Genomic DNA, 56,567 nt, shown 5'->3' with positions numbered 1-56,567 from the left:
CGCCATCGACGCGGCCATGCAGGATTTTGCTGCCTCCAATCCCGATGTCGAGATCGTCAAGGCTTACAGCACGGTCGGGCCGATTGTCGAAAATTATGCTGGCTCGATGCACATGCTCTACGAGGGCGCGATTCTCGCGGTCGTGGTGGTCTGGCTCTTCCTGCGCGACTGGCGGGCGACTTTTCTCTCGGCGGTGGCGCTACCGCTATCGGTCATTCCGACCTTCCTTGTAATGTATCTGGCGGATTTCAGCCTCAATACGGTCACGCTGCTCGCGCTCTCGCTCGTGGTCGGCATCCTCATCGACGATGCCATCGTCGAGATCGAGAACATCGCGCGCCATCTGCAAATGGGAAAGCCGCCGAAGGAGGCTGCGCTCGAAGCTGCCGATGAAATCGGCCTTGCCGTCATCGCCACGACCTTGACGCTCGTCGCGGTCTTCCTGCCGACCGCCTTCATGAGCGGCATTCCAGGCCTGATCTTCCGCCAGTTCGGCGTGACGGCAGCCGTGGCGGTTCTCGCCTCACTGGTCGTCGCGCGCCTGCTCACGCCGATGATGGCCGCATACATCATGAAGGCGCACCCCGTCGAGGCAGAGGATGGCCGGATCATGCGTGCCTACATGACCGTCGTCAAAACCTGCCTGCATCATCGCAAGCTGACCATTCTCGGCGTTTGCTTGTTCCTCGGGCTCTCCCTCTCGATGATTCCCATGCTCAGCACCGGTTTCCTGCCTCCGTCGGACGACGCGCAGACGCAAGTCACCCTGACACTGCAACCCGGCAGTACGATCCAACAAACGGACGCGACCACACGGCGAGCGGCGGACATCGTTTCCGATCTGCCGGACGTCACACGCGTGTTCTCCGCGGTCGGTAGCGCCTCGTCAGGCGACCTTATCGCTTCCTCGGCGACAATCGACACGGCGACCGCCGCACTCGTCGTCGACCTAAAGAAGATCGGCCAACGCAGCCGCAAGCAGGCCGAGATCGAAAACGACATCCGGCAGGCGCTTGCCGTTGTTCCAGGCGCCAGGATCGAGGTGGGCACGGGCGGCAATGGCACGACGCTGGACATCACGCTCGCGAGCGACGATTCCAATGCACTCGACCGGGCGGCCACAACGCTCGAAGAGCAACTGCGCACCCTCCAGGGCATCGGCGCGGTGTCCTCCAGTGCCTCCCTCCAGGCCCCGGAAATCCAGATCGTCCCGGATCTCGACAGCGCCGCCGCCCTCGGCGTCACGGCAGAAGCGATTTCAGAGGCGGTCCGCGTGGCAACGAACGGAGATTATTCTTCCGCGCTCGCCAAGCTCAACTTGCCACAGCGCCAGCTTCCGATCCGCGTCCGATTCGATCCCAGAAACCGGACGGCACTCGACGACATCGCCAATCTGCATGTTGCCGGCGTCAGGGGCAGCGTCGATCTCGGCTCGGTCGCCGACATCCGCGTCGGCGGGAGCCCGTCGCAGATCAGCCGCATCGACCGCTTGCGAAACGTCACGCTGTCGGTCGAACTCAACGGCCGCATCCTCGGTGAGGTCTTTCGCGAGGCGCAGGCATTACCCGCCCTGCAGAACCTTCCGGACGGTGTCAAGCTTGTCGAACAGGGGGAACTGCAGCGAAGCTCCGAACTGTTCGACAACTTCGCCGTCGCGATGGGAATCGGCGTGTTCTGCATCTATGCGGTGCTGGTGTTACTCTTCCATGACTTCTTCCAGCCGTTGACGATCCTGACGGCGCTTCCGCTGTCGCTGGGGGGTGCCTTGCTGCCTCTGGTGCTGACCGGCACGAGCTTTTCGATGCCGGTGGTGATCGGCCTACTCATGCTGATGGGCGTCGTGACGAAGAATTCGATCCTGCTCGTCGAATACGCGATTATGGGGCGGCGCGGCGGCATGTCTCGGTTCGACGCCCTCGTCGATGCCTGCCATAAGCGAGCCCGCCCAATCGTGATGACGACGATCGCCATGAGCGGCGGCATGTTTCCGGTGGCCGTGAGCCTTAGCGGGGGCGATGCGAGTTTCCGTCAACCGATGGCGATCGTCGTCATCGGCGGCCTCATGACCTCCACGGTACTCAGCCTCATCGTCATCCCCATCATCTTCACCCTCGTCGACGACTTCCTGCTGCTTCTCAAGCGGATCTTCCAAGGAAGACTAGAGGAAGGACCGTTTACCTGCTCAATTCCTCTCAAAAATTCAAATCTTACACGGAAGTAGATCAATGACCCACTCTGCAACACGGCCGGAACGGCCATTCAGACAGAAGGTGAGAATTCTGCTGCTCTGGGCGCTCGCGACGGCCTTCGTGATCCTCAATCTCGTCAGTCACCCCCTTCGCCCAGGCTATAGCCTGCTCGAAAGTATTCTTGAGCAGGCCGGTACCTTGTTAGTCATCGTTGGGGTGATCGGCCGGATCTGGTCGATCCTCTACGTGGGCGGAAGAAAGAACGCCGAGCTCGTGACCCAAGGCCCTTACTCGATCACCCGCAACCCCCTTTACTTCTTTTCTCTGATGGCGATCTTCGGAGTTGGTCTGGTGTTCGGTTCAATTATGGTAGCGGCATTTTTTACCATTCTGGCGTATTTCATTTTCTTGTATACCGCGAACCGAGAGGCGGCATATCTGTCGCGCGTCTTTGGTAAGGAATTCGACGACTACGCCCGTGGCACGCCGCTGTTTTGGCCGGACTTTTCAGGTTTCCAATGGGGCCCGGAACGGAGCTTTTCGCCCAGAGCGCTACGAGTGACCGTGCGCGACGCACTCTTCATTGTGGCGCTCGTGCCGGTTTCCGAGTTCTTCGAGTACCTCCACAGCCAAGGCTATTTGTTGGCCGCGGTCACCTTACCCTAATCAGCCGTCGGACGCCCAAAGCCTCCCCGTGTCACGTGCAGGGGCGGCTTCAAGGCCAGAACTTGGCGCATCATGCCCATTCAGCTCCCGTCGTCCGACTTCCGCTGTCCACCCGACTGCGACGTGACCCTGAACCGGACCGATCGACCCGTTGCGGTCGATCAACTATCTTTTGGCAATCGTCCGTTCTGCACCTTGTGGCGGACCTAAATGCGTTCAACTGCCGAAACCGCTGCCTCCACTGCCAGCGCGCTTATTGGCATTCCCGTCCCTCCTGATGCCATTCATGAAGACATCAGATTTTTTTCAGATTCCGATCGGGATTTCGGTCCTACCCTCCGGCGATAACTGATGACGCGAGGTGCGCAGAGCGCCTCAGTTTTCCAGATCGTTTGGGGTGTAACGCCGGACAGCAATGACCGGCGACAGCCTCTCTTGGGGGTTATATGCCGAATAGCCGCATCAAAAGCCGCCGTTCATTGGTCCTCTCTACCCTTGCGCTTTGCCTTGCCTCGGCCGGTTTCGTTGGTTGGTCCAACGCAAACAGCAGCGACGGCAACGTCGTCACGACGGGCAATTCGGATGGGCGCGAGGTCCGGATCGTCAGGACGCTGACGGTAGAGCCCAGGGCGATGCCCGTCCGCAACAGCGCCGTCGGGGAAATCCGTCCGCAGCGCGAGAGCGATTTTGCTTTCCGGCTCTCCGGCAAGCTCGTGTCGCGAACTGTCGAAGTCGGGGCGAAAGTCAGGAAGGGCGATGTGCTCGCACGGCTCGATGATCAGGAATATCGCAATCGCCTGAGAAGCGCCAAAGCCGATCAGCAGGCGGCCGAGGCCGCCGTCGTCGAGGCGCGGGCGAGCGAGGTTCGCATCAGAAGATTGCTGGAGCACGGATATACGACGCGCGCCAATCACGATGCTGCCTTAAAGAACTTGCGTTCGACCGTCGCCAAGCTCGAGGCGATGACTGCCGCCTTCGACATGGCCAAGGATCAGCTCGCCTATACCGAACTCCGGGCCGATTTCGACGGCATCATCACCGCCGTGGGCGCTGAGGAAGGCCAGGTCGTCAATGTCGGGCAGATGGTCGCGCGTATTGCCAATCCGGCCAACAAGGACGCCGTTTTCTCGATCGCCGAGGCGATGTTCGCGGCCCACCCGGCCGAGAGGGCAGGCGCTCGGATCACAATCTCGCTCCTCAGTGATCCTTCCGTTGCCGTCCTCGGTTTCGTGCGCGAGGTCGCGCCGATGGCGGATGCGGCGACGCGCACCTATCAGGTCAAAGTGGCGCTGCAAAATGCGCCCGAGGCAATGCGCTTCGGCGCCAGCGTGGCCGGCCGGGTGGAGCGGCCCGGCGATCCGGTTGTCACCATTCCCGGAAGTGCCCTGTTCGATCTGCGTGGCGAGCCCGCGGTTTGGGTTGTGGGCGCAGACGACACGGTCGCGCTGAAGCCGATAGTCGTTGCCCATTACGAGCCCGACCGTGTCGTTGTGAGCGACGGTCTGACCAAGGGAGACATTGTCGTTACGGCCGGCGTTAGCCGGCTGCGTGACCGGCAGAAAGTCCGCATCGAAGGAGACGGCAAATGAACGCTCTAGATACTGAAGTCCTGATCGTCGGCGCCGGGCCGACGGGCCTGACCCTTGCCCTCTGGCTCGCTCGCCTGGGCGTCGACATCCGCGTCATCGACAAGTCGGCCGGGCCCGGCGAAACGTCGCGCGCCCTTGCCGTGCAGGCTCGGACGCTCGAATTCCACCGGCAGATCGGCGTCGTCGATGACGTGCTCGAGGCCGGCATCCGCCTCGAGCAATTGACCGCCCGCACGCCGCGGAAAGTAAGCGCCATCATCCCCTTGAGCAGGTTCGGCGAAGGCGTCAGCCGCTATTCCTATGCCTTCGCGCTGCCGCAGGACATCCATGAGCGCGTGCTTATGGCTCACCTCGAGGAGGCCGGTGTCCACATCGAACGGCAGACCGAATTTGTGGCGTTCGAGGAAAAGAATGACGGCGTGACCGTCACGACTATTCGCGAGGGCGTCGAGAGGACCTTCAAGACCCGCTACATCTGCGGCTGCGACGGCGCGCGCAGCACCGTTCGCCATGCCCTCGGAATCGGCTTTCCCGGCGGCACCTACGACCAGTCCTTCTATGTCGCCGATGTCGACGGCGAAGGAGAAGTGACGCGGAACGGCATGGACGTCTGCCTTGGCAGCTACGGCTTCGCCCTGGTCATGCCGGTGCGGCAGACTGGCAGCATCAGGTTGATCGGCGTGGTTCCGGAGGCGCATCAAAGAGACCCTGTCATCACCTTTGAAGCCATTCGTCCGGAAATCGAGTGCCACACCGGCATTGCAATCAAGGCGCTCAACTGGTTCTCGACCTATCGCGTGCACCATCGCGTCGCGGAGCGGTTCCGCGTCGGCCGTGCCTTTCTGCTCGGAGATGCTGGACATATCCATAGCCCTGCCGGCGGCCAAGGGATGAACACCGGCATTGGCGACGCCGTCAACCTCGCCTGGAAACTCGCAGCCGTGCTGCAAGGTCGCGCCGCCGCTTCACTGCTCGACACCTACGAGACCGAGCGCCTCGCCTTCGCCCGCGTGCTGATCAAGAGCACAGACCAGGCCTTCAAGCTCGTATCGGGTCGCTCCTGGCTCCTCGGGCTGTGGCGGCGCTACGCACTGGCAAAGGTGATCTCGGCGATCACCCGCACGAAGATCGGCTCCCGCGCCTTCTTCGCGCTCATCTCTCAGACCGGCATCACCTATCGAAACAGCGCCCTCAGCTCCGGCCGCTCCGGTGCTGTCCAGGGCGGCGACCGGCTGCCATGGGTGCCATTTGGACAAGGCGATAACCATGCATGTCTCACCACCCTCGACTGGCAGGTCCATGTCTATGGTGAGGTCGAGCCGGCGTTCGGCGCAGCGATTTCGCTCGCCGGCATCCCGCTTCACCGTTTCGACTGGAGCACCGCGGCATGCCGGGTCGGAATAGTCAGGAACACGGCCTATCTCGTGCGGCCGGACGGCCATATCGCGATCGTCGCGAAGCAGGACGCAACTGCCTTCGAGCGCTTCATCGAGACCTATGCAATCAAACCGAGGCACGTCGAACCGTCGACGATCGAGCGCTTGTGCTCGCTCGCTGCGATCTAGCGCCGGTGGTTTATCGTGGGAGGAATATCATGACGAGCTGCAACCTTTCCGACTGGGCACTGCGCCACAAAAGCATCGTCGTCTACATGATGGTGGTGGCCGCGCTTGCCGGTCTCTGGGCCTATTCGACCCTGGGGCGGGAAGAAGACCCGGCCTTTACCATCAAGACGATGGTGGTGAAGACGCTGTGGCCGGGTGCCACCGCCGTCGACACCGTCAACCAAATCACCGACCGCATTGAGAAGAAGCTGGAGGAACTCCCGAACCTCGACTACGTGAGGAGCTACACCAAGCCTGGCGAATCCGTCGTCTTCGTCAACCTCAAGGACACGGTACCGGCGGCCGAGGTGCAGCCTCTCTGGTACCAAGTCCGCAAGAAGATGGACGACATAAAGTCCACGTTGCCCTCCGGCGCGATGGGTCCCAACTACAATGACGAGTTCGGCGACACTTATTCACTAATTTATGCACTGACCGCGGACGGCTTGTCGCATCGTGAGCAGAAAGACCTGGCGCTCAGCCTCAGGGCCGATTTCCTGCAGGTTCCGGACGTCGCCAAGGTCGATCTGATCGGCCAGCAGGACGAGAAGATCTATCTGGAGTTCTCGACGGAGAAGGTGGCGGCGCTCGGACTCGATGTAGGCACTATCTCGCAGGCTCTGCAGGCGCAGAATGCACTTCAGCCTAGCGGAACCGTCGACGCCGGACCCGAACGCATCGCTATCCGCGTCTCCGGCGAGTTCACCTCCGAAGAATGCCTGAAGGCGATCAATCTCTATACCGACGGCAAGTACTTCCGTCTCGGAGACGTCGCCGAAGTCAAGCGCACCTATTCCGACCCGCCGCAGCCGCTATTCCGCTTCAACGGACAGCCGGCGATCGGCATCGCCATCTCGATGACATCAGGTGGCGACGCGCTCGCGCTCGGCGAACACCTGAAGGAAAAGGTCGAGGAATTGAGGCGCGACCTGCCGATCGGTGTCGAACTTTCGCTGATCGCCGACCAGTCGCGCATCGTCGAGGAATCTGTCGGCGAGTTCACCAAGAGCCTCGCCGAGGCGGTGGCGATCGTGCTTGCGGTTTCCTTCCTCGCCCTTGGCTGGCGACCGGGCATCGTCGTGGCGGTGGCCATTCCCCTGGTGTTGGCGATCACCTTCGTGCTGATGGGTTACTTTGGCATTTCGCTGCAGCGCATTTCGCTCGGCGCCCTGATCATCGCATTGGGTCTTCTCGTCGACGACGCGATGATCGCTGTCGAGATGATGATCTCCAAGATGGAGGAGGGGTACGATCGGGTCTCCGCTGCCACTTACGCCTATTCATCCACGGCATTTCCGATGCTGACAGGCACTCTGGTGACGATTGCCGGCTTCGTTCCGGTGGGTTTCGCCAAGAGCGGCGCCGGCGAGTACTGCTTCTCGCTCTTCGCCGTGGTGGGTATCGCGCTGATCGTCTCATGGGTTGTCGCCGTGCTCTTTACGCCGCTTACCGGCGTCGCCATCCTGCCGGAGCGCATCGCGACACATGGCGCGCACGAAAGCTCACGCATGCTCCGCTGGTTCCGTCGCGTGCTGGAGCAGTCCATGCGGGCGAAGTGGACCGTGCTCGGTGCCACTGCCGGCCTCTTCGGACTTGCAGTGGTGGCGATGAACTTCGTGCCGCAGGAATTCTTCCCAAAGTCCGACCGGCCCGAAGTCATGGTCGACCTTACCCTGCCCCGCACCGCCTCCATCGATGCGACGCGCCAGGTTGTCGGCCGTGTGGAAGAGATCCTGAAAAAGGATCCAGACATCGAGCATTGGACGTTCTATGTCGGTCAGGGCGCGGTGCGGTTCTATCTGCCTCTCGACGCCCAACTTGCGAACGACTTCTTCACCCAGGCCGTAGTCGTGACTAAGGGCCCGGAGTCCGCCAGGGCGTGATCGCTCGGCTGGAGGCGGCGCTTTCGAAAGATTTCGACGACGTCATGTCTCGCGTGACGCCGCTCGAAATGGGCCCGCCCGTCGGCTGGCCGCTGAAGTTCCGCGTATCCGGGCCCGACATGGACGCGACGCGCAGCTACGCGCACGAGTTTGCCCAGGTGATCGGCGCCAACCCGCATGTTCGCAACATCAACTACGACTGGAACGAGCCGGCCAAGGTGATCAAGGTCAGGGTCGACCAGGATCGCGCGCGGGCTCTCGGCATCAGCTCGCAGCAGCTCTCGGAAGCGATCAACACGGTGCTGAGCGGATCAACGATCACGCAAATGCGCGACAGCGCCCACCTGATCGATATTGTCGCGCGAGCCGTGCCGGAGGAACGGGCGAAGCTCGACACGCTCCGCAACCTGACCGTCACCGCCTCCGGTGGGCGGCGCATCCCGCTCGCCCATGTGGCCACCCTCGCCTATGCGACGGAGCCGCCACTGATCTGGCGCCGCGGCCGCGTGCCCACGGTCACGGTCCAGGCCGACGTCACGCCCGGCAGTGACCCGACTGCCATCGTCAAGGCACTCGACTCCGATATCAAGGCCTTCGAAGGGCGGTTGCCGCACGGCTACCACATTGCGCTCGGCGGCGTCATGGAGGACAGCGCCAGGGCGCAGACCAGCATCTACGTGGTCCTCCCGATGATGCTGCTGCTGATGACTACGGTGCTGATAGTTCAGCTCAAGAGCTTCCAGCGCCTCATCCTCGTGTTCATGACGGCACCACTCGCCCTCATCGGCGTTGCCGCGGCGCTGCTTCTCTCCGGGGCTCCGATGGGGTTCGTCGCGATCCTTGGCGTAATGAGCTTGATCGGCATGGTGATCCGCAACTCCGTGATCCTGATCGCCCAGATCGACCAGCACATCGCCGACGGTGAGGAGCCTTGGTCGGCGGTGATCAGCGCCACGGAACACCGCCTGCGGCCCATCCTGCTGACTGCCGCCGCGGCGATTCTCGGCATGATCCCAATTGCGCCGACGGTGTTCTGGGGTCCGATGGCCTACGCGGTCATGGGCGGCTTGGTGGTGGCGACGCTGCTCACGCTGGTCTTCCTGCCGACTCTTTATGTCGCTTGGTTCCGGATCAAGGCGCCAGAGCCAAGCTCGCCAAAATTGCATGAACTGGCCATCAAGCCGCCGGCCCAGCCCATGCCGATCTCGGCCTATTGAGTGAAACGCACTTCGAAGGAACATCAACATGCTTGCCTACAGAAATTTTCTGCTGCGCTTTGACGCAGCCTTCCTGCTCATTGCTTCGACCGGCGGCATGACGGTCGACATTGCGGGCTCCTTTCTTGCAAGAGGGCCGGAAGCGCTGCTCCTGAACGGGGTGCCCGGTGCCGCAATAGGTTTCATCGAAGCCCATGGTCTTGCCTTCATACTCGGGGTGATGCTGTGGCGAGCGGGGAGCAGTTGGCACGTCGTCGGGGCAGCGGTGCACCTGCTGCTCGGCATGGCAGTTTTTCATTCTGACCGGAACGCTTGCAGCAGGCTACATGACTGCCGGCCTGCACGGCTTCTTCGTCCTCGCCCATCTCGTCGCGTTCAATGCCGTTCGCTGGGAGGTGGCCGCTCGCTGATCCGCGCTCAACCCTGCGAATTCATTTTCCGGAAGCAACCCGACCAACCCGGATAAGGAACCTTCAATGACTGGAGCAAAATTTCACGCCTCCCGCGCGTTTGGGATCGCGATCGCCCTTACGGTCGCGTTGACCGATCTGACGGGGCTCTCGCCCGCCTTTTCCTTCGTCGGCAGCGCCCAGGCCCGCATTGGGCGCCCCTTGACGCCGGTAAGCGTTGCCGGCGTCACCCGCCGCACCACGCGCCGCGTGATCCGCCGCACGGCCGTCACCGTTGCGGCACTCCCCACCGGCTGCGCCCTCACATATGTCAACGGCACCCCTGTCTGGCGGTGCGGCAGCGCCTTTTATCAACCCTACCGGAGAGGTTATGTGGTGGTCGTGATCGATTGATTTGGCTCACGCGGCGGTGGCGCTCGACGGACCTACCGGGACTATGCTGGCTTCAGGTGCTGCCGAGAGCCAGCAGAACCCCGTCTGTCAGATGCTCGGCATCGCCGCGATGCTCGAAGGGTATGCCGCTCCTGGTGTAGTCGAGCGGGGAGAAAGAAGGGTCGCGTTCCCTGGCGCTGGCAAGCTGACGCCTTGCGTCCTCGATCCGGCCGAGCTGGGCATAGCAGGCGGCCAGCCGCGTCGATATCCACGGCGCCGGCCGCGTCGCCATTTCGAGCGCCTCCGCTGCCGCCCGATACTCGCCGATCAGATAGAGCGCGAGCGAGCGGTCGTACTGGCACCAGTGCGGCTGCAGCGGATCGATTCGGATCGCCCGGTCGAGCCAACCAAGCGCGTCGACGTGACGTCCTCGCATTGTCAGCACATAGCCCATCTGCTCGATCGAGTCGGCGTCGTACGGATTGAGCGTCAAGCCGATCCTGAGGTGGCGCTCCGCCGCCTCGTGTTCCCGCATGTAGAGTCTCACCAGGGATTGCACGCGTCGGCAGGGGGACTGATCCGGCGCGAGCGCCACGGCGCGCTCGACGAGATCATGCGCCTCTGCCAGCACTACCGGGCTGGCGCGCCCGAACTCGGCGATGACGATCCGCGACAGCGCCAGGTAGGCAAGGCCGAGGCCGTAATTCGGGTCCTTTTCCAAGGCTGCGAGGAAAAGGGTTTCCGCCCCCTGGAAATCGCTCTGAGCCGGATCGCGCAGCAAGGCAAAGCCACGAAGCACCAGTTCATAGGCGGCAAGGCTCGTGACGGGCTTCCGAATGGCCTGCTGCAGCCCGGCATTGTCGACGCGCGCCACCAAGCGGCCGACGATCGCTTCGACGATATCGCTTTCGGCAATAAAGAGGCCGGTCCCTTCGGTCACGTAGCGTTCGCCCCAAAGCTGGGTTCCGTTGGACGCATCGGCGAGACTGACAGCGGCGGCGATGCGGTCGCCATGTCGATTGACCGAGCCCTCGACCACATAATCAGCGCCAATGCGCGCGCGGATCTGCTGCCATTCCGGAGCGACGTAGGAAGCAAAGGAAAAACTCGAATTGCGCGCCAGCACCGTGAAGGTACCGAAGCGTGCGAGACCGTATATGATGTCCTCCGCAAAACCATCGACGAGCGCGTCGTCCGTCGGATTTCCGCTGTCATTTCGAAAGCGTAGTACGGCGACGATCGGCTGGCGTGACAGGTCCGGCATCTCCTCCGTGCCGACCGCGAGCATGTAGCCGCGTTTCGACACTGTCCGGATCATGCTTTCCCCGAGCGTCTTGCGGATTTCCCTGATCGACTGGGTCAGCGAATCCTCCGTAACATATATCCCCGGCCAGGCTGCGTCCATTAGCTCGGATTTCGGAACCAAGCGTCCTGAATTTTCCGCAAGATGGGCAAGGATCGTATAGGCTTTGGGCCGCAGGAAGACAGGGTCGGCGCCCCGCCGCAGCGTGCCTTGGGCCAGGTCCAGCGTAAAGCTGCCGAACCGGAAAACTGAGACGGTTGATTCCGGCATGCGGATCCCTCAATTGGAAGACGATACTCCGAAAAGGCAACGGATGTCAGACACAAAGCGCGTTGGTTGACCAGCCACCGCCGACGTCTTCGGTCACCGCGGGAAAATCAATGAAGTCGATGGCCCTTCGGGAGTGAGTTTCTTTACCGAGATTTGGGCCTGCGCACTGCCGCATCTGTCGACGCGGCAATATAGCAGGGTCGTCGAAAGTTGGGTGTTGAGCATCGGACTTGATCCGAAGCGCTACGGCACGCACTCGATGAGACGGACGAAGGCGGCGCACATGGCCATCTCTGAGCAGGTCGAGCTGTAGTACTTAATGGCGGCGCTTCGAAGAGAAGCGCCGCCATCTTGCTACGCGGAAGTCCAAATTCGAGCGAAGGACGAAGCCGCTCGCGCGGCACTGGCGCCTGTGGTGAGGGTGCAGCAATGAACTGAACGCCGTGCGTTTGCGGGTTTTGCGGTCCTGGCTGACGATTGGGGTGTTCTCAATCTTCAGACAGGAGGTTGCATGACGGAGGATAGGACCTCCCCGCTACGCGAGCGGATGATCGAAGACATACGCATCCGTGGACTGGGCGACAAAGCCCAGCAAGCCCATATTCGGGCGATCAAGAATGTCGCCGGGTTTCTCAAGCGATCACCAGATCCGGCGACACCCGATGACCTGAGCGCCTACCAACTGCACGGTGGTGCGCAGGAGCATCAGAAGAGCTCGAGAGGTGACCTCTGTCGCCACGATTTTCGGCCAAGCCTGTCACGCGTTCTGGGCCGAGACTTTTAGGGACACGCACGTGAGGAGCCGCCGAGTAGAAGTCGGCTGGGAAGGCTCACGATAGTCCTGGCGATATTCCGAAGCTTCCATCGGCCGTTGGCCGGTTCCACGACGCCTTCATTTAACGGTTCAGCTTGCTCGCGATGCTGGTCGCGAGACGGGATATGGATGTTGCCTTGGTCTCGGGAAAGGATCGTCAAAGTGGTAAGCATCTGCTCCGTCCTCTGTGCGGTGTGAGAGCAGGCTCGATCAACAAGGCTCTTTCTGTCCTAAATCTCCCTTCGAAAAATTCCGAAATCTTCTAAATCGTCAGCCTTCCTCGAGGCCCGCCTTCCGCAGCCCTTCGAGCAAGGCAGCCATCCTCGTCGGGTCCTTGGCAGGCTGTCCGGCCTCGATGCGGGCGATTGTAACTGCCGGAGTAATGCGCTTGAGCGCACGCAGATAGCTATGCGCTTCCTCTATGCGGCCGAGATGGGCATTGGCAGCGATCAGCACCCATAGGGTCGGGTCAAAGTTGGGATTGCTTGCGAGTGCGCGAGCAGCCCAGGATTTAGCTTCGGCGTATTCGCCGCGGATCAGGTGCACGTCCGCGATCCCGCAAAGCGAAAAATGGGCGCCCCGATCGCCGGGACTCAAACGGTTGGCCCGATGGAAGTGGGCGAGCGCCTCATCAAGGCTCCCACAATGGAGATGCGCAAGGCCGGCCCTGACCAGGACCATCAGATTGTTTGGGTTGGCTTCTGCCGCAGATTGCAGAACCGCCACAGCCCAGTCGTAGTCCTTTGCTGTCTGGAGCAACGCGACACCGCAATGCGCCATCACCATCGCGTCTCCCGCTGCATGTTCGAGGCCGCGGCGGGCGAGCGCCGCACAATCTCCCACGTCGTCCCTGCCGAGCGGTGCCCAGCCCATCGTGTGACGATGTTCGAGGGCCCAGGCCGCATGCGCGAGCAAAAGGGCATTGTCAGGCTCCGCCTCCAGGCCTTTCATGAGGAGCGCGTACGCCTCGGCGTTGTCGGTTTCGCACTCTGTCGAGATCTTTGCCAGAGCTCGCAGATAGATGTCGTAGGTCGCGATGCTTCCCGACCGAGCCAGACGCGACCGCTCGATCTCTGCCGTCTGGATATGCGGTTCGATCAACGTCGCGACGCTTTCGGTGATCCGGTCCTGGAAATCAAAAAGGTCGCCGACCAGGCCGTCGAAACTCTGCGCCCAGAGGTGTATCCCACTGCCGCCGTCGACGAGTTGCGTCGCAATCCTCAATCGATCTCCCGACCGTCTTACGCTGCCTTCGAGCAAATAGCCCACCCCGAGTTCTTTCGCGACCAAGCGCACGTCCGGGAGACTTCCATTGTATCGGAACGAGCAATGTCGGGCGACCACTGCGAAGCTCTTGAAGCGGCTCAACGCCGTAATGAGGTCGTTCACCACGCCGTCTGCGAAGTAACCCTGGTCAGGACTACCCTCGAGATTGGTGAAGGGTAGAACCGCGAGTGTTGGCCTTACCGGCATCACTGCCATGCCTCCTTCGCCCGCGGATGCGATCGCAAAGCGATAGCCAGTGCGCGGTATGGTCGCGATCCATTCCCGGCCATCAGGAGCCGTGCCGAGCACCTTGCGCAAGGCCGCGATCTGAACGGTAAGATTGCTTTCTTCGACGACCGTATTCGGCCAGCATCGCTCTATCAGGTCGGCCTTCGACAGGACCTTTCCTCGGGCCTCCAGCAGCGCCTGAAGGAGCGCAAGGCCGCGGTGACCAACAACGACGGCCTTGCCGTTCCGCTGCAGCAGAGAGCGGCCGGGATCAAGCACGAAGTCACCGAAGGCATACAGCGGCTCCACCATGCCGGGAACCATAGCCTATACACAATGCCATAGGAATGTCGTTGAAGCGACCAAGACCTTATGCGGCCGAACGAGCTCGTTCGGCATCACAGACTGTAGGACATCCAAAGGCAACACGTAAAATCGACCCTTACGCCAGGGGACGAGGACGAGCCCTAGGCATCTTCCAGGTGTCGCGTTCAGCGGCCCAGATGCGCCAACAGCGGACGAACCACGAACTGACTAGGGCGCGCCGAAACGATACAATCAGGAAATATGGGTGACATGGTTTGCCTGCCGATATGATGGCGCGCAAGCGAACCGACGGATGAAGGGCCTCCATGTCTCCGCAGATCAAGACCAACGCGCGTGACGACGCCTTTGCGGTGCGGCGCACTGTCTTCATAGAAGAGCAGGGCTATGAGAATGAGTTCGACGGCATCGACGACCACCCTTCCTGCGTGCACGTGACGCTTTATATCCATGGCGAGCTGGCCGGGTGCTCACGCCTGTTTCCCGAGCTAGTTCAGCGCGCACTCGCGCCCGAGAGCCCTCAGTCGCCCCCATGCACGTTCGATGAGGGCGTGACGGCAGGGGAGACGTACCTGCTGGGCCGCGTAGCCGTGATGCCGGCGTTTCGCCGCCGGGGTTTGGCGAGTGTGATCATTGCCGCGAGCGACGAGGCCGCGCGCGAGGCCGGCGCTAAACTGGTGAAGTTGCATGCCCAGGAATACGCGCACGATCTATACGCCAAGCAGGGCTATACGCAGATTAGCGATGTCGATTACGAGGACGAGGGCCAGCCGCACCTTTGGATGGCCAAGCGGCTGTGAATGCGGACGGTTGCGTCAGCAGCAGATGAGAGACTACGTGTTCCCCAGAGGCGAGCGAGCTTTGGAGCCCATAGCTGAAATTAGGAGCTTAGGTGACCTCTCAGTCAACCGTGAGTTTATGATGGCGGTTCAGGGACATGGAGGCAGTCGGCACGTTCCGGTCATCGAACCTGTCGCAAAAGTCCGTCGCGAGATTCCAACGTTTGCAAGGGTATTCTTGCGACAGAATTTTACTGAAAAATCAGCTCCGCGATTTTGTCGCGAAATTTAGGATCTGTGCGGCGAACCATCCTTGTGGAAGGGCAACACCGGCCTAAAGTGGCTTTCGGAAGAACACGACGCGCTCTGTCTCCTCAAATCCTAAAGCGGCATGGAGCGCATGGCTGGCTGAATTCTCAAGCAGCGCGTCAGAGCCAAACTCGACACACCCAAACGGCTTTCCCCAATCGGCAACGGCATTGCAAAGCAATCGTGCGATACCCTTTCGCCTGTCAACGGGCCGAACATAAATTCCTTCGAGGAATAGAACGGGCGAGCTGCTGCATCCATTCACATAATCATGTCGCAAAGTGGCCTCGGCAAACCCGACAGCTTCATTCTCAGCATTTCGAGCGATGAACGCGACGGCTTCTCCACTTTCTGAAAGAAACGCCCGGCTCAACTCAGCTCGATGATCTTCGAGCGAGTGATGCGGCCACAGCGCAACGCGAAGCTCCGCCCACGACTCGATATCTTTTATGGTCCCAATCTCGATAATCGTTTCCATACTGTGGTTCTCTTTGGTCGCGAAGTTCCCGATTGCAGCGACCCTTGTTTGCCTGACTTTTGCAACGTCGCAGAATAGACGGTTTTGCGACGGCCGCAATGAACGCTGTTGGCGACCAGCACAGGCTCGACAAAGACGGCCCTCTTCTTCTTCAGGTTCACCGCCGGCGAATCCGTCCGGATTGCCTCGAGCAATTCGCGCAGCTTGGCCGACTCCGCGCATGTCCAGCCGGTTGCGCAGCCGCCGACATAGACAAGCCCACCCCTCCTCCTTGCCGCCATCAGCGGCCGCCCGATCGCGCCAGGTACGGTAGACGGCTCGAACCCAACGATCACGAGCTGTCGCTGCGCACGCCCGTGATCTTCTGCCAGTCGGGCCGACGACCGGAGTGATAGGGCTTGTCACGGCGGTTGGGACGACCCCTCGAGGCCGCGCTCGCGTGCGAGCCCAGGACTGCTGCAGCATGCCGAAGTCAGAGCGGCCGTGCTCGTCGAGCACGACCGCCTCGCCGTCGAGGATTGCGGTCTTCAGCCCAAGAAGCCGCGCCTCGGCTGCGATAGCCGGGAAGCGATCGGTCCAGTCATAGCCGCCCCGCGTCATGATCCGTACCTGGCCGGACTGAACGGCTAGCCTGTACCCGTCCCACTTCACCTCAAAGGTCCAGTCCGGCCCCGGAAGGTGGTCTGTCGACAAGCGTCGCCAGGTATGGATCGACGCGTCCCGGCACGGAGCCGGGCGTAGGTGGGTCAGGCGGTTTCCTCGAGAACGCTCTTGCCATTCGTGCATTCACACGCAAACGCCCCCAATCGGATCGCCCCCTCGAAATTTCCTGGAGAAAAGATGAGCCCGATCGTTTACGGGGGACCAGCGAGCTCATCAGTCGAGACGGGAAGTGATTTTTGCTGTGGGTTCATCTTAACAGGCGCGGCAGGCTTGTCGATTAAGCCTTAGATACATACTAGGCTTCGGGACTAAGCCCTTCGTCGCTGTCGAGTAGCGCTTTCAGAAGCTGCCTTCTGTTCTTCATATCGAACTCTCGCATCAGGTACAGGACCCTCAAGCCCTCCATCACCGCCGTGTGGCTTTTCGGGTCGACCTGGTGCACTTCGCACCAGTCGGAGACGACCTGCTCAACAAGCTCGACCTCGGTCTCCATCGTCGGTGCAACTGAGCAGGCAAACGCCGAAGCAGCCGGAGCTGGTGGCAGAAACAGGGAGATTTGCGCAAGCATTCAAATTGAAGTCTTGCGATTGCTGACCGAAAAAGGCGCTGCCGGAAGTCCGTAAGGGACAACGCCGCTCGAACCATGCCCCCGCCGATCGGCAGTTTACCAATTACCTATTTGTGAGCACGTCTCGCAGGGCTTCCTCCCTCCTTATGCCCGACTGGAACAGGTCGATCAGCCTATGCGCGAGTATTTCCGCTTCTTCGCTGTCGGCCCGGAGCTTTCGAAGCTCCAATTCGCAGTCGAAAACTCTCTGCAGCAGACAGAGGTCGTCCGGTCCGAGAGGAGATTCATAAGTGACTTGGCTGGCAGGATACATGACGCGACTCCCTCAACTGAGGCGAAAGCGCAACGTCCCTTCTTCAAGCTTTTAAGCGGCGCTCTTGATCGCTTGCCGCTGATGTCTGGAAGTATACGCCACGATTGTGGCGGTGCTGCCACAAAAGGAAGGACTCCGAACCAGATGGGCATTGGCGCGTTAACAAAGCACCAACATACGGAGAACTGTGAGTGAATCAGGTACTTTTTCGCATCGCTGATTTTCTTTCTCGCCCTCCGGCTTCCATTTCGTGATCGCGGCGATGATTTGCGAGCACCGAGCTGGTGCCGTTCGGCCTCACCAACGTCATCACCTATGCGCTGTCGGTCGTGGCAATCGTGACCACGAGCGTCGTCTTGATTCAAGGCTATCGCGACACTTCGCCATCTACGCCAAGCTCGACGAAATCGTCATATCCATGCGTGAGACCCGAAACCACTCGGCGCCGTGTTCGCTCGTGCCAATACGTCTGGGTCGGCTGGCGGGGCGGGCGAGGTTCCAAGGGCGGCTTCTATCCCACCGGGATGAACGGAAAGATCAAGATCCCGACCGGGGCCGCGAGACCGTCTGCGGGCGATCGCGCCGCTAATACAGCACGCTTCCCCATCACTCCTTCAGACCAAAGACTGATGGGCGACCGGACCTCTGGCGGGGTGCCTGCAGGGTCCGAAGTCCTATGCCGGAACAGGTTGTGATCGTTCGAGTTTGAAGGGCAGGTTGCAGCCTCAAGTCTCTCAACGTGAGGAAAGGAACTCCGAATGCGGTATTTCATAAGGGCAGCCCTCGCAGCGGGCCTTCTTGCAGGCACCACTCTGGGCGCCTACGCACAGTCGAGTAGTACGGTCGGAACGGGCGGCACCAGCGCGGGCGGTGGCACCTCGAGCAGCACCGTCGGAACGGGCGGCAGCTCTGCGGGCGGCAATTGCGACCCGAACACCACCAATTGCCAATCCGGCTCCGCATCAACGCTCGGGACGGGTGGTTCTTCGGCGGGTGGCGGCACATCAAGCAGTTCTGTCGGTACGGCCGGATCCGCGGCAGGTTCAGGTAACGCCGGCTCGGCTTCCACGCTTGGTACTGGCGGTTCCTCGGCAGGTGGCGGGTCCACCAGCAGCTCGGTCGGAACTGGCGGTTCCGCCGCCGGAACGGGCGGTGCGAATTCGACGACGGGTACCGGTGGCTCAACCTCGGGCGAAACGACAGGTAACGTAACGGGCGACGACAACAGTGCCAGGGATTCCGCCCAGGACAATGAGAGCAACAAGGATTGTCCTCCCGGTCTCGCCAAGAAGGATGGTTCGAAGGGTAAGCGGCCGTCCTGCTAACTTTAAATCTGCTGGCTTGGATAGTTTTCCGAGCCAGCGCCTTTTGTGACAGGAGGAGGCCAATGACCTCCGGTTCATCAGCAATCAACCTACTCGCAGCAATGGGCGTAATGGCCATCATCGCACCAGGTGCCGTGATGGCGGAAGAAATCAAGCTGGACGATGGTTCGACCTGCACGGTTATCGAGCAGAAATCATCAGACGGTGGCGTTTCGACTTCGGTTACTGCCGGATCGGGCAGCGTATCTTCATCCACGACGGTCGGCGGAAGCACGGCAAGTGGTGGATCAGCCAGCAGCGCCGGGTCGTCGGTGACAGCAGGATCGTCCACTGGAGAGAGCTATGCCACTACAAGCGTTACTCGCCCGGATGGGACGACCGTAACGCGCAGGTCGGACGGGACCTGCGCAATCATCAAGCCGAAGAAGTGAGAGGCGCTGCCATGCTTGGGAGAACTCTGTTTAGAATTTACGTCGTTGTTGGGGTCACCGCAGCAATGCCGGTCCATGCTCAAGAATGCAACACGGCTGCGACCGTAGGATCTGGCGGGAGCGCTGCAGCCGGCGGAACTTCGGCAAGTACGGTCGGCACGGCCGGCACATGCAATACCGATAACGGCACCACCTCATCCATCGGCGTAGGTGGAAGCGCCGCTTCGGCGGACGGAAAGGCGAAAAGCCGGACGACGGTAAAGGAGAACCCAAACCAATTGCAAGGAAAGGCAAAGGCACAAGCCATGGACCAAGGCACATTTAGCAAGTCGCAGACCAAGACCACGGTCAAAGATGACGAATTGCAGAGCAGAACGAAGACCATGTCGCATGTGCCCGGCGAAAAGTCGACAAAGAGCAAGTCAAAAGTCATCATCCCTTTGCCAGAGGAGCAATGACAGCGAACTGATTCGCACTGCTCTTTTGCTATCATCGACCACGGAGCAACTGGAATGAGTTCTGACCAGCGGACCATGTTGTCAATCGCGCTTACTGCGGTGATCGCTATTTTCGCGGCGACTATGATCGGATTATTCTTGGCTTAATTAATCTGCAGGTGACCTGAAGCGACGGTAACCGCCAAGGCGAAGCCCACTCCGCCGCTGCGATGTCTACCACCAGAAGAATTACGGAAAAGCGAGAGCTGCGAGGAACCGCAGCCTCCGCCGTTGGCGCCGAATGGCGATCGTCAGGTTTCGTTTCTGCTCGGTCCTCGAGTATTCACACAAGCAAAGCGCCCGCTGATCAGCAGCACGGGCGGCTTCATCGTGCGCCCAGCCGCCCAAGATCGCGATCAGTCCAAGTACAGCCGTCGCCAGTATCGACCGCAATTCTCGCCTCCGCTCTCTGCTTCGTGTCGCGAGCACTCCTCCTGTTGGCGCCGGATGCAAGGCGCTTGTTGACCTGGATCTGCTCCACGTGCACTGCCGCCCTCGCCTGCCTGCCTTCAGTAGGGCGGACGACCAGTCCTTCCGTTGCAGCAGCCCCGACCGAGCAACTGCCACGCAGCATCGCACAACTCCCCCTGCCCTACCTGACCTCAAAGGGATTTTAGTCTGGTGCCGGCAGCATGCTGAGGCGGTCAAAGGTCTGACGCGCCACCAATTCTTTTGCTCTAAGAGAGACCGCCGTTGAGTGGCTACACTCCTAACTCCGTTTCCCGGCGAGCTGAAGCCAGCTTCGTTGAGGCGACGTGCGCAGCGCATCCAATTCACCTTGCAGGGAGAACTGATTGCTCATCCGTCCACTGGAGAACAGAAAACCAGACCCGATTGATCTTCAAGTTGGCCGAAGAATCCGAGCGCGGCGTCTCTTGACGGGCATGACACAGAGCGCGCTCGCGATGGCCGTTAGCGTGACATATCAACAGATACAGAAATACGAAAACGGCCGCAGCAAGATCGGCGCAGGTCGACTTCAGGCAATTGCCCATGCTCTCGATGCCCCGCTGTCATACTTCTTCGAAGTAGCTCTCGCAGAAGATGACAGGAGCACCCCAGATCGCCAGCCGGGCCGAGCGTTGGCCCAGTTTGTCACTAGCCCAATGGGCATTACACTCAACAGGTCCTTTCATCGAATCGGCGACGAGAGGGTGGGGATCGCGTTCCTCAACATGGTTGAACGAGTTGCTGATCGGGACGAGGTGCAAGATTTACCCGCACCCAGTGACCAACACGCACGCGGAGCAGCGAATAAGATCGGGCGATGTTGTCTATCGCAAAGGTGATCGCGATTTTCGCCGTTTGTTGCATGCTACCCTGAACGGCCGCGGGTCACCGTCTCTGCGTTGTCACGATCGTGCCCGCGCCGACTTCCGCATTGTGGCATTCAGCGGTCATTCAGTGCCATCCCAATGAATTTCGGCTCTCCACCCGAAGCGGGAGTGAACGTCATGTATCGAGCGTTGGATGTTCACTGCCGAATATAGAGGCGCGCTTTGAACCGCCCCGTTAAGTTCGGATTCAATCTTTGTTGGTAATTTCCCGTTAGCACTTCCGATCAGTCGCGACGGCACCATGCTCCCGCCGTCGACAATGTTCTGCGTACGGGTCTCCAATGCATTTGTCGGCTGCGCCAGCAATCGTCCTCACCTGCCTTGTTCTTTCGGGCTGCGCTTCCAGTTCCGGTCCGGAAACGGTCTTGTCGCCACGGCCGTCGCGGGAAGTGACGAGTTCGGTCGCTCCGCCTGCCGCGCCTGTGGTTTCGGTGCCCGGCCCGGTTCCGTCCGGCGATGTCGGCCTGGCCGAAGCGGCAAGCGAGCCGCCGGAAGAGCTCGCCTGGGCCGGCCAGGTGCCGCAGCCGGAAGCCTTCACGACGATGGAGAGCGAAGCCGGCATGCCCGTTCCGATGGAGCGGCCAATCGCAATGGTCGTTCCCGACAATCCCGCCATGGAGGAGGCGCCGCGCACCCGGTCGCGCGTCTACAGCCATCGTTTCCGCGACGCCAAGCCGATCAATTTTGGCAAGCGGTCGCCGAGGAAGATGGCCGTGCACGGCGTCGACGTGTCGCGCTGGCAGGGGAATATCGACTGGGAGAAGCTCCGGACTCAAGGCGCGAACTTCGCCTATATCAAGGCGACCGACGGCGGCGACCATCTCGACCCGATGTTCAAGAAAAACTGGCGCCGGGCCGAGCAAGCCGGGATCAAGCGCGGCGCCTACCATTTCTTCTACTGGTGCAGGACGGCCGGCGAACAGGCCGACTGGTTCATCCGCAACGTGCCGCGCGAGGCCAATGCCCTGCCGCCGGTCATCGACGTCGAATACAACGGCGAATCGAGCTGCAAGCGGCGCCTTTCACCCGAGCGGGTGCGGGAGAAGATGCAGGTCTTCATGGACAAGTTGGAGCGGCATTACGGCCAGCGCCCGGTCATCTACACCGCGCCGGATTTCTATCGCGACAATCTGAGGAACGCGTTCCCCAACCATCCCTTCTGGCTGCGCTCTGTCGCCGCCCATCCGTCGAAGGTCTATCCGGGCCGCAAGTGGCTGTTCTGGCAATATTCCGGCTCCGGCCTGTCGCACGGCGTCGACGGCCGCATCGACCTCAATGTTTTCCACGGCAGCGAGGCCGAATGGCACCGCTGGACGGCGGGGAGTTCGACCTGACGGGCGCGGGCAGCGTCCCGTATCAGGGATGCTGCACGCCTTTGCGGTTGAGCGCGATCGTATAGACGCTGGTCGTCGCCGTGATGAACAGCTGATGCTTGGCGCGGCCGCCGAAGCAGATGTTCGAGACCCGTTCCGGCACGAGGATCTTGCCCATCAGATGTCCGTCCGGGGCGATGCAATGCACGCCGTCGCCGGCCGAGGACCAGAGGTTCCCGTCGCTGTCGACGCGAATCCCGTCTGCGGCGCCGGGCGTGATCGCGTGGAACACCTCGCCGCCCGAAAGCGCGCCATCGGCGCCGACGTCGAAGGCGCGGATATGCTGCGGGTCCGAGGAGAACATGCGGCCCGTGTCGGCGACGTAGAGCCGGGTCTCGTCCGGGCTGAAGGCGAGGCCGTTCGGGCAGTTGAAATCCGTCAGGACCGCCTCGATCGAACCGGATGGGCGAACCCGGTAAACCTGGCAAGGCAGTTCCTGCTCGGCGCGGAAGCCCTCGTAGTCGGTCATGATCCCGTAATGCGGATCGGTGAACCAGATCGAACCGTCCGACGTCACCACGACATCATTGGGCGAATTCAACCGCTTGCCCTGGTAGCTGTCGGCAATGACCGTGATCGATCCGTCGAGCTCCGTCCGCGTCACGCGCCGCGTGCCGTGCTCGCAGCTGACGAGCCGCCCCTCGCGGTCGCGCGTATGGCCGTTGGCATAGTTCGAGGGGCTGCGGAACGTCGAGATGCCGACCCCCGGCAAAAAGCGGAGGATGCGGTTATTGGGGATGTCGGAGAAGAGCAGGCAGCCGGCGTCGCCGAACCAGACCGGCCCTTCGACCCAGTCGAAGCCTGTCGCGATCTGCTTGAGAGGGGCATTGCCCATGACAAAGGACTTGAAGCTGGGGTCGACCGCCTCGAAGAACGACATTCCGATTTTCCTCCCGATTTTCGCCTGCGGTTTCCTCGCAGCCGAGTGTTGCATCGATACAGAGTGCTATAGCACCTGGGTCGGCCAGCGTACGGCGCTTCACTTCAATCCTCATTCCTGTGCTTGTCACAGGTGCCAGCCAGCCAAGTCCTTGGCTGAAAGAGTCAGCCGCGCCGCAGACGCGGCGCTGCTGGATCCCTGTGACAAGCACAGGTATGAGGGCGGAGGGAATCAGCCAAGCTCCATTCCCTATGATCGTGTGCCACGACATCTGGCGGCGGCGCATCTTCCGGTTGCCCGCAGATTGCCTCGCCGTCGCGGCGACGGCAAGCGTCCGTCAGGAAAAGGCGATCTGCGCCTTCATCGCCTGGCTGCGGTCGCTCGCCAGTTCGAAGGCGCTGACTGCGTCCGCAAGCGGCACCGTGTGGGTGATCAGCGGCTTGACGTCGATCAGTCCCTTCTGCATCAGCCCGACGCCGGTCGCGAACTCCTCGTGGAAGCGGAAGGAGCCGCGCAGATCGAGCTCCTTGGCGGTGATCGCCATCATCGGCAGGCTCATGTCGCCGCCGAGCCCGAGCTGGATGATGATGCCGCGCGGGCGAAGCGCGGCGATGCCGGCGGCAAGCGCTGGTGCTGCACCGGAGCACTCATAAAGGACATCGAAACGGCCCTTGTCAGCGCCGTAGGGAGCGAGCGCATCCGGCTCGCTCTTCATGTTGATGACCCGATCGGCGCCGGCTTTCTTCGCGAGCGCCAGGGTGAAGTCGGACAGGTCGGTGGCGACGATCTCGGCCGCGCCGGCGCGGCGCGCCGCGAGGATCGCAAGCACCCCGATCGGTCCGCAGCCGGTGACGAGAACCCGCTTGCCGAGCACTTCTCCGACCCGCCGCGTCGCATGCAGCGCCACCGCCAACGGTTCGGCGAGCGCCGCCTCGCCCGGCGTCAGACCCTCGGCTGGCACGCATTGGATTGCATCGGCGACAAGCACCTCGCGGAAGGCGCCCTGGATATGCGGGAACGGCATGGCGCTGCCGTAGAAGCGCATGTTGAGGCACTGGTTGTGAAGCCCCTCCTGGCAATAGCGGCAGGTCCGGCAGGGCCGCGACGGCGATACGGCGACGAGCTGGCCTGTCTTCAGACCGTCGACGCCAGGTCCCAGCGCTTCCACATAAGCCGAGACCTCGTGGCCGAGGATCATCGGCTCGCGCAGCCGCACGGTGCCGAAACCGCCATGATTGTAATAATGCAGGTCGCTGCCGCAGACGCCGCCGACGGCAAGGCGAAGCTGGACTTCGCCCGCGCCGGGCGCCTCGACGGCCCGCTCCTCGATGCGCAGGTCCTTTGCGCCGCGAACGACGATCGCTTTCATCGGAGGCTCCTTACAATACAGGCGTCAGCAGCGGCTGGCCGGCGAAATGTGCGGCGAGATTGTCGCGCACCAGCTTACCCATGGCCTTCCGCGTCTCGATCGTACCGGAGGCATGGTGCGGCTGAAGCAGGACGTTGTCGAGGGTTAGAAAACGGGGGTTCAGCGCCGGCTCGCCTTCGAAGACATCGAGCGCCGCCGAACCGAGCGTGCGGTTTTCCAGCGCTTCCACAAGCGCCTCCTCGTCGATGTTGGAGGCGCGGGAAATATTGACCAGCATGCCCTCGGGGCCGAGCGCGGCGATTACCTCTCGGCCGACGATATGGCGGGTCGCGGCCGAGGCGGCGAGCGTCACGAACAGGAAGTCCGAGCGGGCGGCAAGCGCCACCGGGTCGGCGACAAATTCCCATTCGGATGCGTAGGACTTCGCCTCGACGTCGGAATAGGCAATGTCCATGTCGAAGCCCTTGAGGCGCTTGGCGACCTCGTAACCGATCCGGCCGAGGCCGAGCACGCCGGCGCGCCGGCCCCAGACGCGACGCTTCAGCGGATAGAGGCCCTGTGTCGCCCAGCTGCCGTCCTTCACCCAGCTTTCCGCGCCGATCATTCCGCGCGACAGGCAGAGCATCATCGCGACGCCGAGATCGGCGACGTCGTTGGTGAGCACGTCGGGCGTGTTGGTGACGCGCACACCGCGCTCGCGGCAGGCGGCAAGGTCGACCGCATCGAAGCCGACGCCATAGACGGATATCACTTCGAGCCCCGGGCAGGCCTCGATCATCGCACGGGTTGCGCCGAGTTCGCCACGGGTGGCGATCGCCTTCACGCTCGGCCCGACCTCGGCCAGGAAGCGCGTCTTGTCGACGGCATCGAAATAGCGGTGCACGGTGAAGGCGTCGTTCAGCGGCACCTCGTCCCACTCCGGATAGGGGCCGACCTGGAGAATATGCGGCTTGTTCAATTCAGAAACTCCGTCCCTTGACATTGAATGTTATCGATAACATAAACAGATGAATTCGAGTTGTCGAGACGAAATGCGGGAGGAAAAATGGCCCTTGAACTGTTCGATCTGAAAGGCCGGCGGGCGCTTGTCACCGGCTCTTCGCAGGGCATCGGCTTTGCGCTGGCCCGCGGCCTCGCCGCTGCGGGGGCAGAAGTCGTCCTCAACGGGCGGGATGAGACAAAGCTCGCCGAAGCCACCGCCTGCATTGCCGGCGCTAAAAAACTCGCCTTCGACGCCACCGACCACGGAGCCGCGCGAAGTGCCGTCGACGGTTTCGAGGCCGAGGTCGGGCCGATCGACGTCCTCGTCAACAACGCCGGCATGCAGCACCGCACGCCGCTCGAGGAATTCCCCGCCGACGCCTTCGAGAAGCTGCTCAGGACCAATATTTCAACGGTTTTTAATGTCGGCCAGGCGGTGGCGCGGCACATGATCAAGCGAGGCGCCGGCAAGATCATCAACATCGCCAGCGTCCAGACTGCCCTTGCCCGCCCGAGCATCGCCCCCTACACCGCCACCAAGGGCGCGGTCGGCAATCTCACCAAGGGCATGGCGACCGACTGGGCGAAATACGGCCTGCAGTGCAATGCGATCGCGCCGGGCTATTTCGATACGCCGCTCAACGCCGCCCTGGTCGCCGATCCGGACTTCTCGGCCTGGCTCGAAAAACGTACGCCCGCTGGCCGCTGGGGCAAGGTGGAGGAGCTGGTCGGCGCCTGCATCTTCCTCGCCTCGGATGCTTCCTCTTTCGTGAACGGACACGTGCTCTATGTCGACGGCGGCATCACCGCATCTCTCTGATATCCCGCAGCGCATGGTGCTGATGGGGGTCGCCGGCTGTGGCAAGTCCTCGGTCGGCGCCGCACTCGCCACGCGCCTCGGCGCCGTCTATTTCGACGGCGACGACCTGCATCCGGCGGCAAACATCGCCAAGATGAGCCAGGGCATCCCGCTTCAGGACGAGGACCGCTGGCCATGGCTGACCCGTGTCGGCGAGGCGCTTGCCGCCGGAACGGGCCCCACGATCATCGGCTGTTCGGCGCTGAAGCGCGCCTACCGGCAACATATTGAAAATACAGCCGGCGGGCCGGTCACCTTCATCCATCTCGCCGGAACGGTCGAGGTGATCGAGAGGCGGATGAAGGAGCGGCAGGGCCATTTCATGCCAGCGGCGCTGCTTGCCAGCCAGTTCGCGGCGCTCGAGCCGCCAGGACCGGACGAAAATGCCATCAGCGTCGATATCGACCAGCCGCTCGAGGCGGTCGTCGAGGCGATCGCTGCCCAACTGGGAGGACTGCGAGAATGACGAACAGGGTTGCGTTGATCGGTGCCGGAGCCATGGGCGGCGCCATCGGGACGAGGCTCGTCGAAACCGGCAATCAGTTGACGGTCTTCGACCTCGACCGGGCCAAAGTCCAGGAACTGGTCGACAAGGGGGCACGAGCGGCGGCGAGCGCGGCGGAAGCGGCGGCGGCATCCGATACGGTCATCCTCAGCCTCAACTCGGCGAAGATCGTCCATATCGCCGTCTTCGGCGAGACCGGCGTCGCCAAGGGCGCCAAAGCCGGAACCCTCATCATCGACATGTCCTCGATCGATCCCGAAGCCACCAAGGCGCTGGCGGCGGAAGCCGCCGAACACGGCTTGCGCTGGGTCGACAGCCCCCTTTCCGGCGGCGCGCCGAAGGCGCTCGTCGGGCAGCTGACGCTGATGGCCGGCGGCAGGGAGGAGGACGTGGCGGACGCCCATCAGGTGCTGAAGCACGTCGCCTCCAACTATACCCATATGGGGCCGTCCGGAGCCGGTCAGACCACCAAGCTGATCAACCAGGTCCTTTGCGGCCTGAATTTCCTCGCCGTCGCCGAGGCGACGCAACTGGCGCTCGACGCGGGCGTCGACGCGGCGAAGATCCCGCAGGCGCTGAAGGGCGGGAGGGCCGATAGCGCCATCCTGCAGGAATACATGCCGCGCTTCGTCGCCAGGGATTACCGGCGCACCGGCCGGATCGACAACATGGTCAAGGATCTGAACGGCGCGCAGGACCTCGCCCGCCGCACCAACACGGCCATGCCGCTCACCGCAACCTGCGCGGAAGTGCACCGGATGCTGACGGCGGCCGGCCTCGGCGGCGAGGACCAGGCTGCGCTGATGGAATATTTCAGGGGACCCAACAAGGAGACTGTCGAATGATCACCCGCTACGCGCTGTTCGAGGGAAAGGTGAAGGAGGGCGAGACAGATGCCTTCCGGGCCGCGGTGCTGGAAAACATCCTGCCGAAGTGGAAGGCCTTCCCGGGTGCGCTCGACGTGCGCGTCACCTTCGCCGAGGCGCGCGACGAAGGGGCGCCGGAGATCCCGATGATCCTGGCGATCAATTATCCGGATCTCGCAACGGTCGAGAAGGCGCTGGCGAGCCCGGCGCGGGCGGCGGCGAGAGCCGCGACCGAAGAGGTGCTGGCGCGCTTCTTCGAAGGCCGCATCCACCACCACGTCACCCAGGCGAACGAATACCGCCTCTGAGATAGTTCCGGGCGGCACCGGCGGGGCCGCCGGCACAGCGGTGCGGCGATGAAGCTCAATCGGGAAGTCTGTTGAACTTCCGAAGGCTCTTGTCGACGAAGGACTCGGGCAGGAAGCGGCGCATGAAGCGGACCTGTCCTGCCGCTTTTCCGGCGGTGTAGCGTCGTTTGGGCGATGCCGCATTAGCGGCCTTTACGACGGCTCTAGCTACCACCTCGGGTTCATCGCCCTTCGCGACGATCTCGCGCATCAGCCTCTCCGCGCCGGCGCGAGCCTTATCATAGACGGCAAGTGGCCGGTCCGGTCGCGTGATGTTCTCTTCGAAGGACGTGCGGGTCACGCCGGGCTCGACCAGCACGACGCGGATTCCCTGCGTTCGCACTTCGTGGTCGAGAGACTCCGTATAGCCTTCGATGGCGTGCTTAGTCGATGCGTAGATTGCGTTATAGGGGGCGGGGATCAGGCCGAGTATGGAACTGAGATTGACGATTCGGCCACTGCGCTGCCGCCTCATCAGGGGCAAGACCGCGTTCGTCATGCGCATGGTCCCGAATACATTCACGTCGAATACGGCCTTCGCCTGTGTCGTCGTGGATTCCTCGGCACCGCCAAGTAGCCCAATCCCGGCATTGTTGACGAGAAGATCGATCCGCCCAGCGCGGTTCAGAACCTCGTCGACGACCCGCTCTACGGATGCATCGTCGGTCACGTCGCAAACCAGCATCGTAATGCCGTCGGAGGTACCGGGCATCGGCTTTCGGCTGGTCCCGAAGACATGGTAGCCATCGCGCCGCAGCGCCTGTGCCGTCGCCAGCCCGATGCCGGAGGAAGCACCTGTAACCAGGACGATGCCGCGTTCTGTCTTCATCGGTGTCCGCTTTCATTTTGTCATGGAAGATCGATGTGCGATCAGTTACTATCAAATTCGTATCAAGTCACTACTAAAAAGATATCGACATGAAGAATTTTTCGGACCAACCTTGTCTGATCGCTCGCAGCCTGGCGCTTGTGGGGGATGCATGGAGCATGCTGATCATGCGCGATGCCCATGCCGGGCTGACCCGCTTCGATGACTTCAGAAAGAGCCTCGGCATCGCACCGACGATGCTAACGGGGCGGCTTTCGGCACTGACCGACGAGGGGCTGTTGGAGAAACGCCGCTATTCCGATCGTCCGCCACGGGACGAATATGTGCTGACGGAAGCCGGCCGCGACTTTTTGCCCGTTCTGTTTGCGATCGGCGCCTGGGGACGCAAGCACCGCGGCGGGGGTGACGTGACTCGTTTCTTCGACGCCGAGACGGGCACGGAGATCGATCCCATTACGATCGACCGCGCGACCGGAGCCCCGGTCGGAACACGTCCTATTCGCATCGCCGCACCCAGATGAGCCGCACCGCAGCAGATGATGCGCCGACCGACAACGTCTATTGAAGGCGCGCTTCCGGCGCAAAGTTGCCCCTGACGCGCCGTTGTCGAGCTGGCGGCTGCCGGCGAATTAATGCCAAATTGATTGATCCTGAACCTAGAGCGTGATGCGGACGGAATGTGGCGTGCACGAGAGGCTTGCATTCCGTCGAAAATCCGGGTGTAGTTGGATTGGTAACGATAACATGGATGTCGATGCACAATATCCGCAAGCCCCCGACGATGGCCGACGTGGCCCGGCGAACCGGTGTTTCGCCGATGACCGTTTCGCGCGCCTTCAAGCGTGACAGTTCCGTCAGCCAGGAGACCCGCGAGGCGGTGCTGCGCGCCGCGGAGGAGCTCGGCTATGTGTTCGACAGCACGGCTTCCAATCTGCGTTCGCAGCGCACCGATTTCATCGCGGTGACGATCCCGTCGATCAACAACGCCAACTTCGCCGACACGGTGCGGGCGCTTTCCGACGGGGTCTCGGAAAGAGGCCTGCAGATCCTGCTCGGCTACACCAATTACGACGTCAGTGAGGAAGAGCGGCTGATCGAGCAGCTGCTGCGGCGCAAGCCCGAAGCGATCGTGGTGACCGGCGGAAAGCATACGCCGCGGGCCCGCAAGCTTCTCTCCAATGCCGGCATCCCGGTGATCGAGACCTGGGACCTGCCCGAGGAACCGATCGGCCATGTCGTCGGCTTCTCAAACGCGCTTGCCGTCCGCGAAATGGTCGATCATTTCGTCAGCGTCGGCTATCGGAAGATCGCCTTCATCGGCGGCGACGCCGACCGAGACACGCGTGGCACCGATCGCCGCGCAGGCTTCATCGCTGCCATGAAGGATCACGGGCTCGAGGCGCCGCGCCTGATTGCCGCCGGCCCGCCGCCGATCTCCATGCGCGAAGGCGCGAACGCCATGGGGCAATTGCTCGAGCGCTTTCCGGATACCGAGGCGGTAATCTGCGTCTCCGATCTTTCCGCCTTCGGGGCGCTCACCGAATGCCAGCGTCGCGGCATCGCCGTGCCTGACAAGATCGCAATCGGCGGATTCGGTGACTACGAGATCGGCGCAATCTCCGTGCCGAGCCTCACCACGATCAACGCCTTTGCCAGCGAGATCGGCGCCAAGACGGCTGAGCTGATCCTGGATGTGCTCGACGGCAAGCTCGACCGGCCGGGCCGGGTGACGATCCGCCCCGACCTGATCCTGCGCCAGACCAGCCGGTAGCGCACAATCCTACAGCGCCGTGCGCCTTATCCGACGCACAAAAGACGCTGTAGCACTTTGGATTGCTGCATGTGTCCTCAAATGGCGTACGATTTAAGGGCACATGCAGTCGTCAGGACCTAAAGGCACAAGCGCTCAAGCATGCCATATTCCACGATCTCGATGCCGCGGGCACCGTGTAGTTTAATAATGCCCTTGTTCTTCAGTTTTGTAAGCGAACGCGAAACGGTCTCGATCGTCAACCCGAGGTAATCGGCGATGTCGACACGCGGCATGAACAATTCGAATCGATGCGAAGGACCGGAACGCTGCGACATCTCGAGCAAGAAGGCGGCGACCCTTTCGACTGCACTTTGGCGGCCGATGACGAGTTGGTGTTCCTGGGAAGATAGGAAATTCTCCAGCACCGCGGGCAAAAGCCCCTGCCAAACATGCGGATTTTTCTGGAGATTGATGCTCTTTACACCGGTGCTGCCGATCGCTTCGGCGGTGGAACGGTGCCGGCACTCGTTCTGCAGGCCAAACCAGCTCCCCCCGAAATAGAATGCAAGAATCTGTCGCCGGCCGTTCGCAAGCACACGGTACACGCGGACGGCCCCATATTCGACCCGATAGGCTTGGCCGGCAGTCTCCCCGGAAGAGTAAATGCTCTCTCCGTCTAGGAAACTGCTTAGCGGCCGCGATTCTACTTCGCCCTGATCACGAAGCCTTACGGCGACGCCACTTATTTGCCGCCCCGACGGCGCCAATACCGGACTATGCATTGTTCCACTCCCAACAATGTGCCCCTGCGCAGGACGACCTCTGCGAACGGCGAATCTTACTTGTGCTCCGCGAGCGCTGAACAACTGGACACACTGTCCCGGCTTCGGCTCTGACATCGAGGCCAAGGGCCGACCCGGAACTTAGATGAGACCCTTCGCCAGCCCGAGCGCTTGCTCGATCTCTGCCGCCAGGCTCTCTACCAGGCTCTTGAACTCCGCACGGCGTTCCTCACGAACATGGAAAGGAAGCTGGTCGGTGTGAGCAAGCGCGCTTTCAGCAGCTGCGAAGTCCTCGCACATTCCCCTGAAGCTCTCGTCACGGATCGACAACTCCCTGATCTGCAGCGAGCGCGCCGGAAATCGGCGCAGTGCCGCTGCCAGGCCGTGTTGGTCGTCGCCTTCCGCCGATCGCCTGATCATTTCGCTCCACCCCTCGAGTCCGAAATGAGATACAACTTTAATTTATCCTCTAAGTATATTGCGCTTTGCCCGGGTAAGGACGTAGAATACAGGAGCTTACAACGCCGCCGACACAATCATACGTTGTGAGCGACTTGGGGGGCGGACATGGCAATCGCGGGCCACGGTCGCGTCCGGGTCGAACCGAGTACTGCTCTACCCACTGACGCGGAAATTCGTGCACAGCTCGATCGAATTCGGCTCAGCGCCGAGTTCGATGCACCGGATCGCGCTCGAAAATTCCTTGCCTATGTCGTCGAGGAAACGGTTGCAGGCCGTTCCGACCGCATTAAGGCCTATTCGATAGCAACCGAAGTCTTTGGCCGAGACTCCTCCTTCGACGCTCAGACGGACCCGGCCGTCCGCATCGAAGCTGGCCGTATACGGCGCGCGCTCGAACGCTATTATCTGGTCGCAGGCCGCGACGATTCCATCGTTATCAAGATACCGAAGGGCGCCTATGTGCCGACATTCGAAAGGCACGTCGACGCGCATACCGAAACCTCTCTTCGCTCTTCTGCGTTTGCCGGACCGATTTCTTCAATAGAGCCCTCCCGGCAGCCATGGATGCGGGTCGGGATAGCAGCCATCGCCTTTGCCCTCGGCGGTCTTGCGGCATATGCCCTGCTTCAACCCGGCACTACAGGAAATGGCTCGAATACGGCCCGTGTCAGGCCGAACATCCCGACATTGGTCGTTCTGCCATTTGAGGATCTCTCCGCGACGCCGCAATCGGCAATGATCACGCGGGGTCTCGCCGACGAGGTCGTCGACAAGATCGCCCGGTTCAAGGAGATCGTCGTCGTCACTCGTGATAATCCGGATCACCTGCGACAAGCGACCGATGGTCCAGCTTATGCGCTGGAGGGGCGGGTCCGGCTCGATGGCGACAGGCTGCGGCTGGGGATCAGACTCATGAAGCGTTCCGACGCGTCGGTGGTGTGGGCCAACAATTACGACGAAAGCCTCGAGACGCATAAGATCATCGACCTGCAGGAGAAAGCCGCCGCTGCTGTGGCGACCGCAGTGGCACAACCATATGGCGTCGTCTTCCAGGCAAACGCCACGCAGTTCACCCAGTTCGTTCCGGACGACTGGAAAGCCTATGCCTGCACGCTCGCCTATTATGGATATCGCAGCGATTTGAACCCGCAAACGCATGCCTCGGTACAAGAATGCCTGGAGCAGGCCACCCGAGAATTCCCCAACTACGCTACGGCCTGGGCGCTTTTGTCGATGACCTACGTCGACGAGCTCCGGTTCCGCTATCGTCTCGATCGGACGTCGCCGGTCTCGCTGGAGCGGGCGATCGAGGCAGCGGTGCGCGCCGTGGAACTCGATCCGCAGGACGTGCGCGCCCTGCAGGCGCAGATGCTCACCCTCTACTTCCGGGGCGAATTCGATGCTGCCCTGGCCGTCGGAGCTCGCGCCTTTGCCATCAATCCCAACGACACCGAGCTCGCCGGCGAGTACGGTTTTCGGCTCGCCCTGTCGGGCCAATGGCGGGTCGGCTGCGCGTACCTGTCGCAAACAGTCACGAGAAATCCCGGCCCGGTCGGATATTTCGAGGCAGCCCTGGCAGTCTGCTCCTATATCGAGGGCGATTACGCGGACGCGGAGCGCTGGGCACGCTTGGCCGACCTTCGTGCCAATCCGATTTATCGGGTCATCTTGCTTGCAATTCTTGGGAAACTCGGCAAGACGGACCAGGCACACGAAGAACGAAAATGGCTCGAAGCAAACGTTCCAGGCTTCCTCGACAATATCCGAAAGGAGGTCGCCTTGCGGATTCGTCGCCCGGAGGACCAGCAGCACTTCATCGAAGGCTTGCGCGAGGCCGGCGTGTCAGTTCCGAGTAACTGACGAAAGCCGTGAAGACTCGGGCAGAGGCTTTCCTGCCGCTGAATCCGGATGCATCCACATCATCACCAGGTCGTAGAACACACTGAGAATGATCGGCCCAAGGAAGAGGCCGATCAGCCCGTAAGAGAGCGTGCCACCGAGCACCCCGAGTAGAATGACAAGCGTTGGGGTCGACAGTCCGCGCGCCACCAGGATCGGCTTCATGACGTTGTCGATGATGAGAAGCGGCATCAGCAAGAGTGTGAGCAGGATGGCCCGGCCGAAATCCATCTCCAGCCAGGCCCAGGTCATTACCGGCAGCAAGACCAGTGCGGGCCCGATTTGAACGATACAGAGGATGAGGACGACGAAGGCTATTGCGCCGGGTGCCGGAACATCGAACAGACTCAGCACCAAAGCGCAGAGAAAGGCCTGTAGCAGCGCAACGCCGATGACGCCGCGGGCGACGTTGCGGATCGTCGCCGCCGCCAGGCGCACGAAGCCGATGCCCCTGTCGCCACCCATCCTGCTGGCGAAACCCTCCGCCATTTCGGCAAGACGCTCTCCGGACCGGAAAAGAAGGCCGGCGACAAGCACTGAAATCACGAAGCCGAGCAAGTCCACGCCCAGGCTGGCGATCTTACCGAGAACTTTGCTCCCCGCGTGCAGCAGCGACGGCTCGAACTGTCTCAAAACGGTCTCGAGGTTGCCGGCCGTCATGCTCCAGGCAGCATGGATGCGCTCGCCGACGAGCGGCCAGTTGCGGACACTCTCGGGTGGTACTGGCAGTTGCAACGCACCATCGTCGAGCCTTGCGAGCAGCGCCTGGACTCCTTCCGCAAAGCTGAGGGCAATGGCCGCGAGCGGACCGACGATGATGACCAGACAGACCATCGTGATCAGGCCCGCCGCCAGCCGCGGCCAGTCACCGAGCATGGCCGAAATGGCGGAGTAGGCCGGATACAGTGCCACGCACAGGATCGCCGCCCAGACGAGAATAACCGCGAACGGCGCGATCAACGTTAGGGACCAATAGGCGAACAGCCCGATGATGCCGATCCTGGCGATCTCCGTGATCTTAGCCTCGACGGATGATCGTCCGACCATGTCGTCGCTGACCGGATTCACTCGGGATGGATCGACATCCATTTTCGCTTCTCACGGCTCCAACGCACTCCGGGAGATGCTACGCCGACTAGGGCGCCATGGCAGTAACATACCGTAGCATACGCCATTCGACGTTCCCCATCCGAGTCTCTGCTCTTACAGATAGCAATGAGAAGAGCCGGCTCCGCATCGATGCTGATGGAGAGGGCTGGCCACGGGGGAATATTGACTGCGATCAATGCCCAGCGGGCACATCTCGCGTATCATTATGCTTGAATAATCAAGGCCATCCGTCCCGAGCTTTCTCTATTCGTATTCGAGCGTACCGCTTTCGCGCAGCAACCGAATACATGGCCTTTCTTCAGGAGGAGCGCATAGATGGAAGAATCTTTGCATCCGGCCGCGGCTGACCATTTGCCGCCTTTCATCACCGCGCCGGGGCAGACCGACGTCCTCTTCAACGTGATGGCCGTCTTCGTCCTGCTGATGATCTTCCTTGTCGGCATTCTGTACCTCCGCCTGCACGCGCTTCCGGAGCACATGGCGCATGGTGCCAGCAAAGCGCAGTTGCAGATCGTCGGCGCCTTGGGCCTGATCGCGCTCTTCACCCACAATCATCTCTTCTGGATCGCGGCCCTGCTGCTCGCCATGATCGAGTTCCCGGATTTCTCGTCCCCGGTCAGATCGATGGCCCGTTCGCTGGCGAGGATTGCCCGTCGCGACGGGGAACTGGAAGAGGCGGAGGCAAGCCAACCCTATTCCGAGGCGGCGCCGATCGAACCCCGACCGAACAACCCGCCATCGGAGCCGCCGCAATGGGTGCCGCTCGAAATCAAGCCAGCCACGGCCGACGAAAAGGCGGAGCGGAGGGGCTGAACCATGCTCGAATTCCTGATCTGTTCGCTGCTCACCATCTTTCCGGACTTCCTGTTTCGCCGCTATGTCCAGGGCAAGCGCATCGGCCGGGAGATCAATCTTTACTCGATGTGGTTCGAGCTGCGTTACGGCATTACCGCCTGCGTGATCCTGACCGTCTCGCTGATCACGATGATCTTTTACTTCCATCCTTCGACCACCAACGTCACCGCGGTGTTCCGCACCGTTACGATCCTACCCGAATCCAACGGCCGCGTGGCGGAGGTGTTTGTCGGCACCAACGAGAAGGTGGCGTCCGGCGCGCCGCTCTTCCGCCTCGACAACAAGGAGCAGCAGGCAGCGCTCGAGACCGCACGCCGCCGCGTTGCGGAAATCGACGCCGAGATGACCGTGGCGCAGAGCGAACTTGCCTCGGCCGATGGCCTTATCGCTCAAGCCGAGGGCGCCTATCTCCAGGCGCTAAACGAACTCGAGACGCAGGTCGAACTGAACACGCGCAATCCCAATATTGTTGCTAGGCGGGAAATCGAGCGGCTGCAGGTCGCCGCGGATGGCCGCAAGGGCGGGCTTGCCGCCGCCGTCTCGAACAAGCAGACGCTGGAGACGAAGATCGCCTCGCTTCTGCCGGCGCAGAAGGCGAGCGCGGAAGCGGCACTTGCCCAGGCTCAGGTGGAACTGGACAAGACGACTGTACGTGCCGGCGTAGCCGGCACCGTGCAGCAATTTACGCTCAGGCCCGGCGACATCGTCAATCCGATGATCCGCTCGGCCGGTATCCTCGTGCCGGAGGACCGGCGCATTGGGCTAATCGCCGGCTTCGGTCAGATCGAGGCGCAGGTGATGAAAGCCGGGATGATCGCCGAGGCGACCTGCGTCGGCAAGCCGTTCACCATCATTCCGATGGTGGTCACCGAGGTTCAGGACGTCATCGCCGCCGGACAGTATCGGCCGACGGACCAGCTCGTCGACGTACAGCAGCTGGCGCGCCCCGGCACCCTGACCACCTATCTGGAGCCGCTTTATCGGGGCCAGCTTGCCGGAATCCCGCCGGGCAGCAGCTGCATCGCGAACGCCTACACCAGCAATCACGACGAATTGCATGCGCCGGGGATCAGCACGACGCGCTGGCTGTATTTGCATATCGTTGACGCGGTGGGGCTTGTGCACGCGGCCATCCTCCGCCTGCAGGCGCTGCTCTTGCCCGTCCAGACGCTGGTCCTGACGGGACATTGATGCGGAGGTGACGGGGATGCAACTCACCCTCCCTCGCCTGCCACTCATTGCCAATCTTGCTGGCTATCAGGCGAACTGGCTGCGCAGCGACCTCTCGGCCGGATTGGCGATCGCAGCGGTCGGCCTGCCGAGCGCCATCGCCTATCCGGCCATCGCCGGCCTGCCGCCGGAGACCGGCCTTTACGCAAGCATCACGCCGCTCGTCGCCTACGCCCTCTTCGGCCCGTCGCAGCGCCTGATCGTCGGGCCGGACGCGGCGACCATGACGGTGCTCGCCGCGGTGCTCACCACGGTCTACGCCACGCCCGGCGTGACCGAGGATCGGGTGACTGTCGCCGCGTTGCTGGCGCTTGCCGTTGGCGCCTTGTGCCTGATCGCACGGGTCGTGCGGCTCGGCGTGCTTGCGACGTTCCTGTCGCGCCCGATCCTGATCGGCTTTTTTGCCGGCATCTCGCTTTCGATCCTGATCGGCCAGATCGACCGGGTCACCGGCGTCGATATCGAAGCTGACGGCCTCATCGCTCCGGTCCTCGAACTGCTCGGCAAGGCCGGATCGATCCATTGGCCGTCGCTGCTGCTTGCCGCCGTGTCTTTCGCGCTGCTGCAGGCGGCACGCCTCATGCGATCGCGCATTCCCGGACCGGTGCTGGTTGTCGCGCTCGCAGTATTGGCATCGGCCCTGTTCGATTTCGAGGGGCAGGGCATCAAGGTGGTCGGAGACATCCCGCGCGAGCTGCCGTCGCTGACGCTGCCGGCGGTTTCCGGCCTCCCCTTCCAAGCGCTCCTGCTCGGCGCCGGGGCCATCTTTCTGGTGAGCTTCGGCTCAGGCATCATCGCTGCCCGCAGCTTCGGGGCCAAGGGCGGCTACCTGGTCGATCCCAATCGCGAACTCGAGGGCTTCGGTGCGGCGAACATCGCCGCCGGGCTTTTCGGGACCTTTCCCGTCACCGCTTCGGACTCGCGCACCGCAGTGAACTTCAGCGTCGGCGGCCGGTCGCAGATCGCGAGCATCGTCGCGGCGGCAGCATTGCTGGCGGTGCTCCTCTATTTCGGCGATGTCCTGCGCATCCTGCCGATCCCGACGCTCGGTGCAGTGCTGGTGGCAACCGCACTCAGCCTGATCGATATTTCCGCCTTGAAAGAGATCTGGCGCATCAGCCGCATCGAATTCGTCTTCGCGCTGATCGCCTTGTCCGGACCGATCAGCTTCGGCGTTTTGGAGGGCGTGGTGACGGCGATCGCCGCGACGCTGGTCTACGTTTTGCAGAAAACCATGTTCCCGCGCGACGCCCTGCTCGGCCGGCTTGCCGGCCATGACGGCTTCTACAAGCTCCACCGCAACCCGGCGGCGCGACCGGTGCCAGGTTTAACGCTCTTCATGGTCCAGGGCAGCCTGCTGTTCTTCAACACCGATTACGTCCAGGCGCGCCTGCGCGCGGTGATCGATACGCTGCCCGCGGACACAAGCTGGTTCGTCATGGACGCGAGCGCCATCGCCCAGATCGACAGTTCCGCAGCCGCCATGCTCGATGAGCTTTATGACGATCTCGACAGGCGCGGCATAGCACTCGCGATCGCTGAGCTGCATTTCGAAGCGCGCGCGATTCTCGAACGTGCCGGCGTGATCGCCAAGATCGGGCCCGGGATGATCTTCGAGGATCTCGATGACGCGCTTGACGCCTTCGAGAAAAGCAGTGCGGAAACGGCCGCGCAGTAGAGCTGTCCTCTACTGCGCCGGCAGGGCAGACCGTGAATTTAAGAGGCTGTGGTCAGCCTGGGAGGAGCAACATGGTCAAGAATGGCAAAAACGGAAAGAAAGGCAAGGAAAAGAACAAGGGCAGGAGGCTCGCCGAGGCGCCTGCGGTCGAGACGAGGCCGAGCGGCGACTATCCGAAGGAGCTCGCGAGATTGCAGGAGGAAATCGCCCATTTGCAGGCCTGGGTGAAGAAGACCGGAGCCCGTATCGTCGTCGTCTTCGAAGGACGCGACGCGGCGGGTAAAGGCGGGGTGATCAAACGGATCACCGAACGTGTCAGCCCGCGGGTCTTTCGCGTCGCCGCACTTCCGGCGCCGACCGACCGGGAGAAGACGCAGATCTACATGCAGCGCTATATCCAGCATCTGCCGGCGGCCGGCGAAGTCGTGATCTTCGACCGCTCCTGGTACAACAGGCCCGGCGTCGAGCGCGTCATGGGGTTCTGTTCGGAGGAAAAGGCGCGCCGCTTCCTCGAGCTCGCGCCACGCTTCGAGGCCGCCATGATCGAAAGCGGCATCGTCCTGCTCAAGTACTTTCTCGATGTCAGCGAGGAGGAGCAGGAACGCCGCTTCCGGCAGCGCATCGACGACCCGCTGCGCCAGTGGAAGCTCAGTCCGATGGATGTCGAATCCTATCGCCGTTGGTGGGACTATACGCGCGCCTATGACGAAATGATCCGCATGACCGATACGGACTATGCGCCCTGGTGGATCGTGCCGTCCAACGACAAGAAGCGCGCGCGCATCAACTGCATCTCGCATTTCCTGTCCTCTATTCCCTACGATCGGGTGAAATTTGCCGAACCTGAACTCGGCAAACGCCAGAAGCGGCCCGACGACTACGTCCCGGACAACCATATCCGCCGCACCGTGCCGAACGTGTTCTGAGGGGAGACGGCACACCGCGTCCCCTCAGCTGGCAGCAAGAGACGGCAGGTGTCTTTGACACCCGCCGTGCGCCAAATGGACTTTGAGGTTGAGGCTCAGACCTTGTCCGGAGCCCAGTTTAGAAACAGCCCGACGTCACCGGGCATGCCGCCAGGAAAGTTGATGATCATCGCCTTCAACTTGTAGCCCTGCGGCTTGCCGAAGGTCTGATAGCGTTCGAAGAATTCCTTCGCCTTGCCCTGCAGAGTTTGCGGCCAGTCGGGATCGGCGCTGTTGATCGCCCGACCGCTGTCGGTGCAGAGTTCGGACGGAAAGCTGTAGACCATCGCCTCGAACTTGCCTGCCTTGACGGCATTGGCGACGAGACGGCGCACCATGGCGATCTCTTCTTCCGTCACGTGTTTCTTCAAGAAATCGGCAGCGAAGTCAGCGTGTTTCTGCTCCTCGATCGCCTTGAGCTTCCTTTCCCTGTCCATTTCCTCCATTTCCCGTTCGAGCACCTGTTTGCGAAGCTCTTCCGCGGTTGGAGGTCTTCTATCGGCATTGAGATCCTTCTGATCCGTCATCGCTTTGCTCCACTTCAAGTCAAGACGAAGAAAGGCCAGCCTCACGCGAGGCACAAAATGTCCCATGCTTCGCACCAGGCCCACGGTCTTGCCCTCTGGCAGCCATGGAATTTCCGCCCGATGCTTACTCAAACGGGAGCCGGGCTTGTGTGCCCCGTCTCCGGCACCCTCATCCGCACCATTCGCCATCCGAGAAATCCAAATGCGATGGCGACCAAAGGATTCAGAATGTTGAAGAAGCAAAACCCGGCATAGACGGCAGTCGGAACTCCGAGAGCTGCTGCCATATACGCGCCGCAACTGTTCCACGGCACAAGGGGCGATGTCACGGTCGCCGAATCTCCCACCACTCGCGAGAGCATGACAGGTGCCATCCCGCGGTTCGCGAATGACGGCCCGAACAACCTGCCCGGCAATGCGACGGAAATATATTGATCCGACGTGACAACGTTCGAAATTATCGATGTGCCGACGACCGTCGAGATGAGGCCGGCGGCCGATTTGGTCCGCCTCACCAGTGGCTCGATCAGCCGCTTCAGCAAACCGGCATGTTCGACCACCGCGCCAAAAGCAAGGGCCGCGACGATGAGCCAGACCGTGTTCATCATGCTAGACATGCCCCCACGGGTCAGGATGAGGTCGATGGATTTCTCCCCCGTCGCGGAGACGTAGCCGTTGGCTAGCGCTGCCCAAGCACCCTTGAGCAGTGCGAGACCGAAGGGCAGATCCGGCACTGAGGCAAATGCTGCGACGCGCTCGGGATCATGCAAAACCGCGAGGACTGCACCCGCAAGAGCGCCGATGAAAATCGCCACGAAAGGTGGCAGGCGGAATAGGGAAAACAGCAGGACCAGCAACAGGGGAAGGAACGACCAGAGCGAGACGCTGAGCTTGCTGTCGATCTTTGCCAAGGCTTGCGTCGCATCGAAATCGGCCGGCTGCCCAAGGAGCCCGAAGATGAGCAGACAAACCGACAGCGTCGGTACCGACGTCCAGAGCGACTCGCGGATGTGACTGTAGATGTCCGATCCCGCCGTAGCGGTCGCCAGATTCACCGTGTCCGACAGTGGCGAGGCCTTGTCGCCGAAATAGGCGCCCGATATGACCGCTCCGGCCGTGATCGCGGGCGACAGGCCCATATTGGCGGCGACACCCATAAGCCCGATGCCGATCGTCCCTGCCACCGTCCAAGAACTGCCGATGCTGAAGGCGACCGCAGCGCATACAAGCGCGGTGGTCGCGTAGAAGTACGTCGGGCTCAGCAGCTTCAGCCCGTAATAGATCATCGCGATGATCGTGCCGCTCATCGCCCAGGTGCCGATCAGTGCCCCGACGGCGAGAAGGATGAGGATCGCCGGCAAACCGGCTGCGATGCCGTCGACAACCGCTTGGCGAATGCCTGCCCAGGGCAGGCCGTTCTTGTAGGCGACGCACGCCGCGATGATACCGCAGAAAAGCAAGGCGATCTGGTTCGGACCGGAGGATGCGTCGTCGCCAAAAAGGGAGAAGGAAAGCGATAGAAGGATCACCAGCGCGATACAGGGTATGAGTGCGTCGACCAGCGACGGCGGCCTTGCAGTGTCGTCGCGGACGATGTCATTCATGGTCAGCCCCTGACTGGCGCTGGGTCGCGCTCGTGCCAGGTCATATCCGGAAAATTCGGGTTGATAATCGTGCCCCGTTTGCCATTCAGGATTGCAGCAATGTCCTGCAGTGCCCCGATCGCGGCGGTCTTTCCGGTCTGCCTGGCGAACTCGCAGGCGGCTTCGACCTTCGGCCCCATCGAACCGGCCGGAAACGAATAGGCGCCGAGCTTGTCCGGATTGGCCTTGAAGATTGCCTTCTGATTCTCCGTTCCCCAATCGGTGAACACGGCGTCGGCGTCGGTCGCCATGATGAGCAGGTCCGCCGAAAGCTCCCGGGCAAGCAGCGCGGAGCAGAGATCCTTGTCGATAACCGCTTCGACGCCGGCGAGCGTCCGCTCCTTGTCCGGTACGTACATGGTTGGAATGCCGCCGCCGCCGGCGCAGGTCACGATGGTCCCCTTTTCGAGAAGCCAGCGGATCGGCCGGATCTCGAAAATCCGCTTGGGAACGGGAGACGGGACGACGCGACGCCATTTGTTGCCGTCCTGCTTGAAGATCCATCCCTTTTCCTGATGAACCGCCGCCGCCTCGTCAGCCTCATACACTGGCCCGACGAACTTGGTGGGGTTTTGGAAAGCCGGATCGTTGCCGTCCACCTCCACCATCGTGAGCAAAGTTGCGAACGGCACTTCAAACGGAAGCAGGTTGCCAAGCTCCTGCTCGAGCATATAGCCGATCATACCCTCCGTCTCCGCGCCAAGGACGTCGAGCGGATAGGCTTCGTCCGCCTTGTAGGCGGCGCCCTGAAGTGCAAGCAGTCCGACCTGAGGGCCGTTGCCATGCGTGATCACGAGCTGATGCTCGCCAGCGATCGGCGCTATTGCCTCGGCCGCAATCTTGATGTTGCGCCTTTGCACCTCCGCGGTCATCGGCTCTCCGCGCTTGAGGAGGGCATTGCCCCCCAATGCGATGACGACACGCATCTTCAGTCCCCCAAGGTTGCGACCAGCAGCGCCTTGATCGTGTGCATGCGATTTTCCGCCTGCTCGAAAGCGATGTTCGCCTCGGACTCGAAAACGTCGTTGGTGACTTCGAGGCCATTTTCCATTCCGTATTCGCTGGCGATCTGCTTTCCGAGGGTCGTCTCGGTGTCATGCAAGGCGGGAAGGCAATGCATGAACTTGACCTGCGGATTGCCGCTCGCCTGCATCAATCCTGCATTGACCTGGTATGGCGTAAGGAGCTGGATTCGCTCCTTCCAGACCTCCTTCGGTTCCCCCATCGACACCCAGACATCGGTATGGATGAAATCGACGCCCTCCACGGCCGCCTGCGGATCGTCGGTGATCGCCAGGCGCGCTCCCGAGCGATCCTTCAGCCTATTCGCGATGGTCTGAAATTCTTCAGACGGCCAGAGCGACTTCGGCCCGCAGATCCGCACGTCCATGCCCAGCAGGCAACCGACGATCAACAGCGAATGTCCCATGTTGGACCGCGTGTCACCGACATAGGCGTATTTGATGTCGCTGATTGGTTTGTCGCTTTGCTCACGCATCGTCATGACGTCGGCGATCATCTGAGTGGGATGATACTCATCGGTTAGGCCGTTATAGACGGGCACACCGGCATATTTGGCCAAGGTCTCAACGCCGTGCTGGGAAGCACCGCGATATTCAATTGCATCGTACATGCGTCCCAGTACGCGGGCCGTGTCCTTGAAGGACTCCTTGTGTCCAATCTGCGAGCCAGCCGGATCGAGATAGGTCACGTGCGCCCCCTGATCCGAGCAGGCCACTTCGAAGGCGCAGCGCGTCCGCGTCGAAGTCTTCTCGAAGATCAGGCAGATTTCCTTGCCCTTCAGATGCTCCTGTTCCGTGCGCGCGTATTTTGCGCGTTTCAGATCGCGCGCGAGATCAAGCAGGTAACGAAACTCGCGAGGTGTATAGTCCTGCACCGTGAGAAGCGAGCGATTGCGGAGATTGAAACTCATGATGCTGCTCCATTTGCCAATCAGGATGGGGAATTCTTCAGTGAGCCGGCTCTCTCCAGATCGGGCATGTCATGCAGTGGCCGCCGCCTCGGCCCCGACCCAATTCAGCGCCGCGGATCGTGATGACCTCGATGCCGGCCTTCCTGAGAAGCGTATTCGTGTGCGTATTGCGGTCGTAGGCAACGACCACCCCGGGCTCGAGCGCAACAACATTGTTGCCATCGTCCCATTGCTCTCGCTCCGCCTCATAGGCGTTGCCGCCGGTGGCGACGGTTCTTAGCTTCCGCAGGCCCAGAGCTTCGCTGACAACTTCGAGCATCCGACGCTCCTCGGCGCGCACCTCGAAATTGCCGTCGTCATCGACGGGGTGCATGCTGTAGCAGCGGATCTGGTCCACCACTTCGGCGAAAAGCGTCACGACGTCACGGTCGCAGAAACTGAACACCGTATCGAGATGCATCGCGGCCCGGCTCTTCGGCATCAGGCAGCCGATGACCTGGGTCGCTGCCTTGTTCCTGAACAAGGTCTTCGCCATTTGCCCGGCGGCCTGATAGGTCGTCCGCTCCCCCATCCCGACGAGCACGGTGCCGTTGCCGATCGGCATGACGTCGCCGCCCTCCATCGTCGCATTGGCAAATTGCTCGTCCGAGTCGCCCCACCAGATGTGGAAGTCGCCTCCCTTGAAGGTCGGATGGAACTTGTAGATCGCGCGCTGCACCAGTGTTTCGGCACGGCGCGCCGGCCAGAACATCGGATTGCATGTCACACCGTTATAGATCCAGCAGGATGGATCACGCTGAAAAAGCGTGTTCGGAATGGGGGGGATGACGAATTCCAGCCCCCCGAAGGCGCCAACCATCAGCTTCTTGCCCCTGCCCTCGGGGAGGTCCTCAATGGCAATTCCACCGATGAGGTAAGCGGCGAGCTGTTTCGAATCCATCTCGTCGAGCCAAGGGCGCATGGCTTCGGCAATCTGAGAGCCCAACACGTTCGGCGTGATTCGGCGATCGAGGACGAATGTGCGGGCATCCGCATCCGTAAGCGTTTCTGCCAGCAGATCATGGAGCTCGAGTACTTCGATCCCTCTTTCCTGCATCTTCAGGACAAAGTCGAAGTGATCCTTTTGAGCCTCGTGGACCCAGATGACATCATCGAACAACAGGTCGTGGCAATTGGCCGGGGTCAGTCGTTGATGCGCCAAGGATGGCCTGCACACCATCACAGTTCTGAGCTTACCGACTTCCGAATGAACACCAAAGTTGCGCATTCGCGTTTCCTCCTTGAACCGGAGTCTTTGCAACTTGACCCACCATGCTCAGAGCGGGCTTATCTTTCCGATCCACAGCAGATAGGCAGCAAGGATCGCGAGCAGGACGACCAGTCCCGCGAGCCAGATTTCGAAACCGGCGAAGGCCCGTTCACCTCGCTCCTGCCTAGCCCTCGCATAGACAAGGAGGCCGGGGGCGAACAGGATCGAGCACATCAACAGATAGCTGAGCCCGGCAGCATAGACCAACCAGATGCCATAGAGCGTTGCCAGGGCACCTATGGCGATATCCTTGCTTCGGCCGGACGCCGCCTGTTGGTAAGTCTCTCCGCTCAAAGCGAGCTTAAGCGCGTAGGCTCCGGAAAATACATAGGGCGGCAGTATGGCGACCGACGCGATGAAATAGAAGAACTGGTAGGCGCTTTTGGAAAAGAAGCTCAGAACGAGGAAAAGCTGAATCAGGATATTGGTCGCCCAAAGTGAGTTTACCGGCGAGCCGTTTTCATTGTCAGCGGCGAACCATCTCGGGAATGTTCCATCGCGGCCGCAGGTGTACGGAATTTCCGAGCAAAGCAACGTCCATGACAAGAATGCGCCGCCGACGGAGACGATCAACCCTGCATTGATCAGGGCTGCTCCCCATTGTCCGACGAGCGGCTGCAGCACCCCGGCCATTGACGGCACCTTGAGGCCGGCGAGTTCAGGCTGGCTCAATATGCCCGTCGAAAGCAAGGACACGAGGACGTAGATTCCAAGCGCTCCGATAAAACCGATTACCGTCGCCCGGCCAACGTCGGAGCGCCGGGCCGCGCGCGCCGAGTAGACGCTCGCCCCTTCTATACCAATGAAGACCCACAAGGTGACCAGCATAGTGCTTTTCACCTGCGCCATGACGCTGCCGAGGTCGGGGGCATCGAGGGCACCACCACGGCCCCAGAAGTCGAGCGTGAACCTGTCCCAATTGAACGCGACGATTGCAATCAGGACGAAAAGGAAGAGCGGCGCGAGCTTGGCGATGGTCGTCACGATGTTGACGAAGGCAGCCTGCTTGACACCTTTCAGCACGAGCCAATGAATGGCCCAGAGGCAGAACGAGGCGCCGACAATCGAAACGAGATTGTTGCCATCTTCGAACACCGGGATGAAGAAAGACAGTCCGGAAAAGATGGCCACGGCATAGGCGACATTTCCAAGGAAAGCGCTGAGCCAATATCCCCAAGCACTGATGAAGCCCACGAACGGGCCAAACCCAGCCTTGGCGTATGCATAGGGGCCGGCGTTGAGATCCGGTTTGCGGTTTGCCAGCGTCTGATAGACAAATGCGAGCATCAGCATGCCGAAACCAGTAATGATCCACCCGATGAGTATCGCCCCGGGGGCCGCGGCGCGCGACATATCAGACGGCAAATTGAAAACGCCGCCCCCGATCATCGACCCCACCACAAGCGCGGTAAGCGGCAGGAGCGTCAGCTTGTCGGAATGCGCCTCGGATTTGAAGGTGCCCTCTTGCGCTATCGTCATGTCTCCCTCCAAGTCGCATGCGGTCGTTCATGCGATTCTGCTCGTCGGGCATTGCGGCTTTGCGCGCTCGGTGAGACGCGCCCGTTCCACTTCGTCAACTTTAGGAATGGACCGTCGGCATGTCATTGATTTGAGACAAATGGCGGCTGGCCCACGTCGGTTTTCCTTCGAACCTCAGCGGTTTTGCCAGGAGGCGCAGGGGTAATTTTGTCCCCTGTTGATTGCGATCAACGACTGGCCCTCCGGTTACATAATAAAAGGAAGAATTGCCTGCACGCAGGAGGGATTTGACAATGTACAAGACTCCGACAAATCGAGCGGCGGTGATTGTCTTTTCGCTGGTGCTAGGTGCCGCGGCGCCCACGGCCGCAGACGAGTACTATGATGGCATCGACATAAACCAGCGCATCATCGACGGTCAGCGAGAGCCCATCAACAAGTATCTCCTCAAACGAAGAGACGCGGCACAAAGGCCGGATCCGGGCGCCACGGGTACAATCAACAGACCGGTAAAGCCGCCCCCGAAAAATCCTGCAACCAACGCTCAGCCATGAGCAAAGCCCGGCGCGACGGTGCACCCACCCGTCGCACCGCGCATCCGTTCGAAAGCTCTTGCCCCGGGGGTAGGAAAATGGACAAACAGCGGATTCTCGTGCTTTGCCGCGCCACGGCAGTTGCTCTGGCGCTCCTGACACCCGGCGGTCTCGTTCTGGCCCAGCAGAAGGAAACCCCTGCACCGGCTGCGCCGGCCGAGGCGGCGCCCGAGCCGCTCAGCGACGAGGAGCTCGAAGTCCTGGTCGCGCCGATCGCCCTCTATCCGGACGAGCTGGTGGCGCTGGTCTCGGCCGCCTCGCTCTATCCGCTGCAGATCGTCGAAGCCGAGCGGTTCCTCGAGGCCCGCAAGAAGAAGCCCGAGCTGAAACCGAAGGAAAGCTGGGACGGCAGCGTCATCTCGCTGCTCAACTATCCCGAGATCGTCAAGATGATGAGCGAGGATCTCGAATGGACACAGAGCTTCGGCGAGGCGATCGCCAACCAGCAGAAGGACGTGCTGATCGCCATTCAGCAGTTGCGGGACGAGGCCGTCGCCAAGGACATCATCAAGACCGACGACAAGATCAAGGTGGTCGAGGAGGGTGACAACATCATCATCCAGTCGGCGAGCCCGGAAACCATTTATGTGCCGCAGTACCCGCCGGAGATGCTCTACGAGCCGGACTATGCGCCGGTGCCGATCGACTATTATGACGAGCCCTATCCGGCCTACTGGTATCCGGGCGCCGCCTTCTTCGCCGGTGCCGTCACCGGAGCGATCTTCGGCGCCATCGTCGATTGGGACGATTGGGGTGTCTGGGGCGGCGACTGGGACGGCGACATCGACGTCGACTGCAACAAGTGCTTCAACAACATCGACTTCGACGGCAAGCTCAACTTCAACGACATCGACTGGAAGAATGTCGACCGCAGTAAGCTCAGCTTCGACCGCGACCAGCTAAACAAGTTCGACCGGACGAACATCAAGAACAACATCAAGGCCAGGGGCGACAACAACCTGCGCAACCGCGCCGCCGAGATCAACCGAAACCGGCCGCAGGCGCGACCGGGCGGCGGCGGCGGTGGGCTCAAGGATGTGCGCAAGAGCACGCTCGAGGGACTTAAGGCGCAGCCGAGACGGGAAGCGTCCGCGCGGCCCTCAACACGCCCCGGCGGCGGGCAGGCGGTGGCGAAGGCGAGAGCCGACGGCGGCAAGCCGAGCGTCAACCGGCCGAAGGGCAAGAAGTCCTCGGTGAACCGGCCGGCCGGCAAGAAGAAGATGGCCTCGAAGGCGCAGAACCGGCCAAGGAAGCCGTCGGGCCTCGGCAACGTCAATCACGGCCGGCGCGAGATGGCTTCGTCGCGGCGCGGCGGCCATAGCATGGGTGGCGGCCATCGTGGCGGCGGGCGGCCGCAAATGAGCCGCGGAGGCGGCAGGCCGCCGATGGGCCGCGGCGGGGGTGGCCGCGGTGGCGGACGCGGCGGCAGACGTTAAGCGGACGAGGGAGAACGATCATGAGCAAGCTCTTTCATTCTCTTCTTATCGGAACGGCGATCGGGGTCACGCTCGCGGTGGCATCCATCGATTTGAGCTTCGCGCAGGTGAAGCCGCCGGAAAATATCGAAGACTATGCCGCGCAGGAGGATCCGCCGGCCTTCGACGATCCGGCCAAGGCGGTGGAGGCGCTCAAATCGGCGCTTGCCGCCAATGACTTCGACGGGGTCGCCAAGCTGCTCGGCCTCGACGCGGCGAAGCTCAGGACCGGCGAAGGGGCGATGGACACCTTCGCGCAGATTCGCGAGGGCGCGGCCCGCAACATGCGAGTGCGCGATCTCGAGGGCCGCAAGATCATCGAGATCGGCGACCGGCTCTGGCCGCTGCCCTTCCCGGTCAGCAAAGGCGAGGACGGCAAATGGGCCTTCGACACCTATATCGGGCTTGAGGAGATCGTCAACCGACGCGTCGGCGAGAACGAGCTCGAGGCGATCGAGACGGTGCGCGCCTATGTCGAGGCGCAGAAGGACTATGCCAGTCGGGATCGCGACGCTGACGGCGTCCTCGAATACGCCCAGAAGCTGATCAGCACCGCCGGCCAGACCGACGGCCTCTACTGGCCGGCGGAGCAGGGCGATGGCGAGAGCCCGGTCGGTGACGCCATCAGCGAGGCGGCGCTGGAAAAGGCCAAGGCCGGCGAAGGCTATTTCGGCTATCGCTACCGCATCCTTACGTCACAAGGCGACAACATCGCCGGCGGCCGGTACGACTATGTCATCAACGACAACATGATCGCCGGCTTCGCGCTGATCGCCTGGCCGGTCCGCTATGCCGAGACGGGCGTCAAGACCTTCCTCGTCAATCAGCAGGGCATTGTCTACGAGCGCGATCTCGGGGCTAGCACCGAAGCGATCGTGCCGTTCATCGACCGTTTCAACCCGGACGACACTTGGAGCGTCGTGGCGGATTAAATGCATGTCGGCGAGAAATGCGCCGACATGCGCTTCCGGAGGGCCCCGACCGAAGCGGCAACCCTCACTTGACGTCGGATTTGACGAACTGGCGCAGTTCCGGCGTTTGCGGATCGGCGAAGAGAGCCGCTGACGGCCCCTGTTCCCAGATCTTTCCCTTGTGCATGAAGATGGTCTGAGTGGCGACGCGGCGGGCGAAACCCATTTCGTGCGTCACCAGGATCATGGTCATGCCGTCGCGGGCGAGCTGTTCCATCACCATCAGCACCTCTTCGGTGAGTTCCGGGTCGAGCGCCGAGGTCACCTCGTCGAAAAGCATCACCTTCGGCCGCATGGCGAGCGAGCGGGCGATGGCGACGCGTTGCTGCTGACCGCCGGAAAGCTGGTCCGGATAGGAATCGAACTTTTCCGACAGCCCGACGAGTTGCAGCACTTCGCGGGCAACGTCCCACGCCTTCGCCTTCGCCACGTCCTTGACGATCCGCGGCGCCAACATGATGTTCTCGCCGACCGTCAGATGCGGGAAGAGATTGTAGCTCTGGAAGACGATGCCGACATCGGTGCGCAGCTTGCGCAGCGCCTTGGCATCGCCCCCGAGCGCGTGACCGGCGATCTCGATCTTGCCCGAATTGATCTTCTCGAGCCCGTTCATGCAGCGCAGCAGCGTGCTCTTGCCCGAGCCCGAACGTCCGATCAGCGCAAAGACTTCGCCGCGCCCCACCGACAGCGACACGCCCTTGAGGACTTCGAGAGCGCCAAAGCTCTTGTGGACGTTTTCAACGACTACTTCCGGCATGAAGCCTCCTTTCCAGCAAGCGCGAGAGCTGGGACAATGGGTAACAGACGACGAAATAGAGGGCGGCCACCGCCAGGAAGACGCGGAACGGCTGGAACGTCGCATTGTTGATGAGCTGCCCGGCCCGGGCGAGTTCGACAAAGCCGATGATCGAGGTGATCGAGGTGTTCTTCACCACCTGGACGGCAAAGCCGACCGTCGGCGGCAGAGAGATGTGGATCGCCTGCGGCAGGACCACATAGCGATATTGCTGCAGCCGGGTCATGGCGAGGGATTCCGATGCCTCCCATTGCTGCTTCGGCACGGCCTGGATGCAGCCCCGCCAGATCTCCGCCAGATAGCCAGAGGCGTAGATCGTCATCGAGGCGCCTGCGGCAATGAGCGGCGGCAGTTCGAAGCCGGCGAGACTGAGGCCGTAGTAGGAGAGGAACAGGATCATCAGCACCGGGATGCCCTGGATCACCTGGATATAGGTGGCGGCGGCAAGCCGCAGCGGCTTCAGCTGCGACGTGCGGGCGAGCGCCATGGCGAAGCCGAGGAGACCGCCGCCGATCAGCGCGATCACCGTCAGCAGGAGCGTCCATTGCAGCGAAAACAGCAGAAAGCCGAACTGGTCGAGGCCGAAGGTCTTGAAGGTCATGCCTGCACCTCCGGGAGGGCCGTCATCGTTCGCCGGGCGATGCGGCGGCCGAAGAGCCACATGCCGCCAGCCGCAAGGGCGGCGCGCAGCGCCAGCGCCAGGACGAGATAGATCAGCGTCACGGCGATATAAATTTCGAAGGACCTATAGGTCTGGGATTCGACGAAAGCGGCCGAGGCGGCGAGTTCCTGGGTCGAGATCGTCGAGCAGATGCTGGAGGCCAGCATCATCAGCACGAATTGGCTGCAGAGCGCCGGATAGACCTTGGCGATCGCCGGCACGATGATGACGTGGCGGTAGATCTGGAAGCGGGTGAACCCGAGCGCCTCGCCGGCCTCGATCTGAGACTTGTGCACCGCCTCGATGCCGGCGCGGATGATCTCGGTCGAATAGGCGGCAAGATTGATCGTCATGCCGATCAGCGCGGCCGTGTCGGCCCCGACGCGCAGGCCGAGCCCCGGAAGGCCGAAATAGACGATGAACAACTGGACCAGGAAGGGCGTGTTGCGGATGATCTCGACATAAGCATCCACGAGAAAGCGGACCGCACCGCCCCAGATGGATCGGACAGAGGCAAGCAGGATGCCGGCGGCGCAGCCGAGGATGATCGACAGCACCGAAATCTTGATCGTCAGCCAGATGCCGCTGAGGAGCTGGTCGTGGTATTCGGCCAGCACGCCGAACTGAAACGTATAGGACATGAAGACTCCGTCGACGTTGAAAGATTCGCCGGATGTATCGCCGGCGAATCTTTGAGAGACGCAATCAGAAGGTCGGCAGCGCCGGCATCGGCCGGCCGGTCCACTTCGTGGCGATCTTGTCGAGATCGCCGGAGATCTTCATCAGGTAGATGGCGGTGTTGAGCCACTGGCGGATCTCATAGTCCTCCATCCGGGTCGCCATCGAATTGCCCTGCTGGAAGAAGGTGAAGCCGACCTGCAGGCCGGCATCCGGGCGCTGCTTGATGATCGCCTCGCCGACCGTCGAGGGCAGCGCGACCGCATCGACCTGTCCGGCGATCAGCGCCTGGGCGCTGGTGGAATCATCCTCGTAGACAACGATTTCCAGGCTTGGGACCGCCGCCTTGCGCAGCGCCGTTTCCTGCGACGAGCCGCCGTTGACGGCGACGCGCTTGCCTTCGAGATCGGCCAACTTGGCGAATTTCTGGTCGGCACCGGAGATGATGTCCATGTTGAAGGCGCTGTAGGGCTGGGTGAACATCACCGTCTTGGCGCGCTCGCCGGTCGGCGCCAGCGTGGCGACGAGGAAATCGACCTTGCCGGTCTGCAGCGCCGGGATTCGCGCCGGCGGCGTCAGCGGGACGAGTTCGACCGGAAGCGACAAATAGCCGGCGATCAGATTCGCCACGTCGACGTCGTAGCCGGTGGGATTGCCCTGGTCGTCGACCATGCCCATCGGCGGCGCGCCCGTCAGCACGCCGATGCGGACGGTGCCGCGCGAGATGATGTCATTGAGCGTGGCTGCTTGCGCCTCGGCGACCGAAGCGAGCCCGGCCGCGGCTATGCCGACGGCTGCCACCATTGTGCGCAGAAAATTTGAAATCGTCATGGTTTCTCCTCCACTTGGTAAATCGTCATTGCCGGACTCTGCCCGCTCCTCGCGGGCTCTCGAAGTCCGAACATCGCCCTCTTGCCGCCGGGCCTTCGCAGGCGCAGCGGCACCATCTCGCCGCGAGCGCCGATGCGACGCCCGCAGGCAAACAACTCATTCTTTCCGGCTGTTTTCCCTTGAAGGCGCCGAAGGTTATCGTTAACTTAGGCTGATGTTATCGATAACAAAGCCGCTCGTCAATCGGCGAAGCGATATTTGGCGAAAAGGAGGATCGAGTGAACCTGCGCGGAAAGGTGATCACGCTTCACGACGTGGCGGTCAGGGCCGGCGTCAGCCGGATGACCGTCTCAAAGGTGCTGCGCGGCGCCGGAAACATTTCGGCGGAAACGCGCCGGCGGGTGAAGCAAGCCGCCGACGAGCTCGGCTATCTGCCAAACCATCTTGCCGGGACGCTGAGTTCCCGCAAGAGCCGAATGGTGGCGGTGATCATTCCGTCGATCAGCGACATCGTCTTTTCGGAGGTCCTGAGCGGCATCAATGCGGCGCTTCGGCCAGAGGGCTTTCAGACCTTCATCGGCGAATCGCTGTTCGACCCGCAGACCGAAACCGAGCTCATCCGCGCCATGCTGTCGTTCCGTCCGGCCGGCCTCCTCTTGAACGGCGGCATGGCGCGGAGCGCGGAGGCGGAAAAGCTGCTAGCCCGGCGAAACTGCCCGGCGATCCAGCTTTGGGATTGCGACGCCGGGGCGTTGGATTTCAGCGCCGGCCCGTCGCACGAGGAGGCCGGACTGCTTGTGGCAAAGCATTTCCTTGAGCGCGGCCTACGCCGCATTGCCTATGTGGGCGCCGAGCTCGACAAGGATCTCTGCGCCCGCCGCCGCTATCTTTCTCTCAAGTCGGCTCTTGCCGCGGCAGGCATCGATCTCCTGAGCGTGACTTGCGACGACCGGCCACGCCAGGCCGTCACCGGACGCTTTCTGACGGAAGAGCTGATGCGGGCGCACCCCGACGTCGATGCCATCCACTTTCTCAACGACGCCATGGCGCTCGGCGGTCTTTCCTACCTGCACCAGACCGGGATTTCGGTGCCCGACCGGATTTCCGTTGTCGGCTTCAACGGCACATCGCTGGCCAACGCCGTCCGAACGCGGCTCACGACGATCGACATGGCGCGAACGGAGATCGGCGAGAAGGCGGCACAGGCGCTGCTGCAGATGATCGCGGCGAAGGAGGTGCCGGGGGCCTGGCAGGCGACGCTCAAGGTGGTGCAGGGCAATACCACCGTAGCCGCATAGCAAAAAAAGGGGCACCATTCGCGGTGCCCCAGTCCTGGGAGATTACATCTTGCCCCAGAGCTTCTTGTAATGGTTACGATAGCCGTTGTCGGGATCGAAGGTGTTCTTCGGGCCGCCGTCGAATTCGACATTGTCGGCGGTCACCACATGCAGCGGCGACAGGTAGCCCGACCATTTTTCGCCGGCGAAGGCGCGGTTCAGTTCGTCGACCAGCTGCCAGCCCTGCAGGTTGAGCGGCTCGGCAACCGTGACCTTCTGAAATTGGCCGGCGCGGATGCGCTGATAGGCGGATTCCGAACCGTCGCCGGCGGCGACGTTGATCGGCGCGTCGGTGCCGCCCTTGCCGGCGGCGGCAAGCGACGGTCCCATGAAATCGAAATAGAGGTCGTTGATCGCCAGCGAATGGGTCCATTGGGCGCCGTATTTCTGCAGGAGCGAGGTGGTCAATTGCGGCATGCGCTGCGACGTCTCCGCGATCGGCGTGTCGACATATTCGAGCACCTTGCCGCCGAGCGCTTCGATTTCGGTCTTCATCTTGTCGGCCTTGGCAATGGCGATCGCATAGGTCGAGTCGGTGAAGATCACCACGCCGGGCTTGCCCTTGGCGTCGACGAAGGCCCAGTTGGCGGCAGCCTTCGACACTTCCATCGCGTCGGTGCTGACATTGGCGAAGAGCCCGGTCTTATCGTCCGGCCCGATCACCGGCCCGGCATGCCAGGCGACGAGCGGAATGCCGGCGGCCTTGGCCTGTTCGAGGGCCGGCGCCTGCTCGACGGCGTCGAAGCCGTTGATGATGATGCCGGCCGGCTTCAGCGCCATGGCCTGGCCGAAAGCCGCCGTGCGGCCGCCGATCGAGCCGGCGCCGTCGATCACCTTTACCTCCCAGCCGATCGCGGCCGCAGCCTCCTCGACGCCGGTGGTGACGCCGAGGATGCCGCCGTTTTTGAGGTCGCCGGCGAGCACGACGATGGTCTTGCCCTCCTGAGCCTTCGGCCCCGCCGTCGGCCCGTCCCAGACGGTCACCTGGTTGGCATATTTCGTGACGATTGCCTGAGCATCGGCCATCGGATCGGCAAAGGCGACATTGGCGCCCATCAGTGCGATTGCCACCACCGTGCCTGTCATGAAAGTCCTGCGTTTCATATACCCGTCCTCCCTTGGGTTCGTTATTCGATGCAGATTTTTGAGTTCACTTCGTTCCAGCCGGCTCCGGGACGGCCGCCGACGGCTTGCGCGTCACCGTTCCCCTCCTGCGCTGCGCGTAGCCGGCGATGCCGATCGCGACGAGCAAGGTGACGCCGTTGAAGAGCGGTTCGACGAAGAACGAGCCGCCGAATTGCTGGATGCCGGAGATGCCGACGGCGAGGATGATCACGCCGATCATCGTGCCCCAGACATTGACACGGCCGGGCCTGATGGTGGTCGAGCCGAGGAAGGCCCCGACCAGTGCCGGCAGCAGATATTCGAGGCCGACGCTCGCTTGGCCGATCCTAAGCTTCGAGGCGAGCAGCACGCCGGCAAGCGCGGCGAGCGTGCCGGAGGAGACGAAGGCGCCGATGACGAAGCGGCGCACCGGAATGCCGTTCAGCGCCGCCGCCTTTGGGTTCGCACCGATCGCGTAGACATAGCGGCCGATCGGCAGATATTCGAGCACCAGCCACAGCGCCAGCGCCAGGACGAGCACATAGAAGCCGGTGATCGGCAGGCCGAGCAGCATCGTCCCGTTCATGGAATAGAAGCCCTCCGGCAGGACGCCGACGACCTGTCGGCCGCCGGTGTGCCAGAGCGCCAGCGCATAGAGGATGGTTCCGGTGCCGAGCGTGGCGATGAAGGAGTCGATCCGCGCCACCTCGACGAGCAGGCCGTTGAGGAAACCGGTCAGCGCGCCGAGCAGCAGCACGATGACGACGGCGACCGGCCAGGGCACGCCGAACATCGTCTGCAGGCTGATTGCCAGGATGTGCCAGAGGACGATGCCGTAGCCGACCGTCAGGTCGATGCGGCCGGAGGCCATCGGGATCATCGCCGCCAGCGACAGGATCGCGATGATCGCCTTGTCGGAGATGATCGAGCGGACATTGAGCACCGTCGGAAAGGTCTGCGGCAGGAGCAGCGAGAACAGCACGATCAGCAGCAGCGTCAAGATGACGAGGCCATAGACCGGCAGGAAGCGGATCAGCTTCTGCGCCAGGCTGAGGCCGGCAAGCTCGCCTCTTGTCGGTTCAAGAGCGGTGGATTCAATCGACTGCATTTTCTTCTCCCTGAACTCAGGCGGCTTCGGAGGCCGAGGCGGCGGCGATCACCGCCGAGGTCGTCAGTTCTTCGCCCTTCAGCTCCCGGACGATGCGTCCGCGCGAGAAGACCAGGGCGCGATGGCAGATATGGGCGATTTCCTCGAAATCGGTCGAAACCACGACGACCGCGAGCCCAGCCTCGAGGGCGCGAGCGATCAGCCGGTAGATGTCGGCCTTGGCGCCGACATCTACGCCCGCCGTCGGATCTTCGGCGACGAGCAGCTTGCGGCCGGTCGCGAGCCAGCGCCCGACCACGACCTTCTGCTGATTGCCGCCGGACAGCGCCTCAATCGGCAAGCTTTGGTCGTTCGGCCTCAGCCCGACGCTGTCGCCGATCGCTTTCGCCAGGGCGGCCTCCTTGGCGGGGGCGAGAACCGAAAGCAGCCCCCGGCCCGAGGCCCCAGGATTGAGAAAGGTGTTCTCGCGCAGCGACAGCGACATGGCGACCGATTCCTCCGTGCGGTCGCGGGCAATCAGCCCGACGCCGGAGCGCATAGCCGC

The 56,567-nt window shown here is 62.0% G+C and carries 52 protein-coding genes and 4 pseudogenes (2 of these 56 cut by a window edge); 30 read left to right on the top strand and 26 right to left on the bottom strand.

Annotated elements, in window-relative coordinates; translation table 11 throughout:
- From CO664_RS21830 to CO664_RS30290, 6 genes and pseudogenes are all read left to right on the top strand, one after another.
- Positions 1–2,221: the 3' portion of an efflux RND transporter permease subunit gene (locus tag CO664_RS21830; protein ID WP_097539880.1), read on the top strand. Its footprint begins 890 nt before the window's first position; the window shows 2,221 of its 3,111 coding nt (coding positions 891–3,111); its start codon lies beyond the left edge, outside the window; it ends in the stop codon at positions 2,219–2,221.
- A gap of 4 nt (positions 2,222–2,225) precedes the next feature.
- Positions 2,226–2,855 carry an isoprenylcysteine carboxylmethyltransferase family protein gene (locus CO664_RS21825; protein WP_097539879.1) on the top strand — a complete coding sequence of 210 codons (630 nt, stop codon included), beginning with the start codon at positions 2,226–2,228 and terminating at the stop codon, positions 2,853–2,855.
- Positions 2,856–3,301: 446 nt separating this feature from the next.
- Positions 3,302–4,444 (top strand): efflux RND transporter periplasmic adaptor subunit, encoded by a 1,143-nt coding sequence (locus CO664_RS21820; RefSeq protein WP_097539878.1) that lies wholly within the window; start codon positions 3,302–3,304, stop codon positions 4,442–4,444.
- Positions 4,441–6,009: an FAD-dependent oxidoreductase gene (locus CO664_RS21815; protein ID WP_097539877.1), complete on the top strand. Its 1,569-nt coding sequence runs from the start codon at positions 4,441–4,443 to the stop codon at positions 6,007–6,009. Before CO664_RS21820 ends, CO664_RS21815 begins: the two co-directional genes overlap by 4 nt.
- A 29-nt stretch (positions 6,010–6,038) precedes the next feature.
- Positions 6,039–9,148: pseudogene (locus tag CO664_RS21810) on the top strand (efflux RND transporter permease subunit).
- A 476-nt stretch (positions 9,149–9,624) separates the two neighbouring features.
- A complete protein-coding gene (locus tag CO664_RS30290) occupies positions 9,625–9,951 on the top strand; it encodes a hypothetical protein (RefSeq protein ID WP_103451161.1) in 327 nt (108 codons plus the stop codon).
- Positions 9,952–10,003: 52 nt separating this feature from the next.
- Here the strand turns inward: CO664_RS30290 and CO664_RS21800 are convergent, their stop codons facing one another.
- Complete coding sequence (locus CO664_RS21800) at positions 10,004–11,503, bottom strand: winged helix-turn-helix domain-containing protein (RefSeq protein WP_097539876.1); 1,500 nt, start codon at positions 11,501–11,503, stop codon at positions 10,004–10,006.
- A gap of 163 nt (positions 11,504–11,666) precedes the next feature.
- On the opposite strand from CO664_RS21800, the pseudogene CO664_RS31275 reads away from it, so the two are divergent.
- A pseudogene (locus tag CO664_RS31275) lies at positions 11,667–11,786 on the top strand (tyrosine recombinase xerD); the annotation flags it as partial.
- Between the two features lie 228 nt (positions 11,787–12,014).
- Positions 12,015–12,287, top strand: a complete 273-nt coding sequence (locus CO664_RS30285) for a phage integrase N-terminal SAM-like domain-containing protein (RefSeq protein ID WP_141471741.1) — start codon at positions 12,015–12,017, stop codon at positions 12,285–12,287.
- A 300-nt stretch (positions 12,288–12,587) separates the two neighbouring features.
- On the opposite strand, the gene CO664_RS21785 is transcribed toward CO664_RS30285, so the two are convergent.
- Complete coding sequence (locus tag CO664_RS21785; RefSeq protein ID WP_097539924.1) at positions 12,588–14,123, bottom strand: winged helix-turn-helix domain-containing protein; 1,536 nt, start codon at positions 14,121–14,123, stop codon at positions 12,588–12,590.
- A gap of 320 nt (positions 14,124–14,443) precedes the next feature.
- Between CO664_RS21785 and CO664_RS21780 the strand changes: the two genes are divergently transcribed.
- Complete coding sequence (locus CO664_RS21780) at positions 14,444–14,935, top strand: GNAT family N-acetyltransferase (protein WP_097539875.1); 492 nt, start codon at positions 14,444–14,446, stop codon at positions 14,933–14,935.
- 313 nt (positions 14,936–15,248) lie between these two features.
- Here the strand turns inward: CO664_RS21780 and aac(6') are convergent, their stop codons facing one another.
- The 4 genes and pseudogenes from aac(6') to CO664_RS30985 form a co-directional block, all read right to left on the bottom strand.
- On the bottom strand, positions 15,249–15,701 hold the full coding sequence (gene aac(6'), locus CO664_RS21775) for an aminoglycoside 6'-N-acetyltransferase (protein ID WP_097527399.1): 453 nt from the start codon (positions 15,699–15,701) through the stop codon (positions 15,249–15,251).
- 110 nt (positions 15,702–15,811) lie between these two features.
- Positions 15,812–16,479 (bottom strand): annotated as a pseudogene (locus CO664_RS31270) (ATP-dependent DNA ligase); the annotation flags it as partial.
- A 180-nt stretch (positions 16,480–16,659) separates the two neighbouring features.
- Positions 16,660–16,932, bottom strand: coding sequence for a hypothetical protein (locus CO664_RS21765; RefSeq protein WP_234820297.1), 273 nt, complete (start codon positions 16,930–16,932; stop codon positions 16,660–16,662).
- A gap of 103 nt (positions 16,933–17,035) precedes the next feature.
- Positions 17,036–17,245, bottom strand: coding sequence for a hypothetical protein (locus CO664_RS30985; protein WP_097539873.1), 210 nt, complete (start codon positions 17,243–17,245; stop codon positions 17,036–17,038).
- 191 nt (positions 17,246–17,436) lie between these two features.
- On the opposite strand from CO664_RS30985, the pseudogene CO664_RS31265 reads away from it, so the two are divergent.
- The 6 genes and pseudogenes from CO664_RS31265 to CO664_RS21725 form a co-directional block, all read left to right on the top strand.
- A pseudogene (locus CO664_RS31265) lies at positions 17,437–17,681 on the top strand (hypothetical protein); the annotation flags it as partial.
- A gap of 322 nt (positions 17,682–18,003) precedes the next feature.
- Positions 18,004–18,570: a hypothetical protein gene (locus CO664_RS30775; protein WP_176536640.1), complete on the top strand. Its 567-nt coding sequence runs from the start codon at positions 18,004–18,006 to the stop codon at positions 18,568–18,570.
- 62 nt (positions 18,571–18,632) lie between these two features.
- Positions 18,633–19,001 (top strand): hypothetical protein, encoded by a 369-nt coding sequence (locus CO664_RS30770; RefSeq protein ID WP_176536639.1) that lies wholly within the window; start codon positions 18,633–18,635, stop codon positions 18,999–19,001.
- 11 nt (positions 19,002–19,012) lie between these two features.
- Positions 19,013–19,459 carry a hypothetical protein gene (locus CO664_RS21740; RefSeq protein WP_097539872.1) on the top strand — a complete coding sequence of 149 codons (447 nt, stop codon included), beginning with the start codon at positions 19,013–19,015 and terminating at the stop codon, positions 19,457–19,459.
- Between the two features lie 833 nt (positions 19,460–20,292).
- Positions 20,293–20,787: a helix-turn-helix transcriptional regulator gene (locus tag CO664_RS21730; protein ID WP_272939097.1), complete on the top strand. Its 495-nt coding sequence runs from the start codon at positions 20,293–20,295 to the stop codon at positions 20,785–20,787.
- A 329-nt stretch (positions 20,788–21,116) separates the two neighbouring features.
- On the top strand, positions 21,117–22,169 hold the full coding sequence (locus CO664_RS21725; RefSeq protein WP_037421114.1) for a GH25 family lysozyme: 1,053 nt from the start codon (positions 21,117–21,119) through the stop codon (positions 22,167–22,169).
- Between the two features lie 22 nt (positions 22,170–22,191).
- Here the strand turns inward: CO664_RS21725 and CO664_RS21720 are convergent, their stop codons facing one another.
- From CO664_RS21720 to CO664_RS21710, 3 genes are all read right to left on the bottom strand, one after another.
- Positions 22,192–23,088 carry an SMP-30/gluconolactonase/LRE family protein gene (locus tag CO664_RS21720; protein WP_097539869.1) on the bottom strand — a complete coding sequence of 299 codons (897 nt, stop codon included), beginning with the start codon at positions 23,086–23,088 and terminating at the stop codon, positions 22,192–22,194.
- Positions 23,089–23,425: 337 nt separating this feature from the next.
- Positions 23,426–24,457, bottom strand: a complete 1,032-nt coding sequence (locus CO664_RS21715) for an L-idonate 5-dehydrogenase (RefSeq protein WP_037421120.1) — start codon at positions 24,455–24,457, stop codon at positions 23,426–23,428.
- Positions 24,458–24,467: 10 nt separating this feature from the next.
- Entirely contained in the window at positions 24,468–25,415 is a 948-nt protein-coding gene (locus tag CO664_RS21710; protein WP_037421123.1) for a 2-hydroxyacid dehydrogenase, read from the bottom strand.
- Between the two features lie 87 nt (positions 25,416–25,502).
- Here CO664_RS21710 and CO664_RS21705 point away from each other — a divergent pair, with 87 nt between their 5' ends.
- The 4 genes from CO664_RS21705 to CO664_RS21690 are packed head-to-tail and all read left to right on the top strand — an operon-like array spanning position 25,503 to position 27,976.
- The gene (locus CO664_RS21705; protein WP_097539868.1) at positions 25,503–26,258 is read left to right on the top strand and encodes an SDR family oxidoreductase; all 756 of its coding nucleotides are present in this window, start codon (positions 25,503–25,505) and stop codon (positions 26,256–26,258) included.
- The gene (locus CO664_RS21700) at positions 26,227–26,763 is read left to right on the top strand and encodes a gluconokinase (protein WP_097539867.1); all 537 of its coding nucleotides are present in this window, start codon (positions 26,227–26,229) and stop codon (positions 26,761–26,763) included. The genes CO664_RS21705 and CO664_RS21700 overlap by 32 nt, the downstream gene beginning before the upstream one ends.
- On the top strand, positions 26,760–27,647 hold the full coding sequence (locus CO664_RS21695; RefSeq protein ID WP_097539866.1) for an NAD(P)-dependent oxidoreductase: 888 nt from the start codon (positions 26,760–26,762) through the stop codon (positions 27,645–27,647). Before CO664_RS21700 ends, CO664_RS21695 begins: the two co-directional genes overlap by 4 nt.
- Entirely contained in the window at positions 27,644–27,976 is a 333-nt protein-coding gene (locus tag CO664_RS21690) for a hypothetical protein (protein WP_037421134.1), read from the top strand. The genes CO664_RS21695 and CO664_RS21690 overlap by 4 nt, the downstream gene beginning before the upstream one ends.
- 55 nt (positions 27,977–28,031) lie before the next feature.
- On the opposite strand, the gene CO664_RS21685 is transcribed toward CO664_RS21690, so the two are convergent.
- Positions 28,032–28,844 (bottom strand): oxidoreductase, encoded by an 813-nt coding sequence (locus tag CO664_RS21685; RefSeq protein ID WP_097539865.1) that lies wholly within the window; start codon positions 28,842–28,844, stop codon positions 28,032–28,034.
- 89 nt (positions 28,845–28,933) lie between these two features.
- Between CO664_RS21685 and CO664_RS21680 the strand changes: the two genes are divergently transcribed.
- Positions 28,934–29,365 carry a helix-turn-helix domain-containing protein gene (locus tag CO664_RS21680; protein ID WP_097539864.1) on the top strand — a complete coding sequence of 144 codons (432 nt, stop codon included), beginning with the start codon at positions 28,934–28,936 and terminating at the stop codon, positions 29,363–29,365.
- 233 nt (positions 29,366–29,598) lie between these two features.
- Positions 29,599–30,615: a LacI family DNA-binding transcriptional regulator gene (locus CO664_RS21675; protein WP_176536644.1), complete on the top strand. Its 1,017-nt coding sequence runs from the start codon at positions 29,599–29,601 to the stop codon at positions 30,613–30,615.
- 119 nt (positions 30,616–30,734) lie between these two features.
- On the opposite strand, the gene CO664_RS21670 is transcribed toward CO664_RS21675, so the two are convergent.
- The gene (locus tag CO664_RS21670; RefSeq protein WP_037421146.1) at positions 30,735–31,379 is read right to left on the bottom strand and encodes a helix-turn-helix domain-containing protein; all 645 of its coding nucleotides are present in this window, start codon (positions 31,377–31,379) and stop codon (positions 30,735–30,737) included.
- A gap of 141 nt (positions 31,380–31,520) precedes the next feature.
- Positions 31,521–31,799: a hypothetical protein gene (locus tag CO664_RS21665; protein WP_097526901.1), complete on the bottom strand. Its 279-nt coding sequence runs from the start codon at positions 31,797–31,799 to the stop codon at positions 31,521–31,523.
- 147 nt (positions 31,800–31,946) lie between these two features.
- Between CO664_RS21665 and CO664_RS21660 the strand changes: the two genes are divergently transcribed.
- Positions 31,947–33,701, top strand: a complete 1,755-nt coding sequence (locus CO664_RS21660) for a hypothetical protein (RefSeq protein ID WP_097539862.1) — start codon at positions 31,947–31,949, stop codon at positions 33,699–33,701.
- On the opposite strand, the gene CO664_RS21655 is transcribed toward CO664_RS21660, so the two are convergent.
- A complete protein-coding gene (locus tag CO664_RS21655) occupies positions 33,684–34,829 on the bottom strand; it encodes an AI-2E family transporter (RefSeq protein WP_097539861.1) in 1,146 nt (381 codons plus the stop codon). The genes CO664_RS21660 and CO664_RS21655 overlap by 18 nt on opposite strands.
- Before the next feature lie 336 nt (positions 34,830–35,165).
- Between CO664_RS21655 and CO664_RS21650 the strand changes: the two genes are divergently transcribed.
- The 4 genes from CO664_RS21650 to ppk2 all read left to right on the top strand — a co-directional run bounded on the left by CO664_RS21650 (position 35,166) and on the right by ppk2 (position 39,539).
- On the top strand, positions 35,166–35,663 hold the full coding sequence (locus CO664_RS21650; protein ID WP_037421155.1) for a hypothetical protein: 498 nt from the start codon (positions 35,166–35,168) through the stop codon (positions 35,661–35,663).
- A 3-nt stretch (positions 35,664–35,666) separates the two neighbouring features.
- The gene (locus CO664_RS21645) at positions 35,667–36,896 is read left to right on the top strand and encodes an HlyD family secretion protein (protein ID WP_037421158.1); all 1,230 of its coding nucleotides are present in this window, start codon (positions 35,667–35,669) and stop codon (positions 36,894–36,896) included.
- A gap of 16 nt (positions 36,897–36,912) precedes the next feature.
- Complete coding sequence (locus CO664_RS21640) at positions 36,913–38,613, top strand: SulP family inorganic anion transporter (protein WP_097539860.1); 1,701 nt, start codon at positions 36,913–36,915, stop codon at positions 38,611–38,613.
- A 71-nt stretch (positions 38,614–38,684) separates the two neighbouring features.
- Entirely contained in the window at positions 38,685–39,539 is an 855-nt protein-coding gene (gene ppk2 / locus CO664_RS21635; protein WP_097539859.1) for a polyphosphate kinase 2, read from the top strand.
- A gap of 95 nt (positions 39,540–39,634) precedes the next feature.
- Here ppk2 and CO664_RS21630 read toward each other — a convergent pair whose 3' ends face one another.
- The 6 genes from CO664_RS21630 to arcD all read right to left on the bottom strand — a co-directional run bounded on the left by CO664_RS21630 (position 39,635) and on the right by arcD (position 46,469).
- Positions 39,635–40,105 (bottom strand): hypothetical protein, encoded by a 471-nt coding sequence (locus CO664_RS21630; protein WP_037421167.1) that lies wholly within the window; start codon positions 40,103–40,105, stop codon positions 39,635–39,637.
- A 128-nt stretch (positions 40,106–40,233) separates the two neighbouring features.
- Positions 40,234–41,709 (bottom strand): Na+/H+ antiporter NhaC family protein, encoded by a 1,476-nt coding sequence (locus tag CO664_RS21625; RefSeq protein ID WP_097539858.1) that lies wholly within the window; start codon positions 41,707–41,709, stop codon positions 40,234–40,236.
- Between the two features lie 2 nt (positions 41,710–41,711).
- A complete protein-coding gene (gene arcC, locus CO664_RS21620; protein WP_097526906.1) occupies positions 41,712–42,674 on the bottom strand; it encodes a carbamate kinase in 963 nt (320 codons plus the stop codon).
- Between the two features lie 2 nt (positions 42,675–42,676).
- Positions 42,677–43,681 (bottom strand): ornithine carbamoyltransferase, encoded by a 1,005-nt coding sequence (locus CO664_RS21615; protein WP_097539857.1) that lies wholly within the window; start codon positions 43,679–43,681, stop codon positions 42,677–42,679.
- Between the two features lie 37 nt (positions 43,682–43,718).
- A complete protein-coding gene (gene arcA, locus CO664_RS21610) occupies positions 43,719–44,948 on the bottom strand; it encodes an arginine deiminase (protein ID WP_097539856.1) in 1,230 nt (409 codons plus the stop codon).
- A 48-nt stretch (positions 44,949–44,996) separates the two neighbouring features.
- Entirely contained in the window at positions 44,997–46,469 is a 1,473-nt protein-coding gene (gene arcD, locus CO664_RS21605; RefSeq protein WP_050988283.1) for an arginine-ornithine antiporter, read from the bottom strand.
- A gap of 293 nt (positions 46,470–46,762) precedes the next feature.
- On the opposite strand from arcD, the gene CO664_RS21600 reads away from it, so the two are divergent.
- The 3 genes from CO664_RS21600 to CO664_RS21590 all read left to right on the top strand — a co-directional run bounded on the left by CO664_RS21600 (position 46,763) and on the right by CO664_RS21590 (position 49,469).
- A complete protein-coding gene (locus CO664_RS21600; protein ID WP_037421181.1) occupies positions 46,763–47,023 on the top strand; it encodes a hypothetical protein in 261 nt (86 codons plus the stop codon).
- Positions 47,024–47,100: 77 nt separating this feature from the next.
- Entirely contained in the window at positions 47,101–48,498 is a 1,398-nt protein-coding gene (locus tag CO664_RS21595; RefSeq protein ID WP_097539855.1) for a DUF3300 domain-containing protein, read from the top strand.
- A gap of 20 nt (positions 48,499–48,518) precedes the next feature.
- The gene (locus CO664_RS21590) at positions 48,519–49,469 is read left to right on the top strand and encodes a DUF2950 domain-containing protein (protein WP_037421198.1); all 951 of its coding nucleotides are present in this window, start codon (positions 48,519–48,521) and stop codon (positions 49,467–49,469) included.
- A 64-nt stretch (positions 49,470–49,533) separates the two neighbouring features.
- Here CO664_RS21590 and CO664_RS21585 read toward each other — a convergent pair whose 3' ends face one another.
- From CO664_RS21585 to CO664_RS21570, 4 genes are all read right to left on the bottom strand, one after another.
- Positions 49,534–50,265 (bottom strand): amino acid ABC transporter ATP-binding protein, encoded by a 732-nt coding sequence (locus tag CO664_RS21585; RefSeq protein ID WP_037421200.1) that lies wholly within the window; start codon positions 50,263–50,265, stop codon positions 49,534–49,536.
- A complete protein-coding gene (locus CO664_RS21580; RefSeq protein WP_097526909.1) occupies positions 50,246–50,905 on the bottom strand; it encodes an amino acid ABC transporter permease in 660 nt (219 codons plus the stop codon). Before CO664_RS21580 ends, CO664_RS21585 begins: the two co-directional genes overlap by 20 nt.
- The gene (locus CO664_RS21575) at positions 50,902–51,606 is read right to left on the bottom strand and encodes an amino acid ABC transporter permease (protein ID WP_097539854.1); all 705 of its coding nucleotides are present in this window, start codon (positions 51,604–51,606) and stop codon (positions 50,902–50,904) included. The genes CO664_RS21580 and CO664_RS21575 overlap by 4 nt, the downstream gene beginning before the upstream one ends.
- A gap of 64 nt (positions 51,607–51,670) precedes the next feature.
- A complete protein-coding gene (locus CO664_RS21570) occupies positions 51,671–52,474 on the bottom strand; it encodes a transporter substrate-binding domain-containing protein (RefSeq protein WP_097539853.1) in 804 nt (267 codons plus the stop codon).
- A 278-nt stretch (positions 52,475–52,752) separates the two neighbouring features.
- On the opposite strand from CO664_RS21570, the gene CO664_RS21565 reads away from it, so the two are divergent.
- Positions 52,753–53,772, top strand: a complete 1,020-nt coding sequence (locus CO664_RS21565; protein ID WP_097539852.1) for a LacI family DNA-binding transcriptional regulator — start codon at positions 52,753–52,755, stop codon at positions 53,770–53,772.
- Between the two features lie 42 nt (positions 53,773–53,814).
- Here the strand turns inward: CO664_RS21565 and CO664_RS21560 are convergent, their stop codons facing one another.
- The 3 genes in view from CO664_RS21560 to CO664_RS21550 are tightly spaced (at most 46 nt apart) and all read right to left on the bottom strand, a layout consistent with a single transcriptional unit that may run on beyond the window.
- A complete protein-coding gene (locus tag CO664_RS21560; RefSeq protein WP_097539851.1) occupies positions 53,815–54,915 on the bottom strand; it encodes a substrate-binding domain-containing protein in 1,101 nt (366 codons plus the stop codon).
- A gap of 46 nt (positions 54,916–54,961) precedes the next feature.
- The gene (locus tag CO664_RS21555) at positions 54,962–56,023 is read right to left on the bottom strand and encodes an ABC transporter permease (RefSeq protein ID WP_097539850.1); all 1,062 of its coding nucleotides are present in this window, start codon (positions 56,021–56,023) and stop codon (positions 54,962–54,964) included.
- Positions 56,024–56,039: 16 nt separating this feature from the next.
- Positions 56,040–56,567, bottom strand: the 3' portion of a protein-coding gene (locus tag CO664_RS21550; RefSeq protein WP_097539849.1) for a sugar ABC transporter ATP-binding protein. 969 nt of this gene lie beyond the right edge of the window; only the last 528 of its 1,497 coding nucleotides appear in the window; its start codon lies beyond the right edge, outside the window; it ends in the stop codon at positions 56,040–56,042.

The organism is Sinorhizobium sp. NG07B (assembly GCF_002532005.1).
Classification (GTDB): domain Bacteria; phylum Pseudomonadota; class Alphaproteobacteria; order Rhizobiales; family Rhizobiaceae; genus Sinorhizobium; species Sinorhizobium fredii_C.
This window is presented reverse-complemented; position numbering and strand designations above follow the sequence as displayed.

Coding starts and splice junctions, on each gene's coding strand:
- CO664_RS21630 (WP_037421167.1), bottom strand. CDS start 40,105: ATGACGGATCAGAAGGATCTCAATGCCGATAGAAGACCTCCAACCGCG.
- CO664_RS21780 (WP_097539875.1), top strand. CDS start 14,444: ATGTCTCCGCAGATCAAGACCAACGCGCGTGACGACGCCTTTGCGGTG.
- CO664_RS21600 (WP_037421181.1), top strand. CDS start 46,763: ATGTACAAGACTCCGACAAATCGAGCGGCGGTGATTGTCTTTTCGCTG.
- CO664_RS21660 (WP_097539862.1), top strand. CDS start 31,947: ATGGCAATCGCGGGCCACGGTCGCGTCCGGGTCGAACCGAGTACTGCT.
- ppk2 (WP_097539859.1), top strand. CDS start 38,685: ATGGTCAAGAATGGCAAAAACGGAAAGAAAGGCAAGGAAAAGAACAAG.
- CO664_RS21570 (WP_097539853.1), bottom strand. CDS start 52,474: ATGACGATTTCAAATTTTCTGCGCACAATGGTGGCAGCCGTCGGCATA.
- arcA (WP_097539856.1), bottom strand. CDS start 44,948: ATGCGCAACTTTGGTGTTCATTCGGAAGTCGGTAAGCTCAGAACTGTG.
- CO664_RS30290 (WP_103451161.1), top strand. CDS start 9,625: ATGACTGGAGCAAAATTTCACGCCTCCCGCGCGTTTGGGATCGCGATC.
- CO664_RS21640 (WP_097539860.1), top strand. CDS start 36,913: ATGCAACTCACCCTCCCTCGCCTGCCACTCATTGCCAATCTTGCTGGC.
- CO664_RS21690 (WP_037421134.1), top strand. CDS start 27,644: ATGATCACCCGCTACGCGCTGTTCGAGGGAAAGGTGAAGGAGGGCGAG.
- arcC (WP_097526906.1), bottom strand. CDS start 42,674: ATGCGTGTCGTCATCGCATTGGGGGGCAATGCCCTCCTCAAGCGCGGA.
- CO664_RS21665 (WP_097526901.1), bottom strand. CDS start 31,799: ATGATCAGGCGATCGGCGGAAGGCGACGACCAACACGGCCTGGCAGCG.
- CO664_RS21560 (WP_097539851.1), bottom strand. CDS start 54,915: ATGAAACGCAGGACTTTCATGACAGGCACGGTGGTGGCAATCGCACTG.
- CO664_RS30775 (WP_176536640.1), top strand. CDS start 18,004: ATGCGGTATTTCATAAGGGCAGCCCTCGCAGCGGGCCTTCTTGCAGGC.
- CO664_RS21655 (WP_097539861.1), bottom strand. CDS start 34,829: ATGGATGTCGATCCATCCCGAGTGAATCCGGTCAGCGACGACATGGTC.
- CO664_RS21785 (WP_097539924.1), bottom strand. CDS start 14,123: ATGGTGGAGCCGCTGTATGCCTTCGGTGACTTCGTGCTTGATCCCGGC.
- CO664_RS21555 (WP_097539850.1), bottom strand. CDS start 56,023: ATGCAGTCGATTGAATCCACCGCTCTTGAACCGACAAGAGGCGAGCTT.
- CO664_RS30770 (WP_176536639.1), top strand. CDS start 18,633: ATGACCTCCGGTTCATCAGCAATCAACCTACTCGCAGCAATGGGCGTA.
- CO664_RS21675 (WP_176536644.1), top strand. CDS start 29,599: ATGCACAATATCCGCAAGCCCCCGACGATGGCCGACGTGGCCCGGCGA.
- CO664_RS21705 (WP_097539868.1), top strand. CDS start 25,503: ATGGCCCTTGAACTGTTCGATCTGAAAGGCCGGCGGGCGCTTGTCACC.
- CO664_RS21580 (WP_097526909.1), bottom strand. CDS start 50,905: ATGACCTTCAAGACCTTCGGCCTCGACCAGTTCGGCTTTCTGCTGTTT.
- CO664_RS21720 (WP_097539869.1), bottom strand. CDS start 23,088: ATGTCGTTCTTCGAGGCGGTCGACCCCAGCTTCAAGTCCTTTGTCATG.
- CO664_RS21700 (WP_097539867.1), top strand. CDS start 26,227: ATGTCGACGGCGGCATCACCGCATCTCTCTGATATCCCGCAGCGCATG.
- CO664_RS21585 (WP_037421200.1), bottom strand. CDS start 50,265: ATGCCGGAAGTAGTCGTTGAAAACGTCCACAAGAGCTTTGGCGCTCTC.
- arcD (WP_050988283.1), bottom strand. CDS start 46,469: ATGACGATAGCGCAAGAGGGCACCTTCAAATCCGAGGCGCATTCCGAC.
- CO664_RS21685 (WP_097539865.1), bottom strand. CDS start 28,844: ATGAAGACAGAACGCGGCATCGTCCTGGTTACAGGTGCTTCCTCCGGC.
- CO664_RS30285 (WP_141471741.1), top strand. CDS start 12,015: ATGACGGAGGATAGGACCTCCCCGCTACGCGAGCGGATGATCGAAGAC.
- CO664_RS21765 (WP_234820297.1), bottom strand. CDS start 16,932: ATGCTTGCGCAAATCTCCCTGTTTCTGCCACCAGCTCCGGCTGCTTCG.
- CO664_RS21650 (WP_037421155.1), top strand. CDS start 35,166: ATGGAAGAATCTTTGCATCCGGCCGCGGCTGACCATTTGCCGCCTTTC.
- CO664_RS21615 (WP_097539857.1), bottom strand. CDS start 43,681: ATGAGTTTCAATCTCCGCAATCGCTCGCTTCTCACGGTGCAGGACTAT.
- CO664_RS21595 (WP_097539855.1), top strand. CDS start 47,101: ATGGACAAACAGCGGATTCTCGTGCTTTGCCGCGCCACGGCAGTTGCT.
- CO664_RS21625 (WP_097539858.1), bottom strand. CDS start 41,709: ATGAATGACATCGTCCGCGACGACACTGCAAGGCCGCCGTCGCTGGTC.
- CO664_RS21715 (WP_037421120.1), bottom strand. CDS start 24,457: ATGAAAGCGATCGTCGTTCGCGGCGCAAAGGACCTGCGCATCGAGGAG.
- CO664_RS21680 (WP_097539864.1), top strand. CDS start 28,934: ATGAAGAATTTTTCGGACCAACCTTGTCTGATCGCTCGCAGCCTGGCG.
- CO664_RS21800 (WP_097539876.1), bottom strand. CDS start 11,503: ATGCCGGAATCAACCGTCTCAGTTTTCCGGTTCGGCAGCTTTACGCTG.
- CO664_RS21575 (WP_097539854.1), bottom strand. CDS start 51,606: ATGTCCTATACGTTTCAGTTCGGCGTGCTGGCCGAATACCACGACCAG.
- CO664_RS30985 (WP_097539873.1), bottom strand. CDS start 17,245: ATGTATCCTGCCAGCCAAGTCACTTATGAATCTCCTCTCGGACCGGAC.
- CO664_RS21645 (WP_037421158.1), top strand. CDS start 35,667: ATGCTCGAATTCCTGATCTGTTCGCTGCTCACCATCTTTCCGGACTTC.
- CO664_RS21725 (WP_037421114.1), top strand. CDS start 21,117: ATGCATTTGTCGGCTGCGCCAGCAATCGTCCTCACCTGCCTTGTTCTT.
- CO664_RS21820 (WP_097539878.1), top strand. CDS start 3,302: ATGCCGAATAGCCGCATCAAAAGCCGCCGTTCATTGGTCCTCTCTACC.
- CO664_RS21815 (WP_097539877.1), top strand. CDS start 4,441: ATGAACGCTCTAGATACTGAAGTCCTGATCGTCGGCGCCGGGCCGACG.
- CO664_RS21670 (WP_037421146.1), bottom strand. CDS start 31,379: ATGCATAGTCCGGTATTGGCGCCGTCGGGGCGGCAAATAAGTGGCGTC.
- CO664_RS21825 (WP_097539879.1), top strand. CDS start 2,226: ATGACCCACTCTGCAACACGGCCGGAACGGCCATTCAGACAGAAGGTG.
- CO664_RS21740 (WP_097539872.1), top strand. CDS start 19,013: ATGCTTGGGAGAACTCTGTTTAGAATTTACGTCGTTGTTGGGGTCACC.
- CO664_RS21695 (WP_097539866.1), top strand. CDS start 26,760: ATGACGAACAGGGTTGCGTTGATCGGTGCCGGAGCCATGGGCGGCGCC.
- CO664_RS21590 (WP_037421198.1), top strand. CDS start 48,519: ATGAGCAAGCTCTTTCATTCTCTTCTTATCGGAACGGCGATCGGGGTC.